The sequence below is a fragment of the Streptomyces sp. NPDC017991 genome (genome assembly GCF_044328075.1).
Taxonomy (GTDB): domain Bacteria; phylum Actinomycetota; class Actinomycetes; order Streptomycetales; family Streptomycetaceae; genus Streptomyces.
The window spans coordinates 56,531-113,516 of the sequence record NZ_JBIRGP010000005.1 but is presented as its reverse complement, the minus strand read 5'-3'; the positions used below and the strand labels follow the sequence as shown (position 1 = coordinate 113,516).

Here is a 56,986-nt window from a genome sequence, read left to right as displayed (position 1 = left end):
GCTACAACCGGGGGACGTTCACCATCGCCGGGTGGGGTGACCCCGCGGAGAACGCGAACACCGGTTCCACGAAGCTGCTCAAGGCCAAGGTGCCGTTTGTGGCCGACCCGAAGTGCAAGCGGCACTACGGGGGTCGGTTGATCGCCTCGCAGGAGATCTGCGCGGGGATTCCTCGGGGCGGGGTCGACACCTGTCAGGGGGACTCCGGGGGGCCGATGTTCCGCAAGGACGACGCGGGTAAGTGGATCCAGGTCGGGATCGTCAGCTGGGGTGACGGGTGTGCGCGGCCGATGGTGCCGGGTGTGTACACCGAGGTGTCCACGTTTGCCTCTGCGATAGCTCGGGCGGCTTCTTCGCTTTAGCCGGCCGGGGCTTTCGGTGGGGGTGGGCGTTCTCGGCTTTCGCCGGGGGCGCCCGTTTCCGTTGTCCGCGGATGCGTTGTGGCTGGTCGCGCCGTTCCCCGCGCCCCTCAAGACAAAAGACTGCGCCGTTCCCCGCGCCCCTGAAGATAAAAGATTGCGCTGTTCCCTGCGCCCCTAAAGATAAAAGATTGCGCCGTTCCCCGCGCCCCTGAAAGGCGAAAGGCGAAAGGCAGAAGACTGCGCCGTTCCCCGCGCCCCTGGCGGACAAGAGTCGGCTAGTGGGGGCTGGACAGGGCCGGTGGGGGTGCGGAGTTTTCCAGTTCCAGTAGCCAGATCTCGTTGGGGCCCTCCCTCAGGGTCGGGCCCGGGACGTAGAGGGTCGGCTGGGGGCCCGCCGACCAGTAGCGGCCCAGGTTGAAGCCGTTCAGCCAGGCGAAACCCCTGGTCCAGCCGGGGAGCGCGAGGCGGGCGTCGCCGGGGCCGGACACCGTGACCGTGCCCCGGTAGAGGCCGGGCGCGGACATCGCGGGCAGCGCCCCGAACGGCACCGCCTCCACCCCCGCGTCGAACGCGTCCAGCCGCAGCGCCCGCGCCCGCACCCCGTGCAGATACTGCCGTTCGTGCAGCACACCTCCCGTGATGCCCTTCGGCTCGCCGGTCCGCGGCCCGTAGTTGACCCGCCCCAGCGACTCCACCCACAGGTCCACGCGCGCCGGGCCCGCCACCGGCTCCTTCAGCTCCGGCTCGTGCTCGGTGACCACCCCGGCCCGCACCCCGTCGACGTACACGACCGCCAGATCCCGTAGCCCTCGTACCGTCAGTGGATACGGTCGGCGCGGCCCCGGCACGTCGACGGTGTAACGCACGAGTCCCCGGTCCACGTCCAGGTCCTCGAACGTGGGCGGTACGGGGGTCTCGGTCCCGGGGCCGCCGAGGGTGTCGAGCACCACGGACAGGGGCGCCCAGCCCGTGAGGTCCACGGCGGAGGCGGAGCCCAGCGAGGCCGGCGCGGGCGGCGGTTCGGGCAGCGGGCCGTCCGCGTACCCGGCCAGGAGCGAGCGGAACCGCCAGAACTTCTCCGTGGGACGGCCGGCCTCGTCGATCGGCGCGTCGTAGTCGTACGACGTCACGTCCGGCTCCAGGACCCCGTCGTGCAGTGCGCCGCCGCCCCGGTTGGCGCCCGCCCAGCCCGCGAAACTCGTACCGCCGTGCGCCATGTACAGGTTCACCGACGCCCCGCACTCCAGGATCTCCCGCAACGCGTCCGCCGCGTCCAGCGGATCACGTACCGCGTGCTCACCGCCCCAGTGGTCGAACCAGCCGCACCAGAACTCCATGCACATCAGCGGCCCCGAAGGCCGGTGCCGACGCAGCTCCTCGAAGGCCTGACGCGCCTGCGACCCGAAGTTCACCGTCGCCAGTACGCCGTCCAGGGAGCCGCCCGTGAGCATGTGGTCCTCGGGGCCGTCCGACGTGAACAGCGGCACCCGTACGCCCCCCGCGCGCAGCAGTTCGGCGAGGCGGCGCAGATACACCTGGTCCGAGCCGTAACTGCCGTACTCGTTCTCCACCTGCACCATCACCACCGGGCCGCCGCGGTCGAACTGCCGGGGCACGATCTGCGGCAGCAACCGCGAGAACCACCGCTGAACCGGACCCAGGAACCCCTCGTCCCCGGTGCGTATCCGCGCGCCGAGCCCCCCGGTCACCCAGTGCGGCAGCCCGCCGTTCTCCCACTCGGCACAGATGTACGGACCCGGCCGCACGATCGCCCACAGCCCGGCCGCCCGCGCCGCGTCCAGGAACCTGCCCAGCGCGTCCACGTCCCGGTACACGCCCGGCGCGGGCTCGTGCAGATTCCACGGAACGTACGTCTCCACGCAGTTGAGGCCCATCGCCCGCAGCATCGCCAGCCGGTGCCCCCACTGCCCCTCGTGCACCCGGAAGTAGTGCAGCGCCCCCGACAGCAGCCGCACCGGCCGCCCGTCCACCAGGAAATCGGTGTCCCCCACCGCGAACTCGCTCATGCCCACCACCCTCACCCCTGGCGGCGGGCCCGGTCCATGGACAAAGATCGACACCGATTGGACGCAGCTGACCGGTCGCGCCGGGCAGCCCGCGGGAGGGAGAAAGCGGATGTATCACACCTGGATGCGGTTCTTCACCCCCGGCCCCGCGCACCACCGGCTCGGCCTCGTCTGCCTCGGCGTCGGACTCCAGCACGGGACACTGCCCACCGTCGGACCCCGCACCCTCGACCACCACGTCGCCGTCGTCGTCAGCACCGGCCGCGGCTGGTTCCGTACCCCCGACGGACGACGCACCGCGGTCACCGCGCCCGCACTGCTGTGGCTCACCCCCGGCGTACCGCACCACTACGGGCCCGACCCCGACACCGGCTGGGACGAGGCCTTCGTCGACTTCACCGGGCCCACCGCCGACACCTACACCGAACTCGGCTACATCGAACCGCACCGGCCCGTCGTCGCCCTCTCCGACGCAGGCGCCGCCCGCGCCACCGTCGGCCGCATCGTCCGCGCCGCCCGCCGCGGCAACCCCCTGCTCGAAGTCGAGACCAGCGCCGCCGTCCACGAACTCCTCGTCACCCTGCGCCGCGCCCGCGCCGACACCGCCCCCGACGGCGAACAGGTCCTCCAGGCCCTCGCCCGCGACGCCTGCAAACCCCTCACCGTCGCCGACCACGCCACCCGGCACGGCATGACCCCCGCCGAACTGCGCACCGCCGTCCGCCGCGGCGCCGGCTGCAGCCCCAAGGACTACCTCCTCGGCATCCGCCTGGGCCGCGCCAAGGAACTCCTCGCCGCCACCGAACTCCCCGTCGCCGCCGTCGCCCGACGCGTCGGCTACGACGACCCCGCCTACTTCTCCCGCCTGTTCACCCGCCGCGTCGGCACGGCGCCGGTCCGTTTCAGGGAACAACAGGCCCACACGGTCCCCGGCGGCTGGAGCGACCAGGTCCCCGATCCCGACGATCCCCCGATCATCGGGAGGACCCACACCGGCTGAGACACGCGACGTAGGGTTGGCATCCATGACCACCAGCAACACCGACAACAGCAGCGGCGCGGGCAACAACGGCAGTGCCGGCAACAACGGCAGTGCAGGCAACAGCGGCGGCACCGGTGACATCGACCCCGCCGTCCGCGCCGACCTCGACCGGCTGCGCGAGAGCATCGACAACATCGACGCCGCCGTCGTCCACATGCTCGCCGAGCGCTTCAAATGCACCCAGCAGGTCGGCCACCTCAAAGCAGCCCACCAACTGCCGCCCGCCGACCCCTCCCGCGAGGCCCAGCAGATCGCCAGACTCCGACGACTGGCCGAAAACGCCAACCTCGACCCGGCGTTCGCCGAAAAACTGCTGAACTTCATCATCGCCGAGGTCATCCGCCATCACGAGCGCATCGCGGAGGACACCCACACCCGCGAATGACCACTTCCGGCCCCCGGCGCGCACCCGTTCTCAGGCCGTTGTGAGCCCCGCCCCCTCGGCGTGCGCGCCGAAATGAGGCATCCTGCGCTGAGCACTCCCTGTCAGCCGGTTCGGACTTGAGCCGGTTGGTCCAAGCGAGGGGACTTCGCTCCATGCCGCCGGATGCCAAGATCCTCATAGTCGACGACCACGAGGACACGCTCTACGCACTGGAAAGCGCCCTCGCCCCCCTCGGCTACCAGCTGACCCGGGCGACCAGCGGCGACGACGCGCTGAAGGAAGTCCTGCGCGGCCAGGTCGGCCTGCTCCTGCTCGACGTGCACATGCCCGGCGTCAGCGGCCTCGACGTCGTCCGCTACATGCGGGGCGTCGAACAGACCCAGCTCATCCCGATCATCCTCGTCACCGGATTCGGGGCCAACACCGCACTCACCTCCGCCGCGTTCCGCCTCGGCGTCGCCGACCTCGTCATGAAGCCCATCGACCCGTGGACCCTCCGCACGAAAGTCCGCTACCTGTACGACTCCCACCAGCGATACCGGTCCCTGGAAAGGGAAGTCCGCGAACTCCGGGCCCTCGTGAAGGAGCCCACCGCCCACTACGCCCCCCCGATCACCACCCAGCGCCCCGCCCCCCGCAAACAGGAACAGGGCCGCACGGCCTGACCGGGCCGCACGGCCTGGGAGCGCCCGCACCACCACGAGAACGACCGGGCACGCGCGTGCACCGGGCGGGCACCGGGCACACGAGCCCACCGGGACCCGCGTGCGGCACACCAGGGCGCCCCTGTGCGGAGCCCCGCCCATCAGGCAGCATGGCACCCATGTCCGTACTGACGCGCGACGAAGCGCAGACCCGTGCCACCCTCCTCGACGTCCACCGCTACCGGATCGCACTCGACCTGTCGCGCGGCGACGAGACGTTCCACTCCCACACCACCATCACCTTCACGGTCCGCGGCGACCAGGGTGGGGACCAGGATGGGGACCACGGTGGCGGGGACACCTTCGTCGAGCTCAAACCCGCCGAACTGCGCTCCGCCACCCTCGACGGACACCCCCTCGACCCGGCGACGCTCCACGAGAACCGGCTCCCCCTCACCGGCCTCACCGCGGGCACCCACGAACTGCGCGTCGACGCCGACATGCGCTACTCCCGCACCGGCGAAGGCATGCACCGCTTCACCGACCCCACCGACGGCGAGACCTACCTCTACACCCAGCTGTTCATGGACGACGTCCAGCGCGTCTTCGCGGCCTTCGACCAACCCGACCTCAAATCGGTCTTCGAACTCACCGTCACGGCCCCCGACGACTGGACCGTCCTCACCAACAGCGTCACCACCCGCACCGCCGACGGCACCTGGCAGGCCGCGCCCACCCCGCTCATCTCCACCTACCTCGTCGCCGTCGCCGCTGGACCCTGGCACTCCGTACGCACCGAACACCGCGGCCTGCCCTTCGGCATCCACTGCCGCCGCTCGCTCGCCCCCCACCTCGAAGCCGACGCCGACGAAATCCTCGACATCACCCGCGCCTGCTTCGACCGCTACCACGAGAAGTTCGAGGAGCCGTACCCCTTCGACTCCTACGACCAGGCGTTCGTCCCCGAATTCAACGCCGGCGCCATGGAGAACCCCGGACTCGTCACCTTCCGCGACGAATTCGTCTACCGCTCCGCCGTCACCGACACCGAACGCCAGACCCGCGCCATGGTCATCGCCCACGAGATGGCCCACATGTGGTTCGGCGACCTCGTCACCCTGCGCTGGTGGGACGACATCTGGCTCAACGAGTCCTTCGCCGAGTACATGGGCTACCAGACCCTCACCGAAGCCACTCGCTTCACCGGCACCTGGACCGACTTCGGCATCGTCCGCAAGGCCTGGGGTTACGACGCCGACCAACGCCCCTCCACCCACCCCGTCGCCCCCGACCCCGAAGCCGTCCCCGACACCGCCTCCGCACTCCTCAACTTCGACGGCATCTCCTACGCCAAGGGCGCCTCCGCCCTGCGCCAACTCGTCGCCTGGCTCGGCGAGAAGGACTTCCTCACCGGCATCAACACCCACTTCGCCCGCCACAAGTTCGCCAACGCCACCCTCGCCGACTTCATCGAATCCCTCGCCGCAGGCACCGAACGCGACGTCCACGCCTGGGCCGAGTCCTGGCTGCGCACCACCGGAGTCGACACCCTCACCGCGACCGTCACCTCCCAGCCGGGGGAGTGGACCCTCACCGTCGACCGGACCGGAAGCCGCCCCCACCGCGTCAACATCGGCGTCTACGACCGCGACCTCGGCAGCGACCGCGCACTCGTCCTGCGCGAACGCTACGAGACCGACATCCCGCGGAACGGGCCGGCCGCCCCCCGTCCCGGCACCCGCCCCGCCCTCGTCGTCCCCAACGACCACGACCTCACCTACGCCAAGATCCGCCTCGACGACGACTCCGAGAAGACCGTCCTGCGCGGCATCTCCGGCGTCCCCGACGCCCTCACCCGCGCCGTCCTGTGGAACACCCTCCGCGACATGGTCCGCGACGGCGACCTCGAACCCGCCACCTACCTGGAGACCGCCCGCGCACACCTCCCCGGGGAGACCGACCTCGCCGTCGTCCAGGGCGTCCTCACCTTCGCCGCCACCCAGGTCGCCGACCGATACCTCCCCGCCCACGACCGGCCCGCCGCCCTCGCCACCCTCACCTCCCTGGGCCGCGACCTGCTCCGCCGCACCGAGGACGGAGACCACCCAGGACTGCGCCTCCTCGCCGTACGCCACCTCATCGACGTCGCCGCCCAGCCCGACACCATCAGCGCCTGGATCTCCGAAGGCACCGTCCCCGGCGGACCCGAACTCGACCCCGAACTGCGCTGGCGCATCCTCGGCCGGCTCTCCGTCCTCGGCGCGATCGACGACGCCGTCATCGACGCCGAACTCGTCCAGGACCCCAGCGCCACCGGCCAGGAGGGCGCCGCCCGCTGCCGCGCCGCGCTGCCCGACCCGGTCGCCAAGCGCGCCGCCTGGGAGGCGATGTTCACCACCGACGACCTGTCCAACTACCTCTTCACCGCCACCGCCCGCGGCTTCTGGCAGCCCGAACAGGCCGATCTGGTACGCGCATACGTGCCGCGCTACTTCGAGGACGCCGTCGCACTGGCCGCCCGCCGGGGGCCCGCCATCGCCGACGCGGCGGGTCGGTGGGCGTTCCCCGCGTACGCCATCGACCCCGAGACCCTCGCCCTCGGCGAACGCTGCCTCGCCGAAGCCGGTCCCATCCCGTCCCTGGCCCGCAAACTGACGGACCAACTGGACGACTTGTCCCGGGCCCTGCGGTCGCGCGGGCGCTAGCAGGTAGCCCCGGGGGCTGCGGAGCGCGTCCATCCGCGGCCCGGCGGGGGCGGGCCGCGCAGTTCCCCGCGCCCCTGAAAGCACGGCTACGCCCCTGCTTCCAGCGGCGCGGCCCGACCGTCTGCCTTCAGGGGCGCGGGGAACGGCGCAATCTTTTGCTTTTCAGGGGGGCGGGGAACTGCGCGGTCGTCTGCCTTCAGGGGCGCGGGGAACGGCGCAGTCTTTGGCTTTTAGGGGGCGCGGGGAACGGCGCAATCCTTTGCCTTTCAGGGGGGCGGGGAACGGCGCAGTCTTTGGCTTTTAGGGGGCGCGGGGAACGGCGCAATCCTTTGCCTTTCAGGGGCGCGGGGAACTGCGCGACCAGCCCCCACCGACCCGCACCCACCCTCCGCCCGCCCCCAGGTAGGGCTCCCAGGCCAAAACCACCACCACACTTTCGGGTACCGATCACCGAACCCCCGGGGCACGCCGCCCCGAACGCGACAAGCTGGAAACCCCGTCGCGCGCCCCGGAGGCCCCCATGAGCACAGCCCTCGCCTCGGGCCCCCAAGGCCCGGACAACCTGCGCCCGTTACTCGGCACAGTGCTCGACGCACTGAAGACGGGCGCGGCCACCCGCACCGGCCCCCTCCCCGCAGGCGGCCCCGCCGAAGTGGCCGCCCGCCTCCGCGAGGCCCTCGGCGACCCCCTCCCCGCCCACGGCGAAGAACACGCCCTGCACACCCTCGTCCACGCCCTGGCAGCAGGCGCCGCAGACCCCGCCCACCCCCTCTGCACGGCCCACCTCCACTGCCCACCCCTCGCCGTCGCCACCGCCGCCGACCTCGCCGCCACCGCCCTCAACCCCTCCCTCGACTCCTGGGACCAGGCCCCCGCGGCCTCCGAACTGGAAACCCTCCTCACCCGAGCACTCGCCGCCGAGGTCTATCCCCCCACCGACCGGACCGCCACCCCCGACGCCCTCGTCACCACCGGCGGCACCGAAGCCAACCAACTCGCCCTCCTCCTCGCCCGCGAACAACACCCCCACGTGCGACTCGTCCAGGCGGAGAACGCCCACCACTCCCTCCACCGCGCCACCTGGCTCCTCGGCCTCCCCGAACCGGTCACCGTGCCCGCCCCCGCAGGCACCATGGACCCCGCCGCTCTCGACCAGGCCCTCACCGCACTCGGCGGCCCACCCGGCACCGTCCTCGTCGCGGCCACCGCCGGCACCACCGACGCCGGCCTTATCGACCCGCTCCCCGAAATCGCCGGCATCTGCGAAACCCACGGCGCCCGCCTCCACATCGACGCCGCCTACGGCGGAGGCCTCCTCCTCAGCGACCACCACCGCCCCAAACTCGACGGCCTCAGCCGCGCCCACACCGTCACCCTCGACCTCCACAAACTCGGCTGGCAGCCCATCGCCGCAGGCCTCCTCGCCGTACGCGACCCCCAAGACCTCCACGCACTCACCCACCACGCCGACTACCTCAACGCCGACGACGACACCGAAGCCGGCCTCCCCGACCTCCTCGGACGCTCCCTGCGCACCACCCGCCGCGCGGACATCCTCAAAATCGCCGTCACCCTCAAAACCCTCGGCCGCAGCGGACTCGGCGCACTCGTCGACCAGGTCTGCGCCCACGCCACCGCACTCGCCGAACTCATCGACGTACACCCGCACTTCGAGCTCTACGACCGGCCCACCCTCAGCACCGTGCTGTTCCGCCCCACCCACGCCACCGACACCACCGTCGCCGACGTACGCCGCACCCTCCTCACCGAAGGCCGCGCCGTCCTCGGCCGCGCCCGGCTCGACAACCGCCTCTGGCTCAAAGCCACCCTGCTCAACCCGCACACCGGACCCGACGACCTCGCCGCGCTCCTGAAACTGGTGGAAGGACACACCGCCCGATGACGCCGCCCGCCACACCCCCCACACACCACCAGCCCGAAGCCCCCCGCGACCTCGTCGGCATCGGCATCGGCCCCAGCAACCTCTCCCTCGCCGCCCTCGCCCAACCCCTCGCCGAACTCGACACCGTCTTCTACGAACAACACCCCGCCTTCGACTGGCACCCCGGCCTCCTCCTCGAAGGCGCCACCCTCCAAGTCCCCTTCCTCGCCGACCTCGTGACCCTCGCCGACCCCGCCAGCCCCTGGACCTTCCTCAACTACCTCAAAACCCGCGAACGCCTCTTCCCCTTCTACTTCGCCGAGCGCTTCCACATCCACCGCGCCGAATACGCCGCCTACTGCCGCTGGGTCAGCGACAGCCTCCCCGGCCTCCACTTCGGCCACCAGGTCGACGCCGTCCGCTGGAACCCCGAACGCGACATCTTCGAAGTCGACTTCACCCAACTCGACACCGACGGCGAAGCCGAAGCCCTCGGCCGCACCTACACCAAGAACATCGCCCTCGGCATCGGCACCGCCCCCCACATCCCCGAACCCATGCGCCCCCTCGCCGAAGCACCCGGCGTCCCCGTCATCCACGCAGCCGACTACCTCGAACACCGCGAGAAGTTCCTCACCGCCGGCCACGTCACCGTCATCGGATCAGGACAGTCCGGCGCCGAAGTCTTCCTCGACCTCCTCAGAAACCGCCCCACCGGCCGCGAAAGAATCCACTGGCTCGCCCGCACCGAAGCCTTCGCACCCATGGAGTACTCAAAACTCGGGCTCGAACACTTCACCCCCGACTACACGCGCTACTTCCACGCCCTGCCCGAACCCGTACGCGACCGGCTCGTCCCCGCCCAATGGCAACTCCACAAAGGCATCGACGCCGACACCATCGCCGCCATCCACGACGAGCTCTACCGCCGCACCCTCGACGGCGGCTGGCCCGACACCGTCCTCACCCCCGGCGTCCACGTCCGCACCGCGGGACGCATCGCCACCACCAAGATCGAACTACACCTGGAACACACCCAGCAGGCCGACCGGTCCCGCATCACCACCGACGCCGTCGTCCTCGCCACCGGCTACCGCCAACGCCCCCTCGACCGCATCCTCGCCGGACTCGACCCCTACATGCGCCGCGACGCCTCCGAACGCCCCCGCATCGACGACCAACACCGCCTCGTCCTCGACCCCTCCGTCACCGGATCCGTCTACGTCCAGAACGCCGAAACACACACGCACGGCGTAGGCGCCCCCGACCTCGGCCTCACCGCCTGGCGCAGCGCGAACATCCTCAACTCCCTCACCGGCAAGGACCCCTACCCCCTGCCGAGCCGAACGGCCTTCACCACCTTCGGACTCAACCCACAACCCCAGATCCCACCCGCCAGGCGACCGAAGACCCTCACACCACTGGTGGCCGACTGAAAAACAGCCGGCCACCAGAAAAACACCCGCACGGACCCCTGGGCCCCGAACCTCTCGAAGGAACCCCTAGAAGACCGGCGTGCCCTCACGCGTCAGCTTCCAGTCCACCGACGCGAACTCCTTCGGGTCCAGCGAACCCTTCGCCGTCACCCACTCCGCGATCCGCGTACGGATCTCCGTCGACTCCGCCCACAACTCCTTCGCCGACGCCACATACGGGAACGCACCCCCACCGTTCGCCCGGTAGTTGTTCACCGCGAACACGAACTGCTGCGCATCGTCCAACGCCGCACCGTCGAAGGAAAGATTCTTGATCCGCGACCCCGCCGCCTGCGCGATGTCGATGTCGTACGACAACCCCGACACGTAGTCGTAGTTGTAGTCCGGCCGGTTGCCCGCGTTCGTCAGCTTCTCGACGTCGACCACCGCACCGGCCGCCGTCTGCACGAAATACTCCGCCGAGAACTCCAGATACGCCCGCACCTGCGCACCCGTCAGCAACTTCGCGACCAACGTGTTGTCATACACGTACAGACTCGACAGATCCCGGATCGTCACATCCCCCGCCGGAATCTCCGACGTCCGCGAGAACGGCGACGCCTGCGACAGCACCGGCAACGACGCGTACTCCGTACCCGCCAGCGCCGCCTTGACCACGTCCTCCTGGACCTTCGTGATCAGGTCGATGATCGGCGCGTCCTTGTACCGCGCCTCCACCGTCGTCAACGTCTCCGTCGCCGTCCCGACCACCTGGTTGACGTACGCCACGACCACATCGTGCTCGTCCTTCAGCAGCTTCGTGATCCGCGGATCGTCCACCACCGCATTCGAGTTACGGACCGACGCCGCCACCGACTCGACCGACCAGCGGCCCTTCTCGAAAACCAGCTCGAAGTCGAACAGCGACAACCGCTCCGCATACGCCAACGGCTCCGACAGCACGACCGTCTTCCCCGACTTCGTGTTCGTCACCTTCAGCTCGGGAATCTCCACATGCGCGTGCCCGACCAGAATCGCGTCGATCCCCGGCACCTGCTGCGCCACCAGAGCCGCCGAATTCTCCACGTACGGCAACTGGTCACCGTACGACGACGTACCGGAGGAACCGCTGTGCGCGGACACGACGACCACGTCCGCACCCATCGACCGCAGCTTCGGCACCCACTTCGCCGCCTGCTCCTCAAGCCCCGGGAACACCAGCTTCCCCTGGACATACGCCTTGTCCCAGATCGCGATCCCCGGATTCGTCAGACCCAGAACCGCGACCTTGACCGGCGGAGCACCCTTCACATGGAACTTCTTCATGAAGTACGGAGGGAAAGCCGGCTTCAGCGTCTTCGCGTCCAGCGCGTTCGCACCCAGCAGCGGGAAACGGCACTGCTCCTCGAACTTCCGCAGCGTCTCGATGCCGTAGTTGAACTCGTGGTTTCCCAGCGCCACCGCGTCATAACCGATCGCGTTCATCGCCTGCGCCATCGGGTGCACCGGCCCGCCCTTGGCGGTGATCGGGTCCACCTTCGCGTAGTAGTACGTCAGCGGCGTGCCCTGAATCGTGTCACCGGCATCCAGAAGCAGCGTGTTCCCACGGCCCTTCTCCTTGCGCACCGCGTTCACCAGCGTCGAGATACGCGCCAGACCCTGCGCGTTGCCCGCCGCGTCCTTGTACTCCGCGTCCTTGAAGTAGTCCCAGTTGAAGACATGACCGTGCAGATCCGTCGTCCCCATCACCGTCAGCGAGTACCGCTTCGGCTTCGGCTTCCCGTGCCCCGTCGCCACCGTGGCCTCGGCGCTCGGCGCCGCGGCCGCACCGGCCAGAGCGACCCCGGCCCCGGTCACAGCGGACTTCTTCAGGAACTTCCGGCGGTTCAACGGCATGACGGGCTACTCCTCGGAGGAACGATCAACGACGCGCGTAGATGTCGAGGCGGCTCTCGATCCGCAACTCAACAACGCGCGTAGATTCTGACCCGAGCGCGCCACACGGCAACACCCCCCGCAGGTTTCGATTCGATGACCGGCAGGCACCACGGCCGACCCACCGGTGACAGAGTGGGACGTATGACTGCCGCCCCCGAACACCCCGCTCCCGAGCACCCCGCCCCCGCCACCCCCTACGGCACCCCCGCGGCCCCCCGCATCGCCGTCCGCGGCGAAGCCCACCTCGAAGTCGACCCCGAGATAGCCCGCATCGGCATCACCGTCAGCGCCCGCGGCACCGACCGCGCAGACGCCCTGAACGACCTCACCCGCCGCAACACCACCGCCCTCGACCTCGTCAAGACCTACGGCGACGCCGTCGAGAAACTCGAAACCGGCGCCTTCTCCATCACCCCCGAACTCACCAGACACGGCCGCGGCGAACGCGTCCGCGCCTACCACGGCCGCGTCCACATCACCGCCGAACTCACCGACTTCACCGCCCTCGGCGAACTCACCACCCGCCTCGCCGACCTCGACCTCACCAGCATCGAAGGCCCCTGGTGGGCCCTGCGCCCCGACTCACCCGCCCACCACCAGGCCAGACAACAAGCGGTACGCGAAGCGGTCCAACGAGCCCGCGAATACGCCGAAGCCCTCGGCACCACCCTCGCCGCCCTCGTCGAACTCGCCGACATCGAAGCCGAGAACGCCCAGCCCTACGCCATGGCAGCCCCCCAGTTCGCCATGCGCTCCAAAGGCTTCGACGCCGCCGCCGAACAGGCCCCCGCCCTCGACCTCGAACCCGAAAGACAACACGTGTACGCACAGGTCAACGCCCGCTTCACCATGTCACCACCAGCGCTGTAAAAACCCGCCGACCGCCTTTGGAAGTGCTCATCGGAGCACCCCCGCGCACAATCCAACCCTTGTCAATATCCCTTCACGCAAAGGTTGTTGAGCAGTCATGCGGCGCCAATTCCCTACCCACTGGTAAGCCCTAGGCTCATACCATGCGCCGAGCGAAAATCGTCTGTACATTGGGCCCCGCCACCGACTCCTACGACCAGATCAAAGCACTGGTCGAAGCCGGAATGGACGTAGCCCGCTTCAACCTCAGCCACGGCGGCTACGCCGACCACGAGGAGCGCTACCAGCGCGTGCGCAAGGCCTCCGACGAGACCGGCCGCAGCGTCGGAATCCTCGCCGACCTCCAGGGCCCCAAGATCCGACTCGGCCGCTTCACCGAAGGCCCCGTACTCCTCGAACGCGGCGACACCTTCACCATCACGGTGGAAGAGGGCGCGAAGGGCGACCGCCAGACCTGCGGGACCACGTACGCCGGACTCGCCGCTGACGTCACCACCGGCGAACGCATCCTCGTCGACGACGGCAAGGTCTGCCTCGAAGTCACCTCCGTCGACGGACCCCGCGTCCACACCACCGTCGTCGAAGGCGGCATGGTCTCCGACAACAAGGGCCTCAACCTCCCCGGCGTCGCCGTCTCCGTCCCCGCCCTCTCCGACAAGGACGAGAACGACCTCCGCTGGGCCCTGCGCACCGGCTGCGACGTCATCGCCCTCTCCTTCGTCCGCAGCGGACGCGACATCGAGGACGTCCACCGCATCATGGACGAGGAGGGCCGCCGCCTTCCCGTGATCGCCAAGGTCGAGAAGCCCCAGGCCGTCGAGAACATCGACGACATCGTGGCCGCCTTCGACGGCATCATGGTCGCCCGGGGCGACCTCGGCGTCGAGATGCCCCTCGAACAGGTCCCGATCGTCCAGAAGCGCGCGATCAAACTGGCCAAGCGCAATGCCAAGCCGGTCATCGTCGCCACCCAGATGCTCGACTCGATGATCGAGAACTCCCGCCCGACGCGTGCCGAGGCCTCGGACGTGGCCAACGCCGTCATCGACGGCACGGACGCGGTGATGCTGTCCGGCGAGACCAGCGTCGGCAAGTACCCCGTCGAAACGGTCGCCACGATGGCCCGCATCGTGGAGGCGGCGGAGGAGGACATCCTGGCCACGGGCCTCCCGCCGCTGACGGACCGGAACAAGCCGCGCACCCAGGGCGGCGCGGTCGCCCGGGCCGCCGCCGAGATGGGCGACTTCCTGGGCGCGAAGTTCCTGGTCGCCTTCACCCAGTCCGGCGACACGGTCCGCCGTCTGTCCCGCTACCGTTCGCCGATCCCGCTCCTGGCCTTCACCCCGGACCAGGCGACGCGCTCGCAACTGAATCTCACGTGGGGCGTCGAGACACTGCTCGGCCCACACGTCGACTCGACGGACGCGATGGTCGACCAGGTCGACGAACTCCTGTTGCGGCACGGCCGCTGCCAGAAGGGCGACATCGTCGTCATCACGGCCGGCTCACCCCCCGGAGTCTCAGGCTCCACGAACCTGGTCCGAGTCCACCACATCGGAGAGGACGACAGCCCGAAGTAGGGGGCCGGGTTCAGTATTTGGCCCCTACGTGGATGTCCATGAGAGCGACGGATGCGCGGCGGGCGACGGAGATGTTGTACAGGTTGCCCTGGCGGGTGCAGTGCGTCCACTCGACGCCCAGCTTGTCGAGTGTGTCGGTATAGAGCTGCCGGATGTCGTCGGAGACGTTGGTGAAGAAGTACCGGGGGTACTCATAGCGCTTGCGCTCACCGGCCACGATTCGGGTCGTCCAGTTGATGATCCGGCACCCGTCGGAGTGGATGAGCCCCCGGATGAACTCCCACGGGTGGGCGTCGACGATGTCCCGCTGCCAGGGTTCGAGGGCGATCAGGCGGTCGTGCTTCTTGCCGGGGCCGTGCTGGGGGAAGAGGCAGGGCAGGTGCTTCGAGTAGACCTTCACGTTGCGGCACCCGATCTTGCGGACGCGGCAGACCGAGTTGTCGGGGAACACCGTGCGCATGGCCTGCTCGCAGTCGTCCATGAGTCCTGGCCACGACTCGCCGCAGGTGATCATGAGATTGGGCACGCGGTGCTCGGAGTAGTGGCTGATGTGGCCATCGCCCAGATACAGGCCGAGCAGGTAGCTGTACGCGGCCCCGTCCAGCTCCCGGCCGTCGCATCGCGGGCACTTCGGGTCGTGTTTCCCTGGGCATTCGCCGCGTTTCGCTCTGTGGAGATGCTTCCAGTAGCTGATCGTGCCGGGCGGGACGTTGAACGTCCGTGCCACGTCCGCGTTGCTCGCGCCGTTCCGCAGGAGCGTGAGCGCTTTTTGTCGCACCTCTGTGCCGTGGAAGTTCATGCGAACACCCTGTGTCACTGATCGCGACTGTGCGCAGCGAAAAGCGGATGTTCACGAGAACGGGAACATCCGCTTTGCTGTGCTGACCTTGGAATCAAAGGAAAAGTGCCCCAGGTGGGATTCGAACCCACACTGTCCGCTGTTTGAGAGCGGCCTCTCTAACCGGTTGGAGTACTGGGGCCTTGGAAAGGAAGGGTTGCGACCACCCCTCGGCCCACTACCTTACCGCAGCTAGGTAGGCTCTTGGGAGCAGTACCTGCCCCATAAAGAGGAGCCCCCGTGACCGCCCCCGAGTCGCCCCAGCCCGTAGACGCGCCCGACGACGACAAGTCGCACGTGCCTCCGCTGACGACCCGTGTCGTCATCGCCGAGGACGAGGCGCTGATCCGTCTCGACCTCAAGGAGATGCTCGAAGAAGAGGGGTACTCGGTCGTCGGCGAGGCCGGTGACGGTGAGGAAGCCGTCGAGCTCGCCCGGGAGCACCGCCCTGACCTGGTCATTCTCGATGTGAAGATGCCGAAGCTCGATGGGATCTCCGCCGCCGAGAAGATCGCGGAGGAGTCCATCGCCCCCGTGCTGATGCTGACCGCGTTCTCTCAGCGCGATCTCGTCGAGCGGGCGAGGGACGCCGGCGCGATGGCGTACCTCGTGAAGCCGTTCAGCAAGAGTGACGTCGTCCCGGCCATCGAGATGGCCGTCTCGCGGTTCACGGAGCTGAAGGCGCTGGAGAAGGAGATCGAGGATCTCACCCAGCGTCTGGAGACGCGGAAGCTGGTCGACCGTGCGAAGTCGGTGCTGCAGACGGAGTACGGCCTCACCGAGCCGGCGGCGTTCCGGTGGATCCAGAAGACGTCGATGGACCGTCGTATGTCGATGCAGCAGGTCGCCGAGGCGGTCATCCTGGACGCCGACGAGAAGAAGGCCGACAAGAAGGCCGCGAAGGGCTGAGCGGCGAGCGTTCTTGTACGTGCCTGCACGCCCCTGTACGACAACGTACGGCTGAGGCCCGCACCCCGGATTCACGGGTGCGGGCCTCAGTCGTACGGCAGGCGTGGACCTCAGTCCTCGCCGAGGTACGCCTTGCGGACGGATTCGTCGGTGAGGAGGTCGCGGCCGGTGCCGGAGAGCACGATGGAGCCGACTTCCATGACGTGTCCGTGGTCGGCGAGGGAGAGCGCCGCCTGGGCGTTCTGCTCGACGAGGAGGATCGTCGTGCCCTGGGACTTGAGTTCCTTGATGGTGGCCATGATCTTCTGCATCATGATCGGCGAGAGGCCCATGGAGGGTTCGTCGAGCATGAGTAGCTTCGGCTGGGACATCAGGGCGCGGCCCATGGCGAGCATCTGCTGTTCGCCTCCGGAGAGGGTGCCGGCGGCCTGCTTGCGGCGTTCTCCGAGGATGGCGAAGAGGTCGTAGGCGCGCTGGATGTCCTTTTCGATGCCTGCCTTGTCGTTGCGCAGGAAGGCGCCGAGGCGGAGGTTGTCCTCGATCGTCATGCGGGGGAAGATGTGCCGCCCCTCGGGGGAGTGTGCGAGTCCGAGGGAGACGATCTGGTGGGCCGGGGTCTTCTTGAGCGACTTGCCCTGGAACTTGATCTGGCCGCCGATGGGCTTGAGGAGGCCGGAGAGGGTGCGCAGGGTGGTGGTCTTGCCGGCGCCGTTGGTGCCGATGAGGGTGACGACCTGGCCGGCGTCGACCTTGAAGGAGATGCCCTTGACGGCTTCGATCTTGCCGTAGGCGACCCGGAGGTCTTCGACTTCGAGGAGTGCGGTCATCGGTCGGTCTCCTTGCGGGGCGCGGCGTCGGCCTGTGCTTCGGCCGCTTCGACCTCCGCGACTTCGGCTTGGCCGGGTGCGTCTTCGTAGGGTTCGCCGAGGTAGGCGGCGACGACGCGTTCGTCTCCCTGGACGGTGGCGCTGTCGCCTTCGACGAGTTTCTCGCCTTGGACGAGGACGGCGACGCGGTCGCAGAGGTTGAAGATGAAGCGCATGTCGTGCTCGATGACGAGTACGGCGATGCCCATGTCGCGGATGGCGAAGACGAGTTCTTCGGTCGCGCGGGTTTCCTGGGGGTTCATTCCGGCGGTGGGCTCGTCGAGGAGCAGGAGGCCGGGTTCGCTGGCGAGGGCGCGGGCGATTTCGAGCTTGCGCTGTTCGCCGTAGGGGAGGTTTCTTGCGAGGTGGTCGCGTTTGGCGGCGAGGCCGATGAACTCCAGGAGTTCCATGGCGCGTTCTTCGGAGGCTTTTTCGGCTTTCTTGAAGCCGGGGCCGCGCAGGAGTGCGGACCAGAGGCCTTCTTTTGTGCGGGTGTGGCGGCCGACGAGGACGTTTTCCAGGACGGTCATGTTGGCGAAGAGCCGGATGTTCTGGAAGGTGCGGGCGACGCCGGCGGCGGTGACTTTGAAGGATTGGGAGGGGAGGATCTTGCCTTTGTAGCGGACCTCGCCCTCGGTGGGGATGTAGAGGCCGGTGAGGCAGTTGAAGAAGGTCGTCTTGCCGGCGCCGTTGGGGCCGATGAGTCCGACGATTTCTCCGCTGTTGACGGTGAGGTCGACGTTTTTCACGGCGGTGAGGCCGCCGAAGCGCATGGTGACGCCGCGTGCGTCGAGGACGGTTTCGCCGGGGGCGTTGGCGCCCGGGGCGGTGTCCTTGGTGGTGGTGTCGGTTGTCATCGTGGTCAGGCCCCTGCCTTGCTGAGGACTGTGGGCGCTTCCGCTTCCTCGTGGAATTCGAGCTGGCGCCGCCGGTTGGGGATGAGGCCTTCCGGTCGGAAGCGCATCAGCAGGACGAGCGCGAGGCCGAAGGCGAGGAGCTGGTAGTCGCCGAGGAACTGGAGCTTGGCGGGGATGATGTAGAGCAGTGCGGCGCCGACGAGGGGGCCGCTGATGGTGCCCATGCCGCCGAGGACGACCGCTGCGAGGAGGAAGGCCGAGTTGGGCGGGACGACGTGGGCGAACTGGTACTGCTCGGGTGTCACGGTGTAGGTGACGTGGGCCTGGACGGATCCGGCGAGGCCGGCGAGGGCGGCGCCGAGTGCGAAGGCGATGAGCTTGACGCGGAAGCCGTTGATGCCCATGGCGAGTGCGGCTGTCTCGTCCTCGCGGATGGCGACCCAGGCGCGGCCGATGCGGGAGTCTCCGCTGCGGCGGAAGACGACCACGACGATCAGCGTGATGAGGAGCATCAGGAAGAAGTAGTTGGCGAATCGCGCGATGGTGAAGCCGGCGATGCTGTGTTCCTGGCCGAAGTCGAATCCGAGGATGTTGAGGTTCGGGATCGACGAGATGCCGTTGGAGCCGTTGGTGATGTCGGGTCCGCTGGTGCCGTCCATGTTGAGGACGCCGATGCGGAAGATCTCACCGAATCCGAGGGTGACGATGGCGAGGTAGTCGCCGCGCAGTCGCAGGGTGGGGGCGCCGATGAGGACGCCGAAGACCATGGCGACGGCTGCGCCGAGGAGGGCGGCGGCCCAGAACGGCAGGTGGATGTCGAAGGGTGAGGAGGGGGAGCCGGAGACCATGGCCGCGGTGTAGGCGCCGACGCCGAGGAAGGCGACGTATCCGAGGTCGAGGAGTCCGGCGAGGCCGACGACGATGTTGAGGCCGAGGGCGACGGTGGCGAAGATGAGGATGTAGACGCCGATGGTCGCGTACTGGTCGTCGGACTGGGTGAAGGGGAATGCGGCGGCTGCGACGAACGCGCCGAGCATGGTGACGTTGCGGTGCTTGCCGGTGAGTGCGGAGACCCGGTTGACGAGTCCGGCCTTGGCCGCGGCGGCGAAGCCGAAGCCGGCGGTGATGAGGAAGCCGATGAACTGCTCGTCGTACTCGGTGCCGATGCCGTAGGTGAAGACGATCAGGCCGAGGCCGAGTGCGGCGATGATGATCAGGATCTCGGCGTACGCGGGGAGTTCGCGGGCCGGGGCCTTGGTGGTGCCGGAGGCGAAGGCGGCCTTGACGACGGTGCGGTTGTGCCGCGCTTTGTGGCGGAACTGCTCCCAGGCGGTGTCTTCGGGGTCGAAGGGGTCGGGCTCCGGCCGTTCGAAGGGCAGGGAGAGTGCGCCGAGGAGGGCCACGAGGGTGGCCGTGGCCGCGACCCAGCCGCCGGGTTCGAGGTTGGCGAGGCCGCCGAGTTCGGAGCTGATCGCGAGGATCGTGTACCAGGCGGTGGCGAACGCGGCGAGTGCGGCGAGCTTGATGGCGCTGTCGGCGCCGGCGGGTGTCAGCCAGCGCAGGCCCTTGACGCCGTAGGAGGCGAGGGCGAAGAGCGTGGTGAGGATGCCGCCGATGAGGACGAGGACCTGGAGGCCGCCGGGGTAGCCGTAGAAGGTGAGGTCGCCGGGGAAGGCGGAGGTCCAGGTCCAGGCGAGGAAGGTGGAGACGATGGTGAGGACGCCGCCGCCGGTGGCGAGGGCGCGTCCGATGTGGGGCGGGATGCCGATGAGTCCGGTCGTTCCGCCGTGGGGCTTGGTGGCGGGTGTCTCGGGCGTGTTGGTCTGTGTGGTCATCGGTGTCACGCCCTGTCCGCGACGCGCTCGCCGAGCAGGCCCTGTGGCCTGAAGAGGAGCACGAGGATGAGGAGTACGAAGGCCCAGACGTTGGCCCAGGACTGGCCGCCGAGCTGTTCCATGCCGGGGACGTCGGCGATGTAGGCGGTGGCGAGGGTTTCGGCGAGGCCGAGGACGAGGCCGCCGATCATGGCTCCGTAGATGTTGCCGATGCCGCCGAGGACGGCCGCGGTGAAGGCCTTGAGGCCGAGGATGAAGCCCATACGGAAGTTGATCTCGCCGTATTTGAGGCCGTAGGCGACGCCTCCGACAGCGGCGAACGCCGCGCCGAGGGCGAAGGCGACCACGATGATGCGGTCGGTGTTGATGCCCATGAGCTTGGCGGTGTCCGGGTCCTGCGCGGTGGCCTGCATGCCGCGGCCGGTGCGGGTCTTCATCACGAAGAAGGCGAGGATCGCCATGCTGATGGGGGCGGCGATGAGGAGGAAGACGTCGCCGGTCTGGATGGTGACGTCACCGATCTTGAAGGGGCCGCCCTCGATCTCGGGGAAGTTGATGGACTGCTTCGCGTCGGGGTACCACGCCCACACGGCCTGCTGGAGGGCGAGGGAGAGGCCGATGGCGGTGATGAGCGGGGCGAGGCGTGGCGCGGTGCGCAGCGGGCGGTAGGCGAACCGTTCCGCTCCTACGGCGACGGTGACGGCGACGAGTACGGCACCGACGAGCATCAGCGGCAGCGCGATCCACATGGTGCTGCCGTCGGGCAGTACGTACAGGTAGACCGTGAGCGCGCCGAAGGCGCCGGTCATGAAGATCTCGCCGTGGGCGAAGTTGATGAGCTGGACGATGCCATAGACCATCGTGTAGCCGATGGCGACCAGCCCGTACATGGATCCCAGTAGCAGGCCGTTGACCAGCTGCTGCGGCAGTTCGTTCACCGCATGTCCTCCGAGACGTTCGGATAGTCGAGGGATGTGACCGGATGTGGGTCCGCGCGGGGCGCTTGTCCTGCAGCGCCCCGCGCGGCTCAAGTGGTGGTGCGGGTGTGGGTCAGCCGGTGTAGGTGCCGGACTTCACCGGCTTCCAGGCGCCGCCCTCGACCGAGTAGACGGTGAGCTGCTTGTTGATGGCGTCGCCGTACTCGTCGAAGCCCACCTTGCCGGTCACGCCGTCGAAGGTGACGTTCTGCATGGCCTCGGTGACCTTGGCGCGGGCGTCGTCCGGGAGCTTGCCGTCGTTGTCCTCGACGACCTTCTTCACGGCCTGGATGATCGCCCAACCGGAGTCGTAGGAGTAGCCGCCGTACGCGGCGTAGTCCTCCTTGTAGCCTCCGGCCTTGTAGTTGGCGACGAACTCCTTGGCGGAGGGCAGGTCCTCGACCGGGGCGCCGACCGAGGTGGAGAGGTCACCGGTGCTCTTGGCGCCGGCCAGCCTGATGAAGGTGTCGTCCTTGATGCCGTCGCCGCCGACCAGCGGGATGTTGGCGCCGGCAGCCTTGATCTGCTTGCTGAGCGGGCCGGCCTGCGGGTACTCGCCGCCGTAGTAGACGACGTCGGCGCCGGAGCTCTTCACCTGGGTGGCGACGGCGGAGAAGTCCTTGGAGTCAGGGTCGATGTGCTGGGTTCCGACCACCTTGCCGCCGAGCTTCTTGAACTCGTCGGTGAAGGTGGCGGCCAGACCGGCGCCGTAGGTCTTCTTGTCGTCGATGACGAAGACCTTCTTCTTCTTGGCGTCGTTGTAGACGTACTGCGCGGCGAACGGGCCCTGGATGGCGTCCGTGGTCGCGGTGCGGAAGTACGACTTGTACGTGCGGGCCTTCTTGCCGCTCTGCCAGTCGGGGCCCTGGGTGAGGGTGGGGCCGGTGTTGGCGGGGGAGACCTCGACGAGCTTGGCGTCGTCGAAGACCTTCTGCATGGACTCGGCGACCGAGGAGTTCAGCGGTCCGACGACGCCGAGGACGTCCTTGTCGGCGACGAACTTGGTGGCGTTCTGCTGGCCCGAGGAGGGCTGCGCCTGGTCGTCGAGGGCTTCGACCTTGAAGGTGACGCCTTCGACGGTCTTTTCCTTGTTGGCCGTCTTGGCGGCGAGGTCCACGGAGTTCTTGATTCCGAGACCCAGCGCGGAGAGGTCGCCGGTGAGCGGGGCGTCGACGCCGATGACGACAGTGGTGCCGTCGCTGCCGGAGTCCGAGCCGCCGTCGTCGTCGCGCGAGCCACAGGCGGTGAGGGTGAGTGCTCCCGCCGCCAGCGCGGCGGTGATGGCGATGAGCGAACGTTGACGCACGATCAGCAGTCCTTTCCCTGGCACGGCCGTTCCTCGTGGAACGGGCCGAGTCGAGCGCTGGGCCGAAAATTCTTCGAATCCGATGGCGCGGTGACTGGCCGTGACTCTAAGCGGGTGGGGGGAACGGGGAGGAGAGTCTGACGAATGCTGTGACGCTCTTGTTATGACACGAGGTAATGCAGAGCGGTACTCGGTGGGTGGATCGGTGGAATTACAGCCGATTCGTCCGGTCCACATTGTGAGAACCCGCAGATCGTGCGGCGGTGTTTTCAGCAGCGTTCTCACGTTTTGCTCGTGACGGCAGGTCGTTGCTGCAGGCTACTTGCAGTGCTTCGGACAGGTCGTGCGCATAACGCTCGCCCAGGATGTAACTGTGGTCTTCTATTGCGCGCGCATTACGCAGAGTTACGTCCAGGAAAGGAAGTCCGGCGTTCCTCGGCGTATTCGCGCATTCCGTGACATTCATAGTGACAACGATCTTGTGGCCGAAACCCGCCCTTGTCCGGAACGGTGTCCGGGGGACCGATGTCAGATGGAGCCCGGCGTAGGGCTGGGAGATCTCCACGATGGTGATGGTGGGGCCGGACAGCGCGGTGACCCGGACCGCGAAGGTGAAACTGCCCGTCGGCGCGTTCCCGGGCGATCCCTCCGCGCCCAGGTAGGTGACGTCGACGACCTGGGACGGATACGGCCCGACGGCGGGCGGCGGTGGCTGCGGCCGGGTGGCGTAGAGGTAGCCGCCGCCCGCGAGCAGGACGGTGGCCGCCGCGGACGCGAGGACGGCGCGGCGGTGGCGGGCGTAGTAGAGAGCCGCCGGGTGCCCCTGGGGCTGCTCCTGGCCGGTCGGCGGGGGAGGTTCGAGGTCGTCCCACGCGCGTGTTCCCTCGCCCGGTTCGACCGGGCCGACGCCACTCAACTCCAGGGCCCTTCCGTCGGGTTGCCGCTGCGGTACCGCTCCTGACAGCGCTCGCGCGCGGTGCGGTCGATCAGTTCTCCTGCCGCCTGTGCGCCCTCGCGCCTCTTCTCGGCCCGGGCGGCGTCCACGATGTCCAACAGGATCTCGTACTGCCGGTCGGACAGGCCCATCGACTGGTAGTCCCCGTAGGTGTCGCCGTCCAGGACCTTGTGCGACCAGTGGGCGACGAGGCGCGCGCACAGGTCCTCGGGCGGGGCCGCCGGGGGCGACGACCGCGTGCCGGGGTCCGTGCGCGTGACCTCCGGCGCGCCGGTCGTGCCGCTCTGTGTGCCGGACTCGCCGCACCCGGTCGCGCCGGCGGTCAGGGCGCCGGTCAGCAGCGCCAGTCCGAGCACCGGCCCCCGCCAGGGGGCCCCGCCCGTTCCCATGCCCTGACGCTAGGCCGCCGGGTGCCCGGGATCAACGCCCCGGCCGGACAACGGTTTCCGGACGGGCCGGCGGGCGGCTCAGCCGGTGGCGCCGACCCGCTCCGCGTCGCTCGGCCGTACATCGCGCAGCAGGCAGGTCAGCCGGGCGCTGCACACCCGCCTGCCGTCCTCGTCGCTGATCACGATCTCGTACGTGGCTGTCGAGCGGCCGCGGTGCAGGGGGGTGGCCACGCCGGTCACCAGGCCGGACGAGGCGCCCCTGTGGTGGGTGCAGTTGAGGTCGACACCGACGGCGATCTTGGAGGTGCCGCCGTGCAGCATGGCGCCGACCGAGCCGAGGGTCTCGGCGAGTACGGCGGAGGCGCCGCCGTGCAGGAGTCCGTAGGGCTGGGTGTTGCCCTCGACCGGCATGGTGCCCACGACGCGGTCCGCGGAGGCCTCGGTGATCTGGACGCCCATGCGGGTGCCGAGGTGCCCCGCGGAGAACATGGCGGCCAGGTCCACGCCGAGTGCCGAGTACTCGTCGATGACCTCTTGCGGGAACTTCATGTGGTGCTGCTCGCCCATGGGTCCGTTTCCTTACGTCGTCGGTCGTGCGCCCGGAGCCGGTGTCCGGAACCTGCTTCTAAGCGAACGCTCAGTTGGTTGCCGATTGTTCCAGACGGACGACGACGGACTTGCTGGCGGGCGTGTTGCTGGTGTCGGCGGTGGCGTCCAGCGGCACCAGGACGTTCGTCTCCGGGTAGTAGGCGGCCGCGCAGCCGCGGGCCGTCGGGTAGTGCACGACGCGGAAACCGGCGGCGCGGCGCTCCACCCCGTCCCTCCACTCGCTGACCAGATCGGTGTACGAGCCGTCGGCGAGGCCCAGCTCGCGGGCGTCCTCGGGGTTCACCAGGACGACCCGGCGGCCGTTCTTGATGCCCCGGTAGCGGTCGTCGAGGCCGTAGATCGTGGTGTTGTACTGGTCGTGCGAGCGCAGGGTCTGCAGGAGCAGGCGGCCCTCGGGGAGCTTCGGGTACTCGACGGGCGCGGCCGTGAAGTTGGCCTTGCCGGTGGCGGTCGGGAAGCGGCGCTCGTCGCGGGGCGCGTGCGGGAGGGCGAAGCCCGCCGGGTCGGCCACGCGCGCGTTGAAGTCGTCGAAGCCGGGGACGACGCGCGCTATCCGGTCGCGGACGGTCGCGTAGTCCTTCTCGAACTCCTCCCAGGGTGTGCGGGAGTCCTCGCCGAGGACCCGGCGCGCGAGGCGGCACACGATGGCCGGCTCGGACAGCAGGTGGCCGCTGGCGGGCTCCAGACGGCCGCGGGAGGCGTGCACCATGCCCATGGAGTCCTCGACGGTCACGAACTGTTCGCCGCCGCCCTGGAGATCGCGCTCGGTGCGCCCGAGGGTGGGCAGGATCAGGGCGCGCGCGCCCGTGACGGCGTGCGAGCGGTTGAGCTTCGTCGACACGTGCACGGTGAGGCGGGCGCGGCGCATGGCGGCCTCGGTGACCTCGGTGTCGGGGGAGGCCGACACGAAGTTGCCGCCCATCGCGAAGAAGACCTTGGCCTTGTCGTCGCGCATGGCGCGTATCGCCCGTACGACGTCGTAGCCGTGGCCGCGCGGCGGGGCGAAGCCGAACTCCTTCTCCAGCGCGTCCAGGAAGGCGGGCGCGGGGCGCTCGAAGATGCCCATGGTGCGGTCGCCCTGCACGTTCGAGTGGCCGCGCACCGGGCACACGCCCGCGCCCGGCCGGCCGATGTTGCCGCGCAGCAGCAGGAAGTTGACGACCTCGCGGATCGTCGGCACGGAGTGCTTGTGCTGGGTGAGGCCCATCGCCCAGCAGACGATGGTGCGCTCGGAGGCGAGGACCATGCCGAGCGCTTCGTCGATCTGCGCGCGCTCAAGGCCCGTCGCGGTGAGCGTCTCGTCCCAGTCGGCGGCGCGGGCGGCCTCGGCGAACTCCTCGTAGCCGTGCGTGTGTTCGCCGACGAAGGCCTCGTCGACGGCTCCCTCCGTCTCCAGGATGAGCTTGTTCAGGAGGCGGAAGAGGGCCTGGTCGCCGCCGATGCGGATCTGCAGGAAGAGGTCGGTGAGGGCCGCGCCCTTGAACATGCCCTGGGGGGTCTGCGGGTTCTTGAAGCGCTCCATGCCCGCCTCGGGCAGCGGGTTCACCGTGATGATCCGCGCGCCGTTCGACTTCGCCTTCTCCAGGGCGGAGAGCATGCGCGGGTGGTTGGTGCCGGGGTTCTGCCCGGCCACGATGATCAGATCCGCCTGGTAGAGGTCGTCCAGCAGGACGCTGCCCTTGCCGACACCGATCGTCTCGTTCAGTGCGGAGCCGGACGACTCGTGGCACATGTTCGAGCAGTCGGGGAGGTTGTTCGTGCCGAACTCGCGGGCGAACAGTTGGTACAGGAACGCGGCCTCGTTGCTGGTGCGGCCCGAGGTGTAGAACAGCGCCTCGTCCGGGGAGTCGAGGCCGGTGAGTTCCTCGGCGATGATGTCGAAGGCGCGCTCCCACGGCACCGCCTCGTAGCGGTCGGCGCCCTCCGCGAGGTACATGGGGTGCGTGAGGCGGCCCTGCTGGCCCAGCCAGTAGCCGCTGCGGGTCGCGAGGTCGGCGACCGGGTGCGCGGCGAAGAAGTCCGGGGTCACGCGGCGCAGGGTGGCCTCCTCCGCGACCGCCTTTGCGCCGTTCTCGCAGAACTCCGCCGTGTGGCGGTGCTCCGGCTCGGGCCAGGCGCAGCCCGGGCAGTCGAAGCCGTCCTTCTGATTGACCCGCAGCAGTGTCAGCGCCGTGCGCTTCACGCCCATCTGCCGCTGGGCGATGCGCAGGGAGTGCCCGACGGCGGGCAGCCCGGCCGCAGCATGCTTCGGTTCCGCGACCTGCGGCGCGTCCTGAACCGGATCACTCTGGGGCGGCTTGCCGGCCATGTCGGCCTCCTCTTCGAGCACATGTGTGAGGTACGTCTCCGATCCTCGCACGCGGTACCGACACGGATCGGGGCCCGGTCCGCGGGAACGGGGGAGAACCGGCACGAGGACACCGTCGTGGGCGGCGGGGCGGGGCCGACTGTCAGTGGGGCGTGGCAGGATCGGGGGTGTGGCAGAGACAGGATCGAAGAAGACCGAGAAGACCTCCGGCCAGGCCCGCCCGCGGCTGATGCTCATGGACGGGCACTCGCTGGCGTACCGGGCGTTCTTCGCGCTGCCCGCGGAGAACTTCACGACGGCGACGGGCCAGCCGACGAACGCGATCTACGGCTTCGCGTCGATGCTCGCCAACACGCTGCGCGACGAGTCGCCCACGCACTTCGCGGTGGCGTTCGACGTGTCGCGCAAGACGTGGCGCTCCGAGGAGTTCACGGAGTACAAGGCGAACAGGTCGAAGACGCCCGACGAGTTCAAGGGCCAGGTCGAGCTGATCGGCGAGGTCCTGGACGCGATGAACGCCGAGCGGTTCGCCGTCGACGGCTTCGAGGCGGACGACATCATCGCCACGCTCGCCACGCAGGCCGAGGCCGAGGGCTTCGACGTCCTGATCGTCACCGGCGACCGCGACTCCTTCCAGCTGGTCTCCGAGCACACCACCGTGCTCTATCCGACCAAGGGCGTCTCCGAGCTGACCCGGTTCACTCCGGAGAAGGTCTTCGAGAAGTACGGGCTGACGCCTGCCCAGTACCCCGACTTCGCGGCCCTGCGCGGCGACCCGTCCGACAACCTGCCGGGCATCCCCGGTGTCGGTGAGAAGACCGCCGCGAAGTGGATCAACCAGTTCGGTTCGTTCGCGGAGCTGGTCGAGCGCGCCGAGGAGGTCAAGGGCAAGGCCGGGCAGAACTTCCGCGACCACCTGGAGTCGGTCAAGCTCAACCGCCGCCTCACCGAGATGGTGCGTGACGTCGAGCTGCCGAAGGCGGTGCCCGACCTGGAGCGCGCTCCGTACGACCGCACGGCCCTCGCGATGGTCCTGGACACCCTGGAGATCCGTAACCCGTCGCTGCGTGAGCGGCTGCTGGCCGTCGACCCCGGGGCGGAGCAGGCCGAGGACGCGGCTCCGGTCGCGGCGGGCGTGGCCGTGGACGGCACGGTCATCGACGCGGGCGAGCTGGTCCCCTGGCTCGCCGAGCACGGCACGGCGGTCCTGGGCGTCGCCACGGTCGACACCTGGGCGCTCGGTACGGGATCGGTCGCGGAGGTCGCGCTCGCCGCGGCCGACGGGGCGGCGGCGTGGTTCGACCCGTCGCAGCTCGACGAGAGCGACGAGAACGCGTTCGCGCGCTGGCTCGCCGACGCCGGCAGCCCCAAGGTGCTCCACAACGCCAAGGCGGTCATGCGAGTCTTCGCCGAGCACGGCTGGAGCGTCGCGGGCATCTCCATGGACACCGCTCTCGCCGCCTACCTCGTGAAGCCGGGCCGGCGCTCCTTCGACCTGGACGCGCTGTCCCTGGAGTACCTCGGCCGGGAGCTGGCGCCCGCCGCGACCGCCGACGGCCAGCTCGCCTTCGGCGCCGACGAGGGCGCCGAGGCCGACGCGCTCATGGTGCAGGCCCGCGCCATCCTCGACCTCGGAGAGGCCTTCGGGGAGCGGCTGCAGGAGGTCGGTGCGGCCGACCTGCTCCAGGACATGGAGCTGCCCACCTCCGAGCTGCTCGCCCGCCTGGAGCGGCACGGCATCGCGGCGGACAGGGCTCACCTGGAGACCATGGAGCAGATGTTCGCGGGCGCGGTCCAGCAGGCCGTGAAGGAGGCGCACGCGGCGGTGGGGCACGAGTTCAACCTCGGCTCGCCCAAGCAGCTCCAGGAAGTCCTCTTCGGTGAACTGGGCCTGCCGAAGACGAAGAAGACGAAGACCGGCTACACGACGGACGCCGACGCGCTCGCCTGGCTCGCCGCCCAGACCGACCACGAACTGCCGGTCATCATGCTCCGCCACCGCGAGCAGGCGAAGCTGCGGGTGACCGTCGAGGGCCTGATCAAGACGATCGCCGCGGACGGCCGCATCCACACCACCTTCCACCAGACGGTCGCCGCGACGGGCCGCCTCTCGTCGCAGGACCCGAACCTGCAGAACATCCCGGTCCGCACCGAGGAGGGCCGCGCGATCCGCCGCGGCTTCGTGGTCGGCGAGGGCTTCGAGTCCCTCATGACCGCCGACTACAGCCAGATCGAACTGCGGGTGATGGCCCACCTGTCGGAGGACGAGGGCCTGCTCGCGGCCTTCTCCTCCGGTGAGGACCTGCACACCACCGTCGCCTCCCAGGTGTTCTCCGTGGAGCGCGACGCCGTCGACGCGGAGATGCGCCGCAAGATCAAGGCGATGTCGTACGGGCTCGCGTACGGGCTGTCCGCGTTCGGGCTCTCCCAGCAGCTCAACATCGACGCGGGTGAGGCGCGTGGCCTGATGGACACGTACTTCGAGCGCTTCGGCGGGGTGCGGGACTATCTGCGCCGGGCGGTCGACGAGGCGCGGGCGACGGGATACACGGCGACGCTCTTCGGGCGCCGCCGCTACCTCCCCGACCTCAACAGCGACAACCGTCAGCGGCGGGAGGCGGCGGAGCGGATGGCGCTGAACGCGCCGATCCAGGGCACGGCGGCGGACATCGTCAAGATCGCGATGCTGCACGTGGACAAGGCTCTGCGGGAGGCCGGTCTGGCGTCCCGGATGCTCCTCCAGGTCCACGACGAAATCGTCCTGGAGATCGCCCCCGGGGAGCGTGCGCGGGCGGAGGAGCTGGTCCGCCGGGAGATGGCCGCGGCGGTGCAGTTGCGGGCCCCGCTGGACGTCTCGGTGGGCTCGGGCCCGGACTGGGAGTCGGCAGCGCACTAGCTCCGCTGGGGGCGGGTGCTTCGTCTGCGGGCCCGCTGTGGCCGGTCGCGCAGTTCCCCGCGCCCCTGGGTTGGCTTGGGCGGGGGCCTGGGATCGTCCGCGGGCCCGGTGGGGGCTGATCGCGCAGTTCCCCGCGCCCCCAAAGACACAGGGCAGGGGCGCGGGGAACGGCGCAGTCTTTTGTTTTTTGGGGGCGCGGGGAACTGCGCGGCCGGCCACGACGCGCCCGCAGTCGAAACGCAGCCCCCGGAGGACCCGTCACCCGCCTGGACCCCGACCAGGCGCCCCCCGCGGAGCACCCCGCCAGGATGCGGGCATGGGTCCTCACATACGGCGCATACGGAACACGCAGCGCATACGGAACACGCGCCACACGCGCTACGTACCGTACGTACGACACTGCCGCACCGCCCTGGTCGCAGCCCTGGCCTCCGCACTCCTCACCCCGGTCTCCGCCGTCTCGGCCACCGCGGCCAGCCCCAGACTCCCGGCGGGCACATTCGACGGACCCTGGCCGGCCGACGCCACCAGCCACCGTTTTCTGCCCGACGACCCCGCCACCTGCCACGCCCCCCACGCCCCCGGTCTCGCCGCCCGCCTGTCGCGCGACATCCACGCCGCGCTGTCGTCCAGGCGCGGCACGGTCTCCGTGGTCGTGCGCGACGACCTGGGCCTGGTCTGCGAGCTGGCGGGCGAGCGCCAGTACGACTCCGCGAGCGTCGCCAAGGTGCTGATCATGGAGGGGCTGCTGCGGCGGGCCGAGAAACTGGGCCGGTCACTCACCCGCTGGGAGACCGCGAACGTACGCCCCATGATCGTCAGCTCGGACAACGCCGCCGCCCGGCGCCTGTGGACCACCCAGGGCCACAGCCACCTGAACGGTTTCCTCGCCCGGGTCCGTACCCGCGCCACCGTCCTGGGCCCCGGCGGGTACTGGGGCCTCACCCGCACCACCGCCACCGACCAGATGCGCCTGCTGGGCGTCCTGACGAACACCCGCTCCTTCCTTCGCACCCGCGCCTACGGCCTCGGACTGCTCGCCGAGGTCCGCGCGGACCAGCGCTGGGGCGTCCCCGCGGGCATGCCGCGCGGCTTCAAGGCACACGTAAAGAACGGCTGGCTGCCCCGCTCCACCCACGGCTGGCGCGTCCACAGCGTCGGCGCGTTCTCGGGCAAGTTCTCGGGCGAGCCGGGCAGGGACCGTACGTACCGGATCGTCGTTCTGACCCACGACAACCCCACCAAGTCGTACGGCGTTCGCACCATCGAACGCATAGCCCAGGTCGTGCACCGGGGCCTGGGACAGGCCCGCGGCCCCGGCCGCGCGCTCGTTCCGGAGACACCGGAGACACCGGAGACACCGGAGACACCGGAGACGCTGATCAGCGAGGAACCGGACGGCTCGGCTCCGTACGAGCCGCTGCCGGGCTGGGACGAACCGGAGCCGGGCGCCACACCCTGACCGCCACGGCGTACGCGGCGAACCCAACGGCCAGCCCGGCCCCCGCCCCGAAGCACACGGTGGGAATCAGCTCCCAGGGCTCGGCCCGCGACCCCCAGTAGTCCCACCACCGCGTCGCCCGCCGCACGGCCGCCACCGCCGCGCAGCCGCCGACCAGCGCCCCCGCGAGCCAGCGGTCACGCGCCGAGAGCACGGGCACTCCCACCGGTTCGGCGTCGGGCTGCCGCCGCAGGGCCACCACCAGGAACGCCGCGATCACCACGGCCGCGAGCGCCGAACCGCCGTACTGCAGATACCAGTACAGGGGCGAGCCGGCGATCTCCCGCCCGAGGACGGGCAGGACCCGCATGCCCCACCGGTCGAGATGCGTGAACGCGTCCCACACGACATGGGTGAGCGCCCCGGACACCGCCGACACGTACCACCACAGGGCGAGCGAGGGACGCGGACGGGCGCGCGGCGCACCGCACCGCAGGAAGGCGCCGATCCGTCCCTGCCGGCCCCGCGGCAGCAGTGCCACCAGCGGCTCCCGCAGTACCAGCCAGGCGCCCACGAGCGCCCAGGCGACCAGGACGTCGAAGGTGAACACTCCGGTGAAGGAGTGCGTGAAATCGCCGAACTCCATTGCCTCCGGCAGCACACTCGCCGCGTAATAGGTCATGTCGGGCGCGAACGAACCGGCCACGAGCACGGCAGGAACCAGCCGCCCCCGTCCGGACCCGTCGGCGCGCACCGCCGGCAGGACGGCCGCGGCATGACTGAGAGTGAACGGCAACTGGGCTCCAAGCGAACAGCATTGACGGACCCGGAGAGTGTGGGGGATGCCGATCCGGCACGTCCTGGTCATCCAGGGGCGGACAGTCCCGGCCGCCCCATGATCGGTGACGTCCAGTATGCGGAAACGGTTCCCGGGTCCCCGGCATGGCGAGGAGCCGCCGGGGAAGGACAAACGGGATATGGCCAACCGGTGAAGACCGGGTCCGAACAGGTGTCTGCGCGGCAGAAGTTGTCGTAGGGTCGCCTGGGCCGCCGTATGGGGGGCATACGGCCGCACGACCGGACAGCAGGGGAACGCGCGGAGCACGGACGGACGTCCACGGGAGGGTTCACGCAATGGCGGCGCAATTCGGCAAGCGAGTCGTCAAGGGGGCGGCGACCACGGCCTTGGCCGCACTCGCGGTCGCGGCTCTGTCCGCATCCCAGGCCCCTGGTGTCACGGACACCCCCCAAGGCAGACAGAACGCCAACTCCCAGCCCTCGCCCGATGCGAACGCCGACGACAGCGCGACCGGCAACTCGCCCTATTACACGGACCTCCCGCCGCTCAACAGCCCGACACCGTCACCCAGTGCGAGCAGCGACACCCCCGGTGTCGCGGGTGACGCCGAAGCGGGCATACCCGCGACCGTCCTCGACGCCTACAAGAAGGCCGAGACGTCGCTGGCCGGTTCCAAGCCCGGGTGCAACCTCCCCTGGCAACTCCTCGCGGCCATCGGCAAGGTCGAGTCCGGACAGGCCCGCGGCGGCAAGGTCGACGCCAACGGAACCACGATCACCCCGATCCTCGGCCCGGTCCTCAACGGCGTCGGCTTCGCGCGGATCACGGACACCGACGGCGGCGCGTACGACGGGGACACCACGCATGACCGCGCGGTGGGCCCCATGCAGTTCATCCCCTCCACCTGGGAATGGTCGGGCCGCGACGGCAACGGCGACGGCAAGAAGGACCCCAACAACATCTACGACGCGGCCCTCGCGGCCGGCCACTACCTGTGCCGGTTCAACTGGGACCTGTCCACCAGCGCCGACCTCAGGCGCGCCATCCTCAGCTACAACAACTCGACGGACTATCTGAACACCGTCCTGTCGTGGCTGGAGTACTACCGCAAGGGCACCCACGAGGTTCCGGACGGCACGGGCTCGCTGCCCTCCAACCGCAGCGACAGCGGCACCGGTAGCGGCACCGGCAACGGAGGTACGAACTCCGGTCCGACGTCTACGCCCTCCACCCCGCCCAGCAACCAGAACCCCGGCGGCACCACGAAGCCGAAGCCGCCCAGCACGACCCCGCCCACGACGACCCCGCCCACCACCCCGCCCGCCACGACGCCTCCGGCGTCCCCGTCACCCACGCCCACCGAGACGGTGGATCACCTGGAGGACGCGGGCACCGGGAAGCTCACCGCGACCGCGGGCGATACCTTCGCGGAGAAGATCAGCGCCCGCACGGAGACCAAGGCCGGCAAGGCCGTCGCGAAGGTCCGGGTGCGGTTCACGATCACCGGCGACACCGACACGACCTTCACCGGTGGCGAGAGCGTCGCGACCGTGGTCACCAACGCCTCCGGTGTGGCGACCGCGCCCGCGCTCAAGGCCGGCGAGAAGACCGGCGGCTTCAAGGTGCGCGCCACCGTCGTCGGCCGCACCGTCTCGGGCCTCGACTACGCGGCGACGGTCACCGCACGCCAGGCCGACGCCCTCGCCCGCACCGCCGACACCGCGCTGACGTGTGTCCCCGGCGGCGAGTTCGCGGACCTGGTCGAGGTGAAGGCCACGTACAAGGGCGCCGTCGCGGACGGTGTCGCCGCGACCGCCACGCTCATCAAGGCGGCGGACGACGCGGCCGAGAACGACAAGGGCCCGTACTTCAAGGACGCGGACGGCAAGACGGTACGCACCCTCGCGGGCCTCAAGACGGGCACGGACGGCCTGTTGAAGCTGCCGAAGCTGTACGCGGACGACACGGCGGGCACGTACCTGCTGCGGATCACCACGACCGGCGGCGCGACCCTGACCGTCGAGCTGAAGGTGGCGGCGGCGGCCTCGTAGCCCCGAAGACGCGTCGGCCGCGCCCCCTCACCCGTCGGTGAGGGGGCGCGGCCGTTGTGTGCGCGACGTGTTCTCATCTGGCCCGCCCGTTGCTACGGTGCCCGACCTGACGATGTATCAGTTCCGTGGTGCCGGTTCCGCTCCATGTACTCGGTTCCGCCTGTGCCGGGAGGCCCGCATGCGTGCCCTGATCGCCGCCGCGACCGGTCTGGCCCTCGCGTTCGCGCTGGTCCTCCTCGTCACGGCCATGGGTTCACCGTCGGCCGAGACCTCTCCGAAACCGCTGCTCACCACTGTCCCGAGCCACCCGTAGCGCACACCCGTAGAGCACACCCGTGACGCACACCCACCACGCTCAGGGAGGGCCGCCGAGATGCGCCGCAAGGCCAGCCTGATCCTGCTCGCCCTCGCCGTGTTCTTCGCGGCGCTGTCCCCGCTGCTGCGCTGGTACGCCTTCCCGCGCGTGGCCAAGGTCCCCGCCGACCAGTACCAGGACATGGTCCTTGAGGCGAAGGGCGCGACGCTTCTCGACTACGGCTCGATGACCGCCAAGAAGGTCGACAAGGTCACCGTCGTCCAGACCCTCAAGGGCAACGTCGAGGCCTCCGAGAGGATCGAGAGGACCGCCAACCGCGATGTCGTCGTCTGGGACGGCCTCTCCTACGTCCAGGGCCCCGACGGCGAGATGGTCTCCAGGATCCCCGAGCGGTACATCTTCGACGCGCACACCCAGGAACCCGTCCACGCCACCGGCGAGAGCGTCGACGGCGACCCCGTCAGGCGCGCGGGCATCGAGTTCAAGTGGCCCTTCCGTACGGAGAAGAGGGACTACGAGTACTTCGACGCGCAGGCCCGGATCACCGAACCCATCCACTACAAGGGCACACAGAACTTCCGGGGCGTCGACGTCTACTACTTCGAGCAGACCATCCCCTGGACCGAGGTGCCCTTCCCGAAGGTCATGCCCGTCGAAGGCATCACCGCGGAGTCGGTCGCCAAGACGGGTACGACCCGCTGGTACACCACGGTCCGCAAGTTCTGGGTCGAACCTGTCACCGGAGCACCTGTCTACGGGGAGGAGATCCACCGGGAGGAGCTGCGCGGCGGCACCCTCCTGGGCGACCGGGACAAGGTGACCGCCTTCGCCGGACACGTGAAGATGCGCGAGGACTACATCCGCTCGACCGTCGACCTGGTCAAGTCCCAGCGGCTCGCCGTCGCGCTGATGTCCTCGTACCTGCCCTGGGGCTTCCTCGTCCTGGGGGTCGGACTCCTGGCGCTCTCCCTCTACCTGGAGGCCCGCGGTCGCCGTCCGGGCGACCCGTCACCGACGCGGACCCGGGAGCCGGAGCCGCTGAGCGCCTGAGAGGTTCAGCCCCTGCCGAGGCGGGCGTTCGTGTGCCGGGTCGGCCGCGCGCCCGCCGGGTCCTCGGGCCAGGGGTGCTTCGGATACCGCCCGCGCAGCTCCGCCCGTACGCTCCGGTAGCCGTCCTTCCAGAAGGACGCGAGGTCGGAGGTGACGGCGGCCGGGCGCCCCGCGGGCGACAGCAGATGCACCTGTACGGGCACCCCCGCGACCGTGGGTGACTCCTGCGCCCCGAACATCTCCTGCAGTTTCACCGCGAGCACCGGCCGCTCGGGATCCGCGTAGTCGATCCGGATCCTGGACCCGCTCGGCACCTCGAACCGCTCCGGCGCCAACTCGTCGAACCGGGCCGCCTCCCCGGACGCCCACGGCATCAGCCGGCCCAGCGCCTGCCCGGCCTGGACGCGCTCCAGATCGGCCCGCCGCCGCGCCCGGCCCAGCTCCGGTTCCAGCCACTCGTCCACGCGCGCGTGGAGCGCGTCGTCCGACACGTCGGGCCAAGGGGCGCCGACCTGCCGGTACAGGAACCCGAGCCGCTGCCGCAGCACCTCGGCGTCCCGGGACCACCGCAACAGCCCGAACCCCTCCGCCGCCAGCCCTTCGAGCAACGCCTCCCGTACGAGTCCGGGGTCGGCGTTGCGCAACGGGCGTACCGCCAGTTCCACGGCTCCCAGCCGCCGGACCCGCCGCGCCACCACGTCCCCGGCGTCCCAGCGCACCTCGTCACCCTCCGCGTACAGGGCTCCCGCCGCCTCGCGCGCGACCTCCTCGTCGACCACGGCCCCGAGCCGCACGCGCGCGTGCCCCGCGTTCAGCGGCCGGTCGGCGACAGCGACGGCGATCCAGGCGGCATCCCGCAGCCCACTGGCCTCCCCGACCTCGGCCCGCGTCCCGGCCACCATGAGAAAGGACCCCCCTTGCCGCCGGGCGACCCGCTCAGGAAAGGCGAGCGCGGCAACGAGCCCGACGGCATGGTCGTCACCGATGCCTCTCGCCTCGGCGTGGGGCGCCCCGAAAGGGGCGCGGGGAACTGCGCGACCGGCCACGACGGACCCGCGGTCATCGGTCGACCCTCCCGCCGCGCCGGGCGCAGCCCGGGACGGGACCGCGGCCCGCAGCCGCCGGACCTCGGCCCGCCACCGTCCGGCATACGCGTCACCCCCGCGGCGCGCGGCCCGCAACGCGGCGGCGAGATCGTCGCCGTAAGACCGCGGCGGCTCCTCACTCAGCAGGGCGACCACTTCCGCGGCCCGCTCGGCACCGAGGGACGCCCCGGCGTCCAACAGCGCACGCCCCAGCCGTGGATGCAGCCCCAGCCGCGACATCCGTACACCCCGATCGGTCGGACGCCCGTCCGGGCCCACCGCGCGGACGGCCTCCAGAACGCCCCGCGCGGCCGCCATGGCGCCCGCCGGCGGCGGATCCAGGAGAGATAGCCCCGAGGCGTCGGGATCGCCCCAGCAGGCCGCCTGGAGGGAGAACGCCGTCAGGTCGGCCACTTTGATCTCCGGCGAGGGGAAACGCGGCAGGCGCCCGTCCTCGGCCTCCGTCCAGCACCGGTACACCGTCCCCGGAGCCTCGCGCCCCGCCCGCCCGGCCCGCTGCCTCCCGGCGGCCTGCGAGGCCCGTACGGTCGTCAGCGCGCTCAGGCCGCGCGCGTGGTCCACCCTCGGCTCGCGCGCCAGTCCGCAGTCCACGACCACCCGCACACCCGGAACCGTCAGCGACGACTCGGCCACCGACGTGGCGAGGACGACCCGGCGCCGGGTACCGCCGGAGAGCACCGCGTCCTGCACGGCCGTCGGCGCCCGCCCGTGCACCTGTAGTACCTCGACATCGCCGAGCACGCCGAGCTGCCCGGCGACCCGCGCGATCTCCCCGACGCCGGGGAGGAAGCACAGGACATCCCCGTCCCGTTCGGAGAGCGCCCGGCGGACCACCGACGCCACATGGGTCAGCAACACCGGATCCACCCGCATCCCATGGGGTGGCCGCACAGGGCGCGCGGACGGCGCCCACACCACCTCGACCGGATGGGAGACGCCCGCCGCCTCCACCACCGGCACACCGCCGAGCAGCCGGGCCCAGCCCTCGGCGTCGGTGGTCGCCGACGCGGCCACCAGCCGCAGCTCGGGGCGCAGCGCGGCCCGGACGTCCAGCAGGAACGCCGCCGCCGTGTCCGCGTCCAGATGGCGTTCGTGGCACTCGTCGAGCACGACCACGTCGACGCCCGCCAGTTCCGGGTCCCGCTGCAGCCGTTGCAGCAGCACCCCGGTCGTGACGACCTCCACGCGCGCGCGTGGCCCGACCACCCGTTCCCCGCGGACGGTGAATCCGACGCTCTCCCCGACCTTCTCGCCGAGCAGCCACGCCATCCGCCGCGCGGCGGCCCGCGCCGCGATCCGCCGCGGCTCGGCCACCACGACCCGCCGCGCCGGCTCGTCGCCGACGAGCCCGGCGAGCACCAGGGGCACGAGGGTCGTCTTGCCCGTGCCGGGCGGTGCGACGAGCACCGCGGCGCCACGGTCCTCAAGGGCGTCCCTCAGGCCGGGCAGCGCGCCGCGTACGGGCAGCGCGTCCAGGGCGTCATGACGGATCACACGATCACATGCTCGGTACGGGTCACCCGCTCAGTCTCTCCCCCGGCCTCCGGCCGGGGGTGCCCCCGTCTCGCTTCGCTCGCACACGAAGATCGCCGTGCCCGGGATCAGGTTTCCCCGGAGGGGCGACCAGCCGCCCCACTCCTGGGTGTTCCAGGCGGGCCACTCGGGCTCGACCAGGTCGATGAGCCGGAAACCGCCCGCCACCACGTCCCGGACGCGGTCGCCGACCGTCCTGTGGTGCTCGACGTACACCGCGTTCCCGTCCTCGTCCTGCTCGACGTACGGCGTGCGGTCGAAGTACGAGGAGGCCACGCTCAGCCCCTCGGGTCCCGGCTCGTCGGGGAAGGCCCAGCGGACCGGATGCGTGACGGAGAAGACGAACCGGCCGCCCGGCCGCAGCACCCGGCGCACCTCCCGGAGGACCGTCACGGGCTCGGCGACGAAGGGCAGCGCCCCGTACGCGGAGCACGCGAGGTCGAAGGAGCCGTCCGCGAAGGGCAGCGCCGTGGCGTCCGCCTCCACGAGCCGGACGCTGTCGGCGCCGATCCGCAGGGCGTGCTGGAGCTGCCGGTGCGAGAGGTCCAGGGCGACCGGACGGGCGCCCTGGGCTGCCAGCCAGCGCGAGCACTGGGCGGCCCCCGCGCCGATCTCCAGGACGTCCTTGTCCTTCAGGTCCTCCATCGGGCCCAGCAGCTCGGCCTCGATCTCGTCGAGGCCCTCGGGGCACCACACGAAACGGTCGTCGCCGAGGAACGTGCCGTGCTCGACCTGATAGTCGTCCGCGTTCCGGTCCCACCAGCCGCGATTGGCGCGGGAGCTCTCGGAGCCCCCCGCCGCGCGCCGGGTCGCCTCGGGCTCGGACGCTTCGAACCCGGGCTCTTCGAACTCGGACGCCTGCGGTGAGGACGCTTCGGGCCGGGGCTGTTCGGGCTCTTGGATGATCGGCTCCCTCGTATTAATCTGCGGTCACTTCCGTGCGGTCGTCATGGCGGCGGTCACGAAAGTGGCACCACGGAATCCGCGTGACCCCGTGGCGTTGCCTGATATGCGGCTGCCGCCGCGTGGGTCTTGTGCCGGGTATGCGGCGATCCGCCCCGGGTGTGCGCCTTCGCGCATTGACCCTGTCCGGCTGCCCCCGTATGCTACAAGTTGCGCTGCGGGCCTGCGCTCCTCAGACGTAGCAGGCTGCGCTCGCATCTGTCGTATGTCCCCTCGGTTTTCGAGGCGCCACCGGCGAGTGTTCTCATCGAACACGGCCCGGATTCGGCGCTTCCTTGGCTGTCCGGCTTCTTCAGAGCGAAACGGGCTCCCGGCGTAAGCAGTACCTACGACTCACTGTCCGTACCGGAGCCCTTTCCCACATGACGAGCAGCACCGAGACCACCTCTACCACGCCGCAGGTAGCGGTCAACGACATCGGTAACGAGGAAGCTTTCCTCGCCGCGATCGACGAGACGATCAAGTACTTCAACGACGGCGACATCGTCGACGGCGTCATCGTGAAGGTCGACCGGGACGAGGTCCTGCTCGACATCGGTTACAAGACCGAAGGTGTCATCCCGAGCCGCGAGCTCTCGATCAAGCACGACGTCGACCCGAACGAGGTCGTCAAGGTCGGCGACGAGATCGAAGCCCTTGTTCTCCAGAAGGAGGACAAGGAAGGCCGCCTGATCCTCTCGAAGAAGCGCGCCCAGTACGAGCGCGCCTGGGGCACCATCGAGAAGATCAAGGAAGAGGACGGCATCGTCACCGGCACCGTCATCGAGGTCGTCAAGGGTGGACTCATCCTTGACATCGGCCTCCGTGGCTTCCTGCCGGCATCTCTCGTCGAGATGCGCCGTGTCCGCGACCTCCAGCCCTACGTGGGCAAGGAGCTCGAAGCCAAGATCATCGAGCTGGACAAGAACCGCAACAACGTGGTCCTGTCCCGCCGTGCCTGGCTGGAGCAGACCCAGTCCGAGGTCCGCCAGACGTTCCTCACCACCCTCCAGAAGGGTCAGGTCCGTTCCGGCGTCGTCTCCTCGATCGTCAACTTCGGTGCCTTCGTGGACCTGGGTGGCGTCGACGGCCTGGTGCACGTCTCGGAGCTCTCCTGGAAGCACATCGACCACCCCTCCGAGGTTGTCGAGGTCGGCCAGGAAGTCACCGTCGAGGTCCTCGACGTGGACATGGACCGCGAGCGTGTCTCCCTGTCGCTGAAGGCGACGCAGGAAGACCCGTGGCAGCAGTTCGCCCGCACCCACCAGATCGGCCAGGTCGTGCCCGGAAAGGTCACGAAGCTGGTTCCGTTCGGTGCGTTCGTCCGCGTGGACGAGGGCATCGAGGGTCTGGTGCACATCTCCGAGCTGGCCGAGCGCCACGTGGAGATCCCGGAGCAGGTCGTCCAGGTCAACGACGAGATCTTCGTCAAGGTCATCGACATCGACCTTGAGCGCCGTCGCATCAGCCTCTCGCTGAAGCAGGCCAACGAGTCCTTCGGCGCGGACCCGGCCTCGGTCGAGTTCGACCCGACGCTGTACGGCATGGCCGCGTCGTACGACGACCAGGGCAACTACATCTACCCCGAGGGCTTCGACCCCGAGACCAACGACTGGCTCGAAGGTTACGAGTCCCAGCGTGAGGTGTGGGAGAACCAGTACGCCGAGGCGCAGACGCGCTTCGAGCAGCACCAGGCTCAGGTCATCAAGTCCCGCGAGGCGGACGCCCAGGCCGAGGCCGAGGGTGTCGCCACCCCCGGTGCGGCTCCGGCCGCCTCCAGCGGCAGCGGTGGCGGCGGTGGCGGTTCGTACTCCTCGGAGTCGGACGACAACTCCGGCGCCCTGGCGTCGGACGAGGCCCTGGCGGCTCTGCGCGAGAAGCTCGCCGGCGGCCAGAGCTGAAAGCTCACCGCCAGCGGTAGCTAGCTGGTAACCGCGGGCCCGCACCCACTTGGGTGCGGGCCCGCGGTGCGTTGTCCCCGCACCCGCCCCCTCCCACCCGTCCCCGTCCCTGCGCCCGCATTCGCCGCAGGCGCCACAGTCTCGCGCGCGTGCCCGACGTGGGCATGAGAAGCCGGTAAGAGGCGCAGTGAAGCGGTGTGAACCGGGAATGCCCCTGGTCCGGCCCGTGTTGTCGCATACGAACACGAGGAGGAGCGGTCACAGTGCTTGATCCGCAGGGTTTGTACGCATGGGAGCCGAAGGGCCTGGCCGTGGTCGACGTGGCACTCGCCCAGGAGTCGGCCGGTCTTGTCATGCTCTACCACTTCGACGGATACATCGACGCGGGCGAGACCGGCGACCAGATCGTCGACCGGGTGCTCGACTCGCTGCCCCACCAGGTCGTCGCGCGTTTCGACCACGACCGGCTCGTGGACTACCGCGCCCGCCGCCCGCTGCTGACGTTCAAGCGCGACCGCTGGGCCGACTACGAGGAGCCCACGCTGGATGTGCGGCTCGTCCAGGACGCCACCGGCGCGCCCTTCCTGCTGCTCTCCGGGCCCGAACCGGACGTGGAGTGGGAGCGCTTCGCCGCGGCCGTCCAGCAGATCGTGGAGCGCCTCGGCGTCCGGCTGTCCGTCAACTTCCACGGCATCCCCATGGGCGTCCCGCACACCCGCCCCGTGGGCCTCACCCCGCACGGCAACCGCACGGACCTCGTGCCCGGCCACCGCAGCCCCTTCGACGAGGCCCAGGTGCCGGGCAGCGCCGAGTCCCTGGTCGAGTACCGCCTCATGGAGGCCGGACACGACGTCCTCGGAGTCGCCGCGCACGTGCCCCACTACATCGCCCGTTCCCCGTACCCGGACGCCGCTCTGACGGTCATGGAGTCGATCACGGCCGCGACCGGCCTGGTCCTGCCGGGCATCGCGCACGGGCTGCGCACCGAGGCGCACCGTACGCAGACGGAGATCGACCGGCAGATCCAGGAGGGCGACGAGGAACTCGTCGCCCTGGTCCAGGGACTTGAGCACCAGTACGACGCCGCCGCGGGCGCCGAGACGCGGGGCAACATGCTCGCCGAGCCGGTGGACATCCCGTCCGCGGACGAGATCGGGATGGAGTTCGAGAAGTTCCTCGCAGAGCGGGAAGGTGATGCGTAGCTCGCTCTTCGCGGCGGCTACGCGGTTCCGCTCCGCGGGGTTGTGTTCTGGGTGCGGGTGCGGGTGCGGGTTCGGTGGGGGCTGGGCGCGCAGTTCCCCGCGCCCCTGACGGGGCCCAGGCAAGCCCCGGGCTTATGCTGCTGGGCATGTTGAAGGTGGGACTGACCGGTGGGATCGGGGCCGGTAAGAGTGAGGTGTCGCGGCTGCTCGTGGAGCACGGTGCCGTGCTGATCGACGCCGACAGGATCGCGCGGGAGGTCGTCGCGCCGGGAACACCGGGGCTTGCGGCCGTGGTCGACGCCTTCGGTAAGGAAGTGCTCGCCACGGACGGCACCCTCGACCGGCCGAAGCTCGGCTCCGTCGTCTTCGCGGACCCGGACAGGCTCGCCGTGCTGAACTCGATCGTGCACCCCTTGGTGGGCGCCCGGTCCCGCGAGCTCGAAGAGGCCGCTTCGGCGGACTCCGTCGTCGTGCACGACGTGCCCCTGCTCGCGGAGAACGGCCTCGCGAAGCTGTACGACCTCGTGATCGTGGTCGACGCCAGTACGCGGACACAGCTCGACCGGCTCGTCCGGCTGCGCGGCATGACCGAGGAGGACGCCCGCGCCCGTATGGCGGCCCAGGCCACCCGCGAGAAGCGCCGGGAGATCGCGGACGTCGTCATCGACAACGACGTGCCCCTGGAAACGCTGCGGCAACGGGTGCGGGATGTGTGGGCGGATCTTGAGCGGCGCGCCGGGGCGGTCGGGGAGTAGCGGGTGTCCTCGGAATAGTGGGTGTCCGCGAGGCGTTGATCCCCGGCAGCGAGGGAAGGAATGTGCCGTGCCCGAGACCAGCGGATTCGCCGGACGTACTCCGGAGACGCATGTCATCGACTTCCGTGCCGCCGAGCAGTTGCTCGCCGCGCGGGATCCCAGGGGCGCGGTGAAGCTGCTCGACAACGTCATCGCCGCGTACCCGGAGAACACGGCTGCGCGGCTGCTGCGCGCGCGTGCCTTCTTCGCCGCGGCACAGCTTCGGCCCGCCGAGCTGGAGTTCACCATCGTGCTGGAGCGCGAACCGGACAACGCCTTCGCGCACTTCGCGCTCGCCCGCACCTACGAGCGCTCCGGGCAGCCGGCGCAGGCCATGCGCCACTTCCGGCTCGCGGCGGCGCTGGACCCGCAGCCGGAGTACCTGGCCGCGGCACGGTTCGACTCCTGAGCCGGGCTCGTTCTCGGCCCTGGCCTGGGTCCTGGTCCTGAGCCGAACCACTGCTGGGTTCGGCGTGGGTGGCGGGCGCGGCCAGGTTCACACACTCAGCCACAGGCGCGCTCGCAGCGCACTGCGCGCGGTTGTCGGTTCACTGCCTGTACGCATAGGGATCACTACTCCTACCGGAAAAACGTACTCTTCGTAGTGCACATTTCACCTGGAGCGGGCGGGCGAGCGAGCGGACGGGGAGCGGCTGTGCTGGTGGAGGAGCTGCGGGCGGACGAGAAGCTCGCCGGATGGCTGAGGGACCTGGAGAGCGAGGGCGTACCGCGCACGGAGGCGGCGCTTCCCGACGCGATCGAGCTGCCGGACGTACTGCTCGATCTCGCGGTACCGCACGAGTGCGTCAACGAACTCGTCGCACTGCGCGCCCGGCTGGCGGCGGACCCGGAGGCGTTGACGCTGCTCGGGCTGTGCGTCGACCGGTTCGTACGCGACATGGGAAAGATCGGCGGGGGATGGGAACCGCCGGCGTTCCCTGAGTCCACCGGGGCGCTGGGCCGTACCTTCCAGGTGTTCGTCTTCATCGCCGCGCTGCCGTATGTGCGCGCCTACCACCGGCGGCGGGACATCCCGGCGGACGTGTCCCGGCGCACCCTCGCGGACCTGGGCCGGAACCTGGCCGTGCACCGGCGGCGGACCGGCACGACGGGGCTGCTGGTGCCGTGGTGGATCGGGCTGCACTTCCACGGGGAGCTGTACCAGCTGGGGCGGCTGCAGTTCCAGCGCGCCCGGCTGGGCGGGCGCACCGGGCAGGCGGCGGCGGACGCGGGGCTCGGCACGGGGCCCGGTGAACCGTGTCTGAGTCTGCACATCGCCGACTTCAGGGGGCCGCTGTCACCGGAGGCGTGCGACCGGTCGCTGGACCTGGCGCGGGACTTCTTCGCGCGCCACTACCCGGACGAGCACCACGCGGTGGCGGTCTGCCACTCCTGGCTGCTCGACCGTCAGTTGACGCGGTATCTGCCCGTCGGCTCCAACATCGTGCGCTTCCAGGAACGGTTCCGGATCGCCTGCGAGGAGACGAAGGCTGACGACAAGGCACCCGTCGCGTTCGTCTTCGGCGACCCCGAGCTACCGGTGGCGGACCTTCCGCGGCGGACCGGCGTGGAGCGGGCGGTGGGGGACCATCTGCGGGCGGGCGGTCACTGGTACGGCGGCCACGGGTGGTTCGCGCTCTGAGTGTCGCTTCGGCGAGCCCCAGCCCCGTGGCGCGATCACGTCTCACTCGAACGGGTGAGACGGGCGGGAGTGGGAACGAGAGTGCGAGCGTGGGCCGTTGGGCGGGTATGACGATCGAGATGCGTGAGGGATACGAAGGGACGGGGCCCGGTGCCATCACACCGGACGGCTGCGCGGTGGAGCTGTACGCGCGGCTGTCCGTGGGGGAGGAGCCGGACATCATCGCCTCGGCCGTGCCGGCGGGGGCGCACATCCTTGAACTGGGCAGCGGAGTGGGACGTATGACCCATCCGCTCCTGGAGCGGGGCTTCACGGTGACGGCCGTGGACGAGTCCGCGGAGATGCTGGAGAGGGTGCGAGGGGCGCGCACGATACGCGGTGCCATCGAGACGCTCGACCTGGGCGAGAAGTTCGACGTCGTGATGCTCGCTTCGTTCCTCGTGCACGCCGGAGACGCCGGTGTCCGGCGCGGAATGCTGGACGTGTGCCGGAGCCATGTCGCGGACGGCGGCTGTGTGCTGATCCAGCGGGAGGGCGAGGATTACCACACCGACCTGCCGCGCGAGCGGCTCGATCCCAGTGGGTTCACGATCCGGATGCTGTCCGCGGAGCCTGCCGGGGACGGGGTCAACTCGGTGCGCGCGGAGTACGTGTTCCCGGACGCCGTATGGACGCAGACGTTCCTCGCCCGGCCGCTCAGCCAGGAGGAGTTCGAGGAGGCACTGGGAGAGGCGGGGCTGCGGGTGGGCCGGTATCTGACGGAGGACCGGGTGTGGGTGCGGGCGGTGCCGGTGGAGTGACCTTTACGCCTCCCAGGGCGAGTCGGAGGACCGGGTGATTCCGCGTGAGCCGATGAGTTGTCGTCGCGGGGCGATGAGTTTCGGGAGGCGGGCCGGTCTACCTCTGTGACAGCAACGCGAGCCGTTGCACCCGGAGATCCCAGGAGAACCCCATGTCCGAGACCACCGTCCCCGCCGCCTCCGCCCCGGCCGCCGCGTCCGGCACCGTCGTCGCCGAGTCGGCGACCACCCGTGGGCGCCGTGCCCGCCTCGCCCTGAAGGGGCTGCAGATCCTGCTCGCGCTCTTCTACGTGATCGCGAGCGCGCTGCCCAAGCTCGTCGCCCACTCCTCGGCGGTCGAGTCGTTCGACGAGATCGGCTGGGGCAGCGCCGGGATGTACACCATCGGACTTCTCGAACTGGCCGGCGGCATCGCGCTGTTGATACCTGTGCTGGCCTCCGTGGCAGCCGTGTCGCTGAGCGCGCTGATGATGGGCGCGTTCATCACCCAGGTCACCGTGTTCGACGGGGAGTACGCGGCGACCCCGCTCATCCTGATAGTGCCGCTCGCACTGATCGCCTGGGCGCGACGGGGGCGGGCGGCGGAACTGGTAAGGCTCCTGCGGCGCCGGTCCTGAAGCGTGGGACGAGTGGGTGCTCTAGGGCCTGTCTGGCAATTCCCGTCGTCGCCCGGAGGGCGGCCTCGCGGCGTCAGGCGCGTGCTCTGGGGGTCCCCCCGGCCGGAGGCTGGGGGAGTGCCGGGCGCAGGGCCTCGTACTGGACGTACTTGGCTCTGTGTCCGGTGCGGCGAGAGTGCGTGCATGGCGTCGCGAGGCAGGCGGGAATTGCCAGACAGGCCCTAGCCCGCCTACTCGGGCGGGCCGAGTCCTCGCAGGCGTTCCAGCTCCCGGCGGTCGCGCTTGGTGGGGCGGCCCGTGCCCCGGTCGCGGATGCCCGCGGGGGCGACGGCCTCGCGGGGCGGGGGCGGGGGACTGTTGTCGACGTAGCACTCGGCGGCGACCGGAGGCCCGACGCGCTTGCGGATCACGCGCTTCACGATGACGATCCGCTCCCGGTCCGCATGGCGGAGGCGGACCTCGTCACCGACGCGGACGGCGTACGCGGGCTTGACCCGTTCGCCGTTCACCCGGACGTGGCCGCCCCGGCAGGCGGTGGCGGCCATGGAGCGGGTCTTCATGAGGCGTACGGACCAGATCCAGCTGTCGACGCGCACGGTCTCGCTGCTCGCGGGCGCGGATGCCTTCGCGACGGCCACGGCGTCGGTCGCGTCCCTGGCCGCGTCCCCGGTTACGTCGCCGGTCGCGGAAGCGGCTGTGGTGGCATCGACGACACCGGCGCCGTCGGCAGCGGCGGAGTCGTCAGCGCTCGGCCCGGCGTTCCCGCGCCGCCCCGCCTCGTTCCTCTGAGTCCCTGAAGCCATGGTCCGACCTTAGTCCTCGGCGGGCGTGGGGCCGGAATCGTTTTCCGTCGCGTGGAGCCGGGTTCTCGCCGGGCATACCGTGGCGGCATGAAGCAGGAGCGCAGCCTGGCAGAACTGGACCAGCGGATCGCCGGGTGCCGGGCCTGCCCGCGGCTGGTCGAGTGGCGGGAGGAAGTGGCCCGGACGAAACGGGCCGCCTTCGCGGACTGGACGTACTGGGGCCGTCCGGTGCCGGGATTCGGCCCGCCGGACGCCTCGCTCCTCGTGGTCGGGCTCGCGCCCGCGGCGCACGGCGGGAACCGGACCGGTCGGATGTTCACGGGAGACCGGTCCGGGGACGTGCTGTACGCGGCGCTGCACGACGTGGGCCTCGCCTCGCAGCCCACGTCCGAGAGCGCCGGCGACGGGCTGGCCCTGTACGGCGTCCGTGTCACGTCGCCCGTGCACTGCGCGCCGCCTGCCAACAAGCCGACGCCGGAGGAGCGGAACACCTGCCGCCCCTGGCTCGTGAACGAACTGCGACTGCTCGCACCCACCCTCCGGGCGGTCGTCGTGCTCGGCGGTTTCGGCTGGCAGGCCGCGCTGCCCGCGTTCACCGAGGCGGGCTGGCAGGTGCCCCGGCCCCGGCCGGCCTTCGCCCACGGAGCCCGGGTCGAACTGGAGGGCCCGGAGGGCCGGCCGCTGCACCTCGTCGGCTGCTACCACGTCAGCCAGCGCAACACCTTCACCGGCCGGCTGACCCCGGACATGCTCCGGGACACCCTGCGCACGGCAGCCCGGTCGGCGGGTCTGCCGACCACGCCGGCGGTGCCGCCCACGGCTCCGTTCGCCCCGTAACCTCGCACTGCTCCGTAACCTCGCACTGCCCCGTAGCCGCACACCGCGCACAGCGGCCACTGCCCCGTACCCGTGCTCTGCTCCGTACCGCGCTAGGGTCGCGCGATGGGTCTGTATCCGGAGATCGAACCGTACGACCGGGGCATGCTCGATGTCGGTGACGGCAATCGGGTGTACTGGGAGACGTGCGGGAACCCGCGGGGCAAGCCGGCGGTCGTGCTGCACGGCGGGCCGGGTTCCGGTTGTACTCCCGGCTTCCGGCGTTACTTCGACCCGGCCGTGTACCGCGTCGTCCTGCTCGATCAGCGCGGCTGCGGACGGTCGACGCCGCACGCGAGCGCGTACGACACCGACATGAGTGTCAACACGACGGCGCGGCTGATCGGTGACCTGGAACTGCTGCGGCGGGAGCTGGACATCGGGCGGTGGCTCGTGTGGGGCGTCTCGTGGGGTTCGGTGCTCGGGCTGCGGTACGCGCAGACGCACCCGCGAGCCGTGTCGGAACTGGTGCTCGCGGGTGTCGCCACCGCGTCCAGTGCCGAAGTGGACCTCCTGACCAGGGGACTTGGCCAGGTCTTCCCTGAAGCCTTCGAACGGTTCCTCGCCGAGTTGCCCGCGGACGATCGTGACGGCAACCTCGCGGCCGCGTACAACCGGCTGATCGAGTCCCCCGACCCGGCGGTGCGGGCCAGGGCCGCGCGCGCCTGGACCGACTGGGAGACAGCGATCGTCCCGGCACCGCCGCGGTCGGTGCAGCGTTACGAGGACCCGGAGTTCCGTCTGGCCTTCGCCCGCACGGTCACCCACTACTTCGGCAACGACCACTTCCTCGGACTCCCCGAAGACGGACTCCCCGAAGACGGACGCTCCGAAGACGGACGCTCCGGGGGCGAGGGCCAGGCCGTCGTACTGCGTGACGCCCATCTCCTCAAGGGCGTCCCCGGCACCCTCGTCCAGGGCAGCCTCGACCTCGGGAACCTGCTGGGCGTCGTGTGGCGGCTGCACCATGCCTGGCCAGGCAGCGAGTTGGTCATGGTGGACGACGTGGGGCACAACGCCGGCGCGCCCGGTGTCGTGGACGAACTGGTCGCGGCCACCGACAGGTACGCGCCGCGGGGGGAAGCGCCCCTCTGAGGGCGGGGTGCCTACCGCCGCGCCCGGTCCCGTTCGCCCGCCGACCGGACGAACTGCAGTTCAAGGGTGGTCGGGGGAGCGGCGATCCCGGGGCCTCCTGATTCCGCCCAGCGCAGTATCTCGTCGGTGCAGTCGTCGCCCATCGCCCAGCCGATCCAGACGGCCCGGCCGCCTCGCCTGCGGCCCTCGCCCGAAGGCTGTACGACGATGATGTTGGCCTGGTCGCAGGGGCCGAGGCAGTCAGCCGTACGGACCGCCAGGCGGCCACCGGAGGCGTCGGCGGCGGCGCGCAGGCGGTCCAGCTGCCAGTCGTGGTCGTAGCCGGGGTACTTGCGCGCGTCGCCGCAGCAGCAGCCGCGGCAGACGACGAGCGTGCAGGGCCGGGTCCTCGCGGCACCGATCGCCGTACGGGCAGTCACACGTCTCCTTCGAGTCTGTCGGATCCTTCGGGATCAGCACCGGTGAGGACGGGGGAGTCCGTGTCACCGAAGAGGTGGCGCACCGTCGAGCGGTAGTTGGCCCGGACGTGCGCGAGGGCGTGGGCGCGGGCCTGTTCGCGGTCGCCGGAGGCGATGGCCGCGTACAGCTCCCGGTGTTCGGCCAGGAGTTGCGGCCACTCCTCGTTCCGGCGGGTGAGCCAGCGCAGCCGGCCGTCGACCGGTTCCATCACGGAGATCAGCAGGCCGTTTCCGGCCATCGCCAGGATGCGGTCGTGGAAGCGGGTGTTGATGTCGGTGATCGCCTCCGCGTCGTCGGCGGCGGTCGCGTCCGCCGCGCGGTCGAGGAGTTCGTCGAGCCCGGCCAGGTCGGCCCGCGTGGCGCGCTGGGCGGCCAGCCCGGTGGCGTACACCTCAAGCGCCTCGCGGAGTTCGAAGAGTTCCACGACGTCCGTGCGGGTCAGCCGGCGTACGACCGTGCGGCGCGGGGTCTCGAAAAGGACGAAACCCTCGGTGACCAGGGCCCGGATCGCCTCGCGGACCGGCACCCGGGAGACCCCGAACCGCTCGGCCAGCTCGCGCTCGACCAACCGGTCGCCGGGCAGCAGCCGTCCGGCGATGATCTCCTGCCGCAGCGAGCTGAGTACCCGCTCGCGCACCGCCCCCAGCGGTTCCACCGTCGTCATGCGTCCATCCTCGCCGACCCCGCGACCTTTTTACCGAGCTGTTACCGCCCGGACATGGCCAGAAGTCATCGGGAGCGGGACCATGACCACAGTTTGGTATACCAAAAACGGCCTGCAGTCGCCCCAGTGTCGCCCCAGTCCTCCCGTCACCCCACCCTTCCCTTCAGCCCACCCCTCCCTTCGCCCCAGTCCTCCCGTCGTCCCCGACCACGCTCATGGAGGCCCTGTGTCCCTCGCCGATCCCGCCGCAGCCACCGGCACGCCGCCGTTCGTCCCCGATCCCAGGCTCACCAACGAAGACCTCGCCCCCGCGGGCAAGCGCAACTGGAAGGTCTTCGACCTCTTCGCCATGTGGATGTCCGACGTCCACAACCTCGGCAACTACACGTTCGCGGCCGGGCTGCTGGTCCTCGGCATGAACGTCTGGCAGATCTTCACGTCCCTGCTCGTCGGCTTCGTGCTCATCTACATCGGCATGAACTGGATGGGGAGGATCGGACAGGCCCACGGCGTGCCCTTCCCGGTCGTCAGCCGCATCAGCTTCGGCGTCTGGGGCGCCAACATCCCGGCGCTGATCAGGGCCGTCATCGCCATCATGTGGTACGGCATCCAGACCTATCTGGCCTCCGTCGCCGTCAACATCATGCTGCTCGCGGCCTGGCCGGGGCTGGAATCCTGGACCCACAGCTCCTTCCTCGGCCTCGACGCGCTCGGCTGGGTGTCCTTCGTCTCGCTGTGGCTGGTCCAGGCGCTGATCATCAGCCAGGGCATGGAGTCCGTACGGAAGTTCCAGGACTTCTGCGGTCCCGCCATCTGGCTCGTGATGATCGCCCTCGCCGTCTGGATCCTCGCGAAGGCCGGCTGGACCATCTCGCTCACCTCGACCCCGAACCCGGTCTCCGTGGGTGAGCAGTGGCGTCAGTGGTTCGGCGCGATCGGGCTGATCCTCGCCACGTACGGCACGCTGATGCTCAACTTCTGCGACTTCTCGCGCTTCGCGCCCAGCTACCGGACCGTCAAACGCGGCAACTTCTGGGGCCTGCCGATCAACTCGACCGCCTTCGTGATCGTGTCGGTCATCGTCACGGCCGGTTCGATCGAGGTGTTCGGCAAGGCCATCACCGACCCCGCCCACCTCGTCGCCGAGATCGGCAACAAGTGGGTGCTGATCGTGGGGGCGCTGACCTTCGCCATCGCCACCATGGGCGTTAACATCGTCGCCAACTTCGTCTCGCCCGCCTACGACCTGGCCAACGTCTGGCCGCAGAAGATCACCTTCAGGATCGGCGGCATGATCAGCACGGTCGCCGCGCTGGTCGTGACCCCGTGGAACCTCTTCTCCAACCCCACCGTCGTCAACTACTTCCTCGGCGGCCTCGGCGCCTTCCTCGGCCCGCTGTTCGGCGTGATCATGCTCGACTACTTCTGGGTCAAGCGCGGTCGCATCGATGCCGACGAGCTGTTCAACGCTCAGCCCGGCTCGCGCTACTACTACCGCAAGGGCGTCAACCCCAAGGCCCTGTGGGCGTTCCTGCCCGCGGCGGCGGTCTCGGCGGTCCTCGCGCTGGTGAAGACCTTCAGCGACGTGGCCCCGTACTCCTGGTTCATCGGTACGGCACTCGCCGCCGGGCTGTACGCGCTGCTGTGCCGCTCCGAGCGCGCCGCCGCTGCCGTGGAACCGGCTGCCGCCTCGGCTCCGGCTCCCGCTTCGGCCACTGCTCCTCAGGAGGGCTGAGCGTGCGGATCGTCGTCACCAACTGCAATACGACGCAGGGGATGACCGAGGAGATCGTGCGAGGTGCCCGGGCCGCGGCAGGCCCGGGCACCACCGTGCTCGGACTCACCCCCGCCTGGGGGCCCGAGTCCGCGGAGGGCTGGCTCGACAGCTATCTGTCGGCCGCCGCCGTCCTCGACACCCTGCGCACCTACGAGGGCCCGTACGACGCCGTCGTCATGGCCGGTTTCGGGGAGCACGGGCGCGAGGGCGTACGGGAACTCGTGGACGTGCCCGTCGTCGACATCACCGAGGCCGCCGCCCACCTCGCCTGCCTGCTCGGACGGCGGTACGGAGTCGTCACCACGCTGGAGCGCTCGGCCGGGCAGATCGAGGACAGCCTGTACACGGCGGGGGTCGGCCGGAACTGCGCCGTGGTCGTGGGCACGGGGCTCGGTGTGCTCGACCTCGGCGACCAGGAACGTACGGAAGCGGCCTTCGTCGCCGCGGCCGAACGGGCCAGGGACGCCGGCGCCGAGGTCCTGGTCCTCGGTTGCGCCGGGATGACCGGGCTGCAGCGGGCTGTGGGGGAGAAGCTGGGGCTGCCGGTCGTCGACGGCGTGGGCGCGGCGGTGAAGCTGGCCGAGTCGCTCGTGTCGCTCGGCCTCACGACGAGCCGCGCGGGCGGTTACGCGAAACCGCTGCCGAAGCGGCGGATCTGGTCGCCGCCACCGTCGTCGTCGTCGTCGGAGTGAGGTGAGGACGGGCGCCGCTGTCGGAGTGACGGTGGGGACGGGCGCCGCCGTCGGAGTGATTCCGGGGACGAGGGATGCGGCGGGCACGGTGGTGGCTCGCGGGGGACCGCAGACTCCGGGAGTGAGCCGCCGGCATCCGGCCGGTGCCTCGCGCAGGAGCCGCCGCCGGTGCCGGTGCCGCGACGGTGGGAACGGAGTCGCTCGTGCCCCCAGCTGTCGGAGCCGGTGTCCGTGCCCGTGTTCGTGCCCTCCTCCGGCCTCCTCTCCGGGGCGGGGGCCGTGTCCGTGTCCGGATGTTCGCTGTCGGGCTGGTCGCTCTGGGCATGGCCGCGTCTGCCGGTTCGCGGGGCGGCGAGGTCTCGGGCGCTGACGCCGAGGTTGCCCTCTGGGTGAACCCCGAGTCCAGCGCCGCCGGGCAGGCAGCCGAATGGCGGCGTACGGGACGGACCGCGGACGCCCTGCTGATGGAACGGATCTCCACCCGACCCCAGGCCGAGTGGCTGGTCGGCCCGGGGCCCCGGGCCGTCGTGGAGGCCCGCACCACCGCCGCCGCACGGGAAGGACGCACGGCGGTACTCGTCGCCTACTACATCCCGTACCGCGACTGCGGCTCCTACTCGGGCGGCGGAGCCCGGAGCGCGACGGGATACCGGGAGTGGGTCGACGAGTTCGCGGCGGGACTCGGGAACCGCGGCGCGTACGTGATCGTCGAACCGGACGCGGTGGCGCACAGCGTGGACGGCTGCGGCCGGGTCGTACCGGAGGAGCGGTACGCGCTGCTGGCGTACGCCGTCGACCGGTTCAAGCGGCAGGCGAACACCCGCGTCTATCTCGACGCGGGCAACCCCGCCTGGCACCCGGACACGTCGAGGCTGATCGCGCCGCTGAAACAGTCGGGCATCGCCCGCGCCGACGGCTTCGCGCTGAACGTCTCCAACTTCCGCACGGACGCCGACAGTTCGGCGTACGGCGAGAAACTGTCGGCGGCTCTCGGCGGCAAGCACTTCGTGATCGACAGCAGCCGCAACGGCAACGGGCCCCGGACCGGCACGGATTCCTGGTGCAATCCGCCGGGCCGGGCCCTGGGCGTGGCTCCCACCACCGTGACGGACGCGCCGCTGCTCGACGCCTATCTGTGGGTCAAACGGCCGGGCGAGTCGGACGGCACCTGCCGGGGCGGCCCGGCCGCCGGCCGGTGGTGGCCGTCGTACGCGCTGGAGCTCGCGCGGAACGCACGGGGGTGAGCGGGGGCGGGAACCTCAGTGGGCCGAGGGGCCGTCCTCGATGACGCGGTCGTCGAGGTGGGCGCCGAAGTGGTCGCACTGCCGGGCCATGATGTCCCGCATCGAGGTGCCGCGGGGGACGCCGTAGACCGTGCCCGGGAAGTCCAGTTCCTTCTGCACTTCCCACAGTTCGTCGTGCTGGTCGGGTGAGAAGAGGCGCGCCTGCGGGGCACCGGCCGCGATCCACCCGATGGGGACGACCGTGCCGGGCGGCAGCACCGAGTTCGCGTGCAGCACGCTGTTGATCCGCAGCTCCGAACCGGCGCCCACGACGGCTCCGGGGAACGCGGAGGCGCCGGTGGCCACGAAGACCTCGTCCTCGACGCGGGCGCCGTTGACGTGGGCGTGCGGGCCGATGAGTACGGCGTTCCCGATGATCGCGGGGTGCCGGCGGCGGCCCCGTACGAGGGCGTTCTCCATGACGACGACGTCCGCGCCGGTCCGTACCTCTCCGTCCTCCGCCGTGAGTACGGCCCCGTGCAGGACCCGGGCGCGCTCGCCGAGGGTGACGGCGCCGCAGAGGACGGCCGACGGGGCGACATAGGCGGAGGCCGGGACGACGGGGCGCTGCCCGCGGTGTTCGATCAACATGGGACGACTCTAGGCGCGTTCGCCGTCGGGGCTCGGGCTCGGGCTCGGGCTAGGGCTCCGGCCGGGGCCGGGGACCACCGCCGTCGCCGTGATCTCGACGAGCTGGCCCGGATAGCCGAGGCAGGCGACGCCGAGGAGGGTGGAGGCGTGCGGGCCGACACTGAGACGGGAGGCCTCGACGACCTCCCAGACCTCGGCGAGCACGGCGGGGTCGGCGCTCACCACGTACACGTCGGTGTACGCGACATGCTCGAAGTCGCTGTCGACCGCCCGGAGCTGCTCACCCAGGTTCGCGATCACCTGCTCGGCCTGCCGTACGGGGTCGCCGGGGCCGACGAGTTCGCCGTCCGCGTCGAGGGGCACGGACCCGGCGAGCAGGGCGAGGCGTGTGCCGGCCTCGACCACGGAGGCGTGGGAGTAGGCGGGCGGCGCGAAGAGGCTGGGGACGGTGACGCGCTTCAGCACGGTGGTGGCCTTTCGGGACGGGACGGGACGGGGCGGGGCGAGGCGGGGCGGGTCGGGATCGCGGGCAGGTGGGCCGATGATGCGTTCCCGGCGCACGGCGCCGCATCCGAATATCTGCCCGGCCGGAGCCCTATGATCCTTTGCGTCTTTGCACCTTCAAACGTGGCAGGAACGACCAGCAAGACCAAAGGAACCCCCATGACTGTTCCCCCCACCACCTCCACCTCGGCCCCCGTTCCCGTTCCCTCCACTCCTCCCACCTCCCATCGCGCCGGGTCACGCGTCACGCGGCGTGGGCTGATCGGCGCCGCGGTCGCCCTCGTGGCGGGCGCCGCGGTCGCCCCCGTCGCGAGGGCCGACACGCTTTCGGAAACGGTTGCCGCGGACACCGCAGCCCCGGAACCCGGCACGACCTACGAGACGTTCCCCAGAACCCGTGCCGAGACGGCCACCGGCGAGGCACCCGTCGAGGTCGCCTTCCCCATCGGCTACGTGGGCGTGCGCTGGACCGGCACCCGCGAGGCCACCGGCGGCCGTATCCGGCTCATCGACGCCGACGGTGGCAAGGGAGCCTGGAAGCCCCTGAGCGGCGACGGCTGCTCGGACAGCGACGGCGGCGCGCTGCTCATCCCCGTGGACCGGGCCTCGGGATACGAGCTGAGGGCCCCGGACGGTGCCACGGAACTGCGGTCGCTGGCCGTCGACACCACGCGCGGCCCGATGCGCGCGGTCGCCGTGCCGCGGGACACGACACGGGTGCGCGGCGTCGCGTACCTGACGCGCGCGGCCTGGGGCGCGGACGAGAAACTCCGCTTCGGATCGGACGGCAAGGAGATCTCACCGCAGACGTACCACCCGTTCCAGACCCTGACGGTCCACCACACCGCCACGGCCAACGGCGACGCGGACCCGGCCGCCACGGTGCGCGCGCTCTACCAGGTGCACGCGATCACCAACGACTGGGGCGACATCGGCTACCACTTCCTCATCGACGAGGCAGGACGGATCTACGAGGGCCGCTACTCGGGTGAGACCGCCACGCCCGCCCACGACGAGGACAACAAACTCGTGACCGCGTTCCACGTGCTCAGCCACAACCCGGGCAACCTCGGCATCGCCCTCATCGGCAACCTGACGAGCCAGGGCCCGACCGCCGCCGCCCGTGACGCCCTCACCACCCTGCTCCGCTCCATGGTCCGCATGCACGGGGTCGACCCGGAGGCCAAGGTCACCTACACCAGCCCGACCACCGGCAGGACGAGGGAGGTCCACGAGATCAGCGGCCACCGCGACTGGATGGCGACGGAGTGCCCGGGCGGGGTGATGCACGGGGAGCTGGCTGCCCTGCGGAAGGCGGTGGCGGCCGGCGGCTGAGTGCTGAGTCAGGGGGCGCGTCGTCGGCGGGGCGCGCCCTCCCGGTACGGGGTTGCCGTCCCTGCCGGTCCCACTACCGTGGATCCCGGCACACGTGACGAAGGGGGCCCGATGGAAGCGGAGTTGGCGGCGCTGGCGGCGGCGGGGGCGACGGCTCTCGTGCAGCAGATGGTGACCGACGGATGGGGGAACGTACGGGACCGGGTCGTCGCCCTTTTCTCGCGGGGGAGGGACGAGGAGGTGGTCCAGGGCGAGTTGGAGGAATCGCGCACCGACCTCGTCGCGGCACGGGACGCCGGGGACGAGGACGCGGCGGCCGACGTCGAGGCGTCCTGGCGCGTCAGACTCCGGCGGACCCTGCGCGACGATCCGGAAGCGGCGGCGGAACTCCGCGCACTCCTGGACGAGTTGGGCCCGCAGCCCACGGCCCCCACGACACTCACTGTCCACAACAGCGTCAGTGGCGGGGTGTCCCAGGGTGTCGTGGTCCAGGGCGGCACGTTCAGCGGGGGCCAGACGATCGGGGAGCCCTGGCGCCGTACGTGACGCGGCCCGTCGAATAACCCTTCGATCAGCCCCCGTCGGCCCTGCTACCGTCAGCGACGTGGCGAAACTCAATCAGATCATCGCAGTGGAGAAGGGCGTCAAGTCCAAGTCGCATCAGGACCTGACGGCCGCGCATCACGGGCTGCAGAAGCCCGCCCTGCTGGCCGGAATCTCGCGTACGTACCAGCCCAAGGACGAAGAGGGCGAGCAGTTGCCGCCCGAGTCGACCCGGGTGCAGGTGCAGGCCGAGAACGTGCTGCGGGACACCGCGGCCGCGCTGACCCGGCTGTTCGACGTGACCGCCACCAAGGACTGGGCCAACTGCACGGCCCGCGCGGACGTGAAGGTCGACGGGCGGGTGCTCGTCGCCGACGTTCCCGTGTCGTACCTGCTCTTCCTTGAGAAGCAGCTCACCGATCTCAACACCTTCGTACGGAAGCTGCCCGTGCTCGACGCCTCCGAGTCGTGGGTCCAGGACCCGTCGACCGACGCGTGGAAGACCGAGCCGGTGCGGACGCTCCGTACGAAGAAGGTCCCGCGCAACCACGTCAAGGCCGAGGCCACCGACAAGC

50 protein-coding genes, 1 tRNA gene and 1 pseudogene (2 of these 52 cut by a window edge) are annotated in these 56,986 nt (G+C 70.3%); 30 read left to right on the top strand and 22 right to left on the bottom strand.

Translation table 11 applies throughout. The features are described from left to right. Positions 1-362: the final stretch of a S1 family serine peptidase gene (locus tag ACH4DZ_RS16800; RefSeq protein WP_398288301.1), read on the top strand. The gene continues 421 nt to the left of window position 1, outside the view; 362 of the gene's 783 nt are visible here — the last part of the coding sequence; the start codon falls outside the window, past its left edge; its stop codon occupies positions 360-362. A 275-nt stretch (positions 363-637) separates the two neighbouring features. On the opposite strand, the gene ACH4DZ_RS16795 is transcribed toward ACH4DZ_RS16800, so the two are convergent. Beyond that, positions 638-2,389: a beta-galactosidase family protein gene (locus tag ACH4DZ_RS16795; RefSeq protein WP_398287867.1), complete on the bottom strand. Its 1,752-nt coding sequence runs from the start codon at positions 2,387-2,389 to the stop codon at positions 638-640. A 109-nt stretch (positions 2,390-2,498) separates the two neighbouring features. Here ACH4DZ_RS16795 and ACH4DZ_RS16790 point away from each other — a divergent pair, with 109 nt between their 5' ends. From ACH4DZ_RS16790 to ACH4DZ_RS16765, 6 genes are all read left to right on the top strand, one after another. Beyond that, positions 2,499-3,389, top strand: a complete 891-nt coding sequence (locus tag ACH4DZ_RS16790) for a helix-turn-helix domain-containing protein (RefSeq protein WP_398287866.1) — start codon at positions 2,499-2,501, stop codon at positions 3,387-3,389. 16 nt (positions 3,390-3,405) lie between these two features. Next, positions 3,406-3,816, top strand: a complete 411-nt coding sequence (locus ACH4DZ_RS16785; protein ID WP_398287865.1) for a chorismate mutase — start codon at positions 3,406-3,408, stop codon at positions 3,814-3,816. Positions 3,817-3,968: 152 nt separating this feature from the next. Continuing rightward, on the top strand, positions 3,969-4,481 hold the full coding sequence (locus ACH4DZ_RS16780) for a two-component system response regulator (RefSeq protein ID WP_398287864.1): 513 nt from the start codon (positions 3,969-3,971) through the stop codon (positions 4,479-4,481). 149 nt (positions 4,482-4,630) lie between these two features. Beyond that, complete coding sequence (gene pepN / locus ACH4DZ_RS16775; protein WP_398287863.1) at positions 4,631-7,165, top strand: aminopeptidase N; 2,535 nt, start codon at positions 4,631-4,633, stop codon at positions 7,163-7,165. Between the two features lie 520 nt (positions 7,166-7,685). Next, a complete protein-coding gene (locus tag ACH4DZ_RS16770; RefSeq protein WP_398287862.1) occupies positions 7,686-9,068 on the top strand; it encodes a pyridoxal phosphate-dependent decarboxylase family protein in 1,383 nt (460 codons plus the stop codon). Then, a complete protein-coding gene (locus tag ACH4DZ_RS16765) occupies positions 9,065-10,483 on the top strand; it encodes a lysine N(6)-hydroxylase/L-ornithine N(5)-oxygenase family protein (RefSeq protein ID WP_398287861.1) in 1,419 nt (472 codons plus the stop codon). Before ACH4DZ_RS16770 ends, ACH4DZ_RS16765 begins: the two co-directional genes overlap by 4 nt. 66 nt (positions 10,484-10,549) lie before the next feature. Here the strand turns inward: ACH4DZ_RS16765 and ACH4DZ_RS16760 are convergent, their stop codons facing one another. After that, positions 10,550-12,358: a bifunctional metallophosphatase/5'-nucleotidase gene (locus ACH4DZ_RS16760; protein WP_398287860.1), complete on the bottom strand. Its 1,809-nt coding sequence runs from the start codon at positions 12,356-12,358 to the stop codon at positions 10,550-10,552. 183 nt (positions 12,359-12,541) lie between these two features. On the opposite strand from ACH4DZ_RS16760, the gene ACH4DZ_RS16755 reads away from it, so the two are divergent. Continuing rightward, positions 12,542-13,270, top strand: a complete 729-nt coding sequence (locus ACH4DZ_RS16755) for an SIMPL domain-containing protein (RefSeq protein ID WP_398287858.1) — start codon at positions 12,542-12,544, stop codon at positions 13,268-13,270. A 143-nt stretch (positions 13,271-13,413) separates the two neighbouring features. Beyond that, the gene (pyk, locus tag ACH4DZ_RS16750; protein WP_398287856.1) at positions 13,414-14,850 is read left to right on the top strand and encodes a pyruvate kinase; all 1,437 of its coding nucleotides are present in this window, start codon (positions 13,414-13,416) and stop codon (positions 14,848-14,850) included. Between the two features lie 10 nt (positions 14,851-14,860). Here pyk and ACH4DZ_RS16745 read toward each other — a convergent pair whose 3' ends face one another. Both ACH4DZ_RS16745 and ACH4DZ_RS16740 read right to left on the bottom strand, forming a co-directional pair. Then, entirely contained in the window at positions 14,861-15,649 is a 789-nt protein-coding gene (locus ACH4DZ_RS16745; protein WP_398287855.1) for a helix-turn-helix domain-containing protein, read from the bottom strand. 106 nt (positions 15,650-15,755) lie between these two features. Beyond that, positions 15,756-15,830 (bottom strand) — tRNA-Leu (locus ACH4DZ_RS16740). Positions 15,831-15,928: 98 nt separating this feature from the next. Between ACH4DZ_RS16740 and ACH4DZ_RS16735 the strand changes: the two genes are divergently transcribed. Beyond that, the gene (locus ACH4DZ_RS16735; protein WP_210883590.1) at positions 15,929-16,597 is read left to right on the top strand and encodes an ANTAR domain-containing response regulator; all 669 of its coding nucleotides are present in this window, start codon (positions 15,929-15,931) and stop codon (positions 16,595-16,597) included. 110 nt (positions 16,598-16,707) lie between these two features. Here the strand turns inward: ACH4DZ_RS16735 and ACH4DZ_RS16730 are convergent, their stop codons facing one another. The 9 genes from ACH4DZ_RS16730 to ACH4DZ_RS16690 all read right to left on the bottom strand — a co-directional run bounded on the left by ACH4DZ_RS16730 (position 16,708) and on the right by ACH4DZ_RS16690 (position 26,699). Continuing rightward, positions 16,708-17,424, bottom strand: coding sequence for an ABC transporter ATP-binding protein (locus ACH4DZ_RS16730; protein WP_398287854.1), 717 nt, complete (start codon positions 17,422-17,424; stop codon positions 16,708-16,710). After that, complete coding sequence (locus ACH4DZ_RS16725) at positions 17,421-18,320, bottom strand: ABC transporter ATP-binding protein (RefSeq protein ID WP_398287853.1); 900 nt, start codon at positions 18,318-18,320, stop codon at positions 17,421-17,423. Before ACH4DZ_RS16725 ends, ACH4DZ_RS16730 begins: the two co-directional genes overlap by 4 nt. Positions 18,321-18,325: 5 nt before the next feature. Next, positions 18,326-20,155 (bottom strand): branched-chain amino acid ABC transporter permease, encoded by a 1,830-nt coding sequence (locus ACH4DZ_RS16720; RefSeq protein ID WP_398287852.1) that lies wholly within the window; start codon positions 20,153-20,155, stop codon positions 18,326-18,328. Positions 20,156-20,160: 5 nt separating this feature from the next. After that, entirely contained in the window at positions 20,161-21,093 is a 933-nt protein-coding gene (locus tag ACH4DZ_RS16715; protein WP_398287851.1) for a branched-chain amino acid ABC transporter permease, read from the bottom strand. A 112-nt stretch (positions 21,094-21,205) separates the two neighbouring features. Then, positions 21,206-22,438 carry a branched-chain amino acid ABC transporter substrate-binding protein gene (locus ACH4DZ_RS16710; RefSeq protein WP_398288300.1) on the bottom strand — a complete coding sequence of 411 codons (1,233 nt, stop codon included), beginning with the start codon at positions 22,436-22,438 and terminating at the stop codon, positions 21,206-21,208. A 211-nt stretch (positions 22,439-22,649) separates the two neighbouring features. After that, entirely contained in the window at positions 22,650-23,354 is a 705-nt protein-coding gene (locus ACH4DZ_RS16705; RefSeq protein ID WP_398287850.1) for a Tat pathway signal sequence domain protein, read from the bottom strand. After that, complete coding sequence (locus ACH4DZ_RS16700; RefSeq protein WP_398287849.1) at positions 23,351-23,782, bottom strand: hypothetical protein; 432 nt, start codon at positions 23,780-23,782, stop codon at positions 23,351-23,353. The genes ACH4DZ_RS16705 and ACH4DZ_RS16700 overlap by 4 nt, the downstream gene beginning before the upstream one ends. A 78-nt stretch (positions 23,783-23,860) precedes the next feature. Further along, the gene (locus tag ACH4DZ_RS16695; protein ID WP_398287848.1) at positions 23,861-24,349 is read right to left on the bottom strand and encodes a PaaI family thioesterase; all 489 of its coding nucleotides are present in this window, start codon (positions 24,347-24,349) and stop codon (positions 23,861-23,863) included. A gap of 70 nt (positions 24,350-24,419) precedes the next feature. Then, positions 24,420-26,699 (bottom strand): FdhF/YdeP family oxidoreductase, encoded by a 2,280-nt coding sequence (locus tag ACH4DZ_RS16690; protein WP_398287847.1) that lies wholly within the window; start codon positions 26,697-26,699, stop codon positions 24,420-24,422. Between the two features lie 169 nt (positions 26,700-26,868). Here ACH4DZ_RS16690 and polA point away from each other — a divergent pair, with 169 nt between their 5' ends. Further along, positions 26,869-29,595 (top strand): DNA polymerase I, encoded by a 2,727-nt coding sequence (gene polA, locus ACH4DZ_RS16685; protein WP_398287845.1) that lies wholly within the window; start codon positions 26,869-26,871, stop codon positions 29,593-29,595. A 316-nt stretch (positions 29,596-29,911) separates the two neighbouring features. Then, positions 29,912-31,057: a serine hydrolase gene (locus ACH4DZ_RS16680; protein ID WP_398287844.1), complete on the top strand. Its 1,146-nt coding sequence runs from the start codon at positions 29,912-29,914 to the stop codon at positions 31,055-31,057. Here ACH4DZ_RS16680 and ACH4DZ_RS16675 read toward each other — a convergent pair. Beyond that, complete coding sequence (locus tag ACH4DZ_RS16675; RefSeq protein ID WP_398287843.1) at positions 30,978-31,832, bottom strand: DUF4184 family protein; 855 nt, start codon at positions 31,830-31,832, stop codon at positions 30,978-30,980. The genes ACH4DZ_RS16680 and ACH4DZ_RS16675 overlap by 80 nt on opposite strands. A gap of 338 nt (positions 31,833-32,170) precedes the next feature. Between ACH4DZ_RS16675 and ACH4DZ_RS16670 the strand changes: the two genes are divergently transcribed. From ACH4DZ_RS16670 to ACH4DZ_RS16660, 3 genes are all read left to right on the top strand, one after another. After that, a complete protein-coding gene (locus ACH4DZ_RS16670; protein ID WP_398287842.1) occupies positions 32,171-33,886 on the top strand; it encodes a lytic transglycosylase domain-containing protein in 1,716 nt (571 codons plus the stop codon). A 178-nt stretch (positions 33,887-34,064) separates the two neighbouring features. Then, on the top strand, positions 34,065-34,199 hold the full coding sequence (locus ACH4DZ_RS16665) for an SPW_0924 family protein (protein WP_398287841.1): 135 nt from the start codon (positions 34,065-34,067) through the stop codon (positions 34,197-34,199). A 60-nt stretch (positions 34,200-34,259) separates the two neighbouring features. After that, positions 34,260-35,252, top strand: coding sequence for a DUF3068 domain-containing protein (locus ACH4DZ_RS16660; protein WP_398287840.1), 993 nt, complete (start codon positions 34,260-34,262; stop codon positions 35,250-35,252). A 5-nt stretch (positions 35,253-35,257) separates the two neighbouring features. On the opposite strand, the gene hrpB is transcribed toward ACH4DZ_RS16660, so the two are convergent. Both hrpB and ACH4DZ_RS16650 read right to left on the bottom strand, forming a co-directional pair. Continuing rightward, positions 35,258-37,852 carry an ATP-dependent helicase HrpB gene (hrpB, locus tag ACH4DZ_RS16655; protein WP_398287839.1) on the bottom strand — a complete coding sequence of 865 codons (2,595 nt, stop codon included), beginning with the start codon at positions 37,850-37,852 and terminating at the stop codon, positions 35,258-35,260. A gap of 30 nt (positions 37,853-37,882) precedes the next feature. Further along, positions 37,883-38,815: a class I SAM-dependent methyltransferase gene (locus ACH4DZ_RS16650; RefSeq protein ID WP_398288299.1), complete on the bottom strand. Its 933-nt coding sequence runs from the start codon at positions 38,813-38,815 to the stop codon at positions 37,883-37,885. Positions 38,816-39,216: 401 nt separating this feature from the next. On the opposite strand from ACH4DZ_RS16650, the gene rpsA reads away from it, so the two are divergent. The 4 genes from rpsA to ACH4DZ_RS16630 all read left to right on the top strand — a co-directional run bounded on the left by rpsA (position 39,217) and on the right by ACH4DZ_RS16630 (position 43,139). Beyond that, complete coding sequence (rpsA, locus tag ACH4DZ_RS16645) at positions 39,217-40,734, top strand: 30S ribosomal protein S1 (RefSeq protein ID WP_398287837.1); 1,518 nt, start codon at positions 39,217-39,219, stop codon at positions 40,732-40,734. Positions 40,735-40,997: 263 nt separating this feature from the next. Beyond that, a complete protein-coding gene (locus tag ACH4DZ_RS16640; RefSeq protein WP_189770096.1) occupies positions 40,998-41,936 on the top strand; it encodes a PAC2 family protein in 939 nt (312 codons plus the stop codon). A 146-nt stretch (positions 41,937-42,082) separates the two neighbouring features. Further along, positions 42,083-42,691, top strand: a complete 609-nt coding sequence (gene coaE, locus ACH4DZ_RS16635; RefSeq protein ID WP_398287836.1) for a dephospho-CoA kinase — start codon at positions 42,083-42,085, stop codon at positions 42,689-42,691. 67 nt (positions 42,692-42,758) lie between these two features. Beyond that, the gene (locus ACH4DZ_RS16630; RefSeq protein WP_384816022.1) at positions 42,759-43,139 is read left to right on the top strand and encodes a tetratricopeptide repeat protein; all 381 of its coding nucleotides are present in this window, start codon (positions 42,759-42,761) and stop codon (positions 43,137-43,139) included. A gap of 90 nt (positions 43,140-43,229) precedes the next feature. Here ACH4DZ_RS16630 and ACH4DZ_RS16625 read toward each other — a convergent pair. Beyond that, positions 43,230-43,295, bottom strand: a pseudogene (locus ACH4DZ_RS16625) (DUF6343 family protein); the annotation flags it as partial. 144 nt (positions 43,296-43,439) lie between these two features. Between ACH4DZ_RS16625 and ACH4DZ_RS16620 the strand changes: the two are divergent. The 3 genes from ACH4DZ_RS16620 to ACH4DZ_RS16610 all read left to right on the top strand — a co-directional run bounded on the left by ACH4DZ_RS16620 (position 43,440) and on the right by ACH4DZ_RS16610 (position 45,789). Beyond that, positions 43,440-44,372 carry an acyltransferase domain-containing protein gene (locus ACH4DZ_RS16620; protein WP_398288298.1) on the top strand — a complete coding sequence of 311 codons (933 nt, stop codon included), beginning with the start codon at positions 43,440-43,442 and terminating at the stop codon, positions 44,370-44,372. Between the two features lie 119 nt (positions 44,373-44,491). Beyond that, positions 44,492-45,172, top strand: a complete 681-nt coding sequence (locus tag ACH4DZ_RS16615; protein WP_398287835.1) for a class I SAM-dependent methyltransferase — start codon at positions 44,492-44,494, stop codon at positions 45,170-45,172. Positions 45,173-45,324: 152 nt separating this feature from the next. After that, the gene (locus ACH4DZ_RS16610) at positions 45,325-45,789 is read left to right on the top strand and encodes a DoxX family protein (RefSeq protein WP_398287834.1); all 465 of its coding nucleotides are present in this window, start codon (positions 45,325-45,327) and stop codon (positions 45,787-45,789) included. A gap of 230 nt (positions 45,790-46,019) precedes the next feature. Here ACH4DZ_RS16610 and ACH4DZ_RS16605 read toward each other — a convergent pair whose 3' ends face one another. Further along, positions 46,020-46,592 (bottom strand): RNA-binding S4 domain-containing protein, encoded by a 573-nt coding sequence (locus ACH4DZ_RS16605; protein ID WP_398287833.1) that lies wholly within the window; start codon positions 46,590-46,592, stop codon positions 46,020-46,022. An 87-nt stretch (positions 46,593-46,679) separates the two neighbouring features. Here ACH4DZ_RS16605 and ACH4DZ_RS16600 point away from each other — a divergent pair, with 87 nt between their 5' ends. Both ACH4DZ_RS16600 and ACH4DZ_RS16595 read left to right on the top strand, forming a co-directional pair. Continuing rightward, on the top strand, positions 46,680-47,429 hold the full coding sequence (locus ACH4DZ_RS16600) for a uracil-DNA glycosylase (RefSeq protein ID WP_398287832.1): 750 nt from the start codon (positions 46,680-46,682) through the stop codon (positions 47,427-47,429). 105 nt (positions 47,430-47,534) lie between these two features. Beyond that, complete coding sequence (locus ACH4DZ_RS16595; protein WP_398287831.1) at positions 47,535-48,563, top strand: alpha/beta fold hydrolase; 1,029 nt, start codon at positions 47,535-47,537, stop codon at positions 48,561-48,563. Positions 48,564-48,574: 11 nt separating this feature from the next. Here the strand turns inward: ACH4DZ_RS16595 and ACH4DZ_RS16590 are convergent, their stop codons facing one another. Together ACH4DZ_RS16590 and ACH4DZ_RS16585 are read right to left on the bottom strand one after the other, a co-directional pair. Beyond that, positions 48,575-48,982, bottom strand: a complete 408-nt coding sequence (locus ACH4DZ_RS16590; protein ID WP_398287830.1) for a (2Fe-2S) ferredoxin domain-containing protein — start codon at positions 48,980-48,982, stop codon at positions 48,575-48,577. Then, positions 48,979-49,686 carry a GntR family transcriptional regulator gene (locus ACH4DZ_RS16585; protein WP_398287829.1) on the bottom strand — a complete coding sequence of 236 codons (708 nt, stop codon included), beginning with the start codon at positions 49,684-49,686 and terminating at the stop codon, positions 48,979-48,981. Before ACH4DZ_RS16585 ends, ACH4DZ_RS16590 begins: the two co-directional genes overlap by 4 nt. Before the next feature lie 226 nt (positions 49,687-49,912). Here ACH4DZ_RS16585 and ACH4DZ_RS16580 point away from each other — a divergent pair, with 226 nt between their 5' ends. The 3 genes from ACH4DZ_RS16580 to ACH4DZ_RS16570 all read left to right on the top strand — a co-directional run bounded on the left by ACH4DZ_RS16580 (position 49,913) and on the right by ACH4DZ_RS16570 (position 53,399). Then, positions 49,913-51,421 (top strand): NCS1 family nucleobase:cation symporter-1, encoded by a 1,509-nt coding sequence (locus ACH4DZ_RS16580; RefSeq protein WP_398287828.1) that lies wholly within the window; start codon positions 49,913-49,915, stop codon positions 51,419-51,421. Positions 51,422-51,423: 2 nt separating this feature from the next. Next, positions 51,424-52,155 (top strand): aspartate/glutamate racemase family protein, encoded by a 732-nt coding sequence (locus tag ACH4DZ_RS16575; protein ID WP_398287827.1) that lies wholly within the window; start codon positions 51,424-51,426, stop codon positions 52,153-52,155. Positions 52,156-52,448: 293 nt separating this feature from the next. Beyond that, positions 52,449-53,399: a glycoside hydrolase family 6 protein gene (locus ACH4DZ_RS16570; RefSeq protein WP_398287825.1), complete on the top strand. Its 951-nt coding sequence runs from the start codon at positions 52,449-52,451 to the stop codon at positions 53,397-53,399. Positions 53,400-53,414: 15 nt separating this feature from the next. Here the strand turns inward: ACH4DZ_RS16570 and ACH4DZ_RS16565 are convergent, their stop codons facing one another. Together ACH4DZ_RS16565 and ACH4DZ_RS16560 are read right to left on the bottom strand one after the other, a co-directional pair. Next, the gene (locus ACH4DZ_RS16565; RefSeq protein ID WP_398287824.1) at positions 53,415-54,029 is read right to left on the bottom strand and encodes a gamma carbonic anhydrase family protein; all 615 of its coding nucleotides are present in this window, start codon (positions 54,027-54,029) and stop codon (positions 53,415-53,417) included. Positions 54,030-54,038: 9 nt separating this feature from the next. Beyond that, positions 54,039-54,494 carry a RidA family protein gene (locus ACH4DZ_RS16560; protein ID WP_398288297.1) on the bottom strand — a complete coding sequence of 152 codons (456 nt, stop codon included), beginning with the start codon at positions 54,492-54,494 and terminating at the stop codon, positions 54,039-54,041. Between the two features lie 198 nt (positions 54,495-54,692). Here ACH4DZ_RS16560 and ACH4DZ_RS16555 point away from each other — a divergent pair, with 198 nt between their 5' ends. The 3 genes from ACH4DZ_RS16555 to ACH4DZ_RS16545 all read left to right on the top strand — a co-directional run. Further along, entirely contained in the window at positions 54,693-55,868 is a 1,176-nt protein-coding gene (locus ACH4DZ_RS16555; RefSeq protein WP_398287823.1) for a peptidoglycan recognition family protein, read from the top strand. 111 nt (positions 55,869-55,979) lie between these two features. Continuing rightward, positions 55,980-56,414, top strand: a complete 435-nt coding sequence (locus ACH4DZ_RS16550; protein WP_398287822.1) for a hypothetical protein — start codon at positions 55,980-55,982, stop codon at positions 56,412-56,414. A gap of 58 nt (positions 56,415-56,472) precedes the next feature. After that, on the top strand, positions 56,473-56,986 hold the 5' portion of the coding sequence (locus ACH4DZ_RS16545) for a hypothetical protein (RefSeq protein ID WP_398287821.1). The gene runs 218 nt beyond the window's last position; 514 of the gene's 732 nt are visible here — the first part of the coding sequence; its start codon is at positions 56,473-56,475; its stop codon lies beyond the right edge, outside the window.

Coding starts and splice junctions, on each gene's coding strand:
- ACH4DZ_RS16795 (WP_398287867.1), bottom strand. CDS start 2,389: ATGAGCGAGTTCGCGGTGGGGGACACCGATTTCCTGGTGGACGGGCGG.
- ACH4DZ_RS16790 (WP_398287866.1), top strand. CDS start 2,499: ATGTATCACACCTGGATGCGGTTCTTCACCCCCGGCCCCGCGCACCAC.
- ACH4DZ_RS16780 (WP_398287864.1), top strand. CDS start 3,969: ATGCCGCCGGATGCCAAGATCCTCATAGTCGACGACCACGAGGACACG.
- pepN (WP_398287863.1), top strand. CDS start 4,631: ATGGCACCCATGTCCGTACTGACGCGCGACGAAGCGCAGACCCGTGCC.
- ACH4DZ_RS16770 (WP_398287862.1), top strand. CDS start 7,686: ATGAGCACAGCCCTCGCCTCGGGCCCCCAAGGCCCGGACAACCTGCGC.
- ACH4DZ_RS16765 (WP_398287861.1), top strand. CDS start 9,065: ATGACGCCGCCCGCCACACCCCCCACACACCACCAGCCCGAAGCCCCC.
- ACH4DZ_RS16760 (WP_398287860.1), bottom strand. CDS start 12,358: ATGCCGTTGAACCGCCGGAAGTTCCTGAAGAAGTCCGCTGTGACCGGG.
- ACH4DZ_RS16755 (WP_398287858.1), top strand. CDS start 12,542: ATGACTGCCGCCCCCGAACACCCCGCTCCCGAGCACCCCGCCCCCGCC.
- pyk (WP_398287856.1), top strand. CDS start 13,414: ATGCGCCGAGCGAAAATCGTCTGTACATTGGGCCCCGCCACCGACTCC.
- ACH4DZ_RS16745 (WP_398287855.1), bottom strand. CDS start 15,649: ATGAACTTCCACGGCACAGAGGTGCGACAAAAAGCGCTCACGCTCCTG.
- ACH4DZ_RS16730 (WP_398287854.1), bottom strand. CDS start 17,424: ATGACCGCACTCCTCGAAGTCGAAGACCTCCGGGTCGCCTACGGCAAG.
- ACH4DZ_RS16725 (WP_398287853.1), bottom strand. CDS start 18,320: ATGACAACCGACACCACCACCAAGGACACCGCCCCGGGCGCCAACGCC.
- ACH4DZ_RS16720 (WP_398287852.1), bottom strand. CDS start 20,155: ATGACCACACAGACCAACACGCCCGAGACACCCGCCACCAAGCCCCAC.
- ACH4DZ_RS16700 (WP_398287849.1), bottom strand. CDS start 23,782: ATGGGAACGGGCGGGGCCCCCTGGCGGGGGCCGGTGCTCGGACTGGCG.
- ACH4DZ_RS16695 (WP_398287848.1), bottom strand. CDS start 24,349: ATGGGCGAGCAGCACCACATGAAGTTCCCGCAAGAGGTCATCGACGAG.
- ACH4DZ_RS16690 (WP_398287847.1), bottom strand. CDS start 26,699: ATGGCCGGCAAGCCGCCCCAGAGTGATCCGGTTCAGGACGCGCCGCAG.
- ACH4DZ_RS16680 (WP_398287844.1), top strand. CDS start 29,912: ATGGGTCCTCACATACGGCGCATACGGAACACGCAGCGCATACGGAAC.
- ACH4DZ_RS16670 (WP_398287842.1), top strand. CDS start 32,171: ATGGCGGCGCAATTCGGCAAGCGAGTCGTCAAGGGGGCGGCGACCACG.
- ACH4DZ_RS16665 (WP_398287841.1), top strand. CDS start 34,065: ATGCGTGCCCTGATCGCCGCCGCGACCGGTCTGGCCCTCGCGTTCGCG.
- ACH4DZ_RS16660 (WP_398287840.1), top strand. CDS start 34,260: ATGCGCCGCAAGGCCAGCCTGATCCTGCTCGCCCTCGCCGTGTTCTTC.
- rpsA (WP_398287837.1), top strand. CDS start 39,217: ATGACGAGCAGCACCGAGACCACCTCTACCACGCCGCAGGTAGCGGTC.
- coaE (WP_398287836.1), top strand. CDS start 42,083: ATGTTGAAGGTGGGACTGACCGGTGGGATCGGGGCCGGTAAGAGTGAG.
- ACH4DZ_RS16615 (WP_398287835.1), top strand. CDS start 44,492: ATGCGTGAGGGATACGAAGGGACGGGGCCCGGTGCCATCACACCGGAC.
- ACH4DZ_RS16610 (WP_398287834.1), top strand. CDS start 45,325: ATGTCCGAGACCACCGTCCCCGCCGCCTCCGCCCCGGCCGCCGCGTCC.
- ACH4DZ_RS16605 (WP_398287833.1), bottom strand. CDS start 46,592: ATGGCTTCAGGGACTCAGAGGAACGAGGCGGGGCGGCGCGGGAACGCC.
- ACH4DZ_RS16600 (WP_398287832.1), top strand. CDS start 46,680: ATGAAGCAGGAGCGCAGCCTGGCAGAACTGGACCAGCGGATCGCCGGG.
- ACH4DZ_RS16595 (WP_398287831.1), top strand. CDS start 47,535: ATGGGTCTGTATCCGGAGATCGAACCGTACGACCGGGGCATGCTCGAT.
- ACH4DZ_RS16585 (WP_398287829.1), bottom strand. CDS start 49,686: ATGACGACGGTGGAACCGCTGGGGGCGGTGCGCGAGCGGGTACTCAGC.
- ACH4DZ_RS16570 (WP_398287825.1), top strand. CDS start 52,449: ATGTTCGCTGTCGGGCTGGTCGCTCTGGGCATGGCCGCGTCTGCCGGT.
- ACH4DZ_RS16565 (WP_398287824.1), bottom strand. CDS start 54,029: ATGTTGATCGAACACCGCGGGCAGCGCCCCGTCGTCCCGGCCTCCGCC.
- ACH4DZ_RS16555 (WP_398287823.1), top strand. CDS start 54,693: ATGACTGTTCCCCCCACCACCTCCACCTCGGCCCCCGTTCCCGTTCCC.
- ACH4DZ_RS16550 (WP_398287822.1), top strand. CDS start 55,980: ATGGAAGCGGAGTTGGCGGCGCTGGCGGCGGCGGGGGCGACGGCTCTC.